Annotated in this window: 61 protein-coding genes and 1 tRNA gene (2 of these 62 cut by a window edge); 30 read left to right on the forward strand and 32 right to left on the reverse strand. The window is 68.4% G+C overall.

All coding sequences use genetic code 11. The annotated features are described in order from the left end of the window. The 3 genes in view from murJ to AB0J16_RS03865 are tightly spaced (at most 47 nt apart) and all read right to left on the reverse strand, a layout consistent with a single transcriptional unit that may run on beyond the window. Positions 1-1,202, reverse strand: the 5' portion of a protein-coding gene (murJ, locus tag AB0J16_RS03855) for a murein biosynthesis integral membrane protein MurJ (protein WP_358534366.1). It extends 412 nt beyond the left edge of the window; 1,202 of the gene's 1,614 nt are visible here — the first part of the coding sequence; the start codon lies at positions 1,200-1,202; the stop codon falls past the left edge of the window. Further along, the gene (locus AB0J16_RS03860) at positions 1,199-3,316 is read right to left on the reverse strand and encodes a DUF6049 family protein (protein ID WP_358534368.1); all 2,118 of its coding nucleotides are present in this window, start codon (positions 3,314-3,316) and stop codon (positions 1,199-1,201) included. The genes murJ and AB0J16_RS03860 overlap by 4 nt, the downstream gene beginning before the upstream one ends. A 47-nt stretch (positions 3,317-3,363) precedes the next feature. After that, entirely contained in the window at positions 3,364-3,888 is a 525-nt protein-coding gene (locus tag AB0J16_RS03865; RefSeq protein WP_358534370.1) for a YbaK/EbsC family protein, read from the reverse strand. Between the two features lie 149 nt (positions 3,889-4,037). Here AB0J16_RS03865 and AB0J16_RS03870 point away from each other — a divergent pair, with 149 nt between their 5' ends. Further along, complete coding sequence (locus tag AB0J16_RS03870; protein ID WP_358534830.1) at positions 4,038-5,459, forward strand: CCA tRNA nucleotidyltransferase; 1,422 nt, start codon at positions 4,038-4,040, stop codon at positions 5,457-5,459. Positions 5,460-5,528: 69 nt separating this feature from the next. Here AB0J16_RS03870 and AB0J16_RS03875 read toward each other — a convergent pair whose 3' ends face one another. Next, positions 5,529-6,818 (reverse strand): MFS transporter, encoded by a 1,290-nt coding sequence (locus AB0J16_RS03875; RefSeq protein WP_358534372.1) that lies wholly within the window; start codon positions 6,816-6,818, stop codon positions 5,529-5,531. A gap of 91 nt (positions 6,819-6,909) precedes the next feature. Between AB0J16_RS03875 and idi the strand changes: the two genes are divergently transcribed. After that, the gene (gene idi, locus AB0J16_RS03880; protein WP_358534374.1) at positions 6,910-7,512 is read left to right on the forward strand and encodes an isopentenyl-diphosphate Delta-isomerase; all 603 of its coding nucleotides are present in this window, start codon (positions 6,910-6,912) and stop codon (positions 7,510-7,512) included. Between the two features lie 55 nt (positions 7,513-7,567). Here the strand turns inward: idi and AB0J16_RS03885 are convergent, their stop codons facing one another. Together AB0J16_RS03885 and AB0J16_RS03890 are read right to left on the reverse strand one after the other, a co-directional pair. Beyond that, entirely contained in the window at positions 7,568-8,647 is a 1,080-nt protein-coding gene (locus AB0J16_RS03885) for an inositol-3-phosphate synthase (protein WP_358534376.1), read from the reverse strand. Between the two features lie 13 nt (positions 8,648-8,660). Continuing rightward, positions 8,661-9,242 (reverse strand): PadR family transcriptional regulator, encoded by a 582-nt coding sequence (locus AB0J16_RS03890; RefSeq protein WP_358534378.1) that lies wholly within the window; start codon positions 9,240-9,242, stop codon positions 8,661-8,663. Positions 9,243-9,375: 133 nt separating this feature from the next. On the opposite strand from AB0J16_RS03890, the gene AB0J16_RS03895 reads away from it, so the two are divergent. The 4 genes from AB0J16_RS03895 to AB0J16_RS03910 all read left to right on the forward strand — a co-directional run bounded on the left by AB0J16_RS03895 (position 9,376) and on the right by AB0J16_RS03910 (position 14,927). Further along, positions 9,376-9,762 (forward strand): DUF5318 family protein, encoded by a 387-nt coding sequence (locus AB0J16_RS03895; RefSeq protein ID WP_358534380.1) that lies wholly within the window; start codon positions 9,376-9,378, stop codon positions 9,760-9,762. 232 nt (positions 9,763-9,994) lie between these two features. Beyond that, positions 9,995-12,544, forward strand: coding sequence for a transglycosylase domain-containing protein (locus AB0J16_RS03900; RefSeq protein ID WP_358534382.1), 2,550 nt, complete (start codon positions 9,995-9,997; stop codon positions 12,542-12,544). Continuing rightward, the gene (locus AB0J16_RS03905) at positions 12,541-13,860 is read left to right on the forward strand and encodes a glycosyltransferase 87 family protein (RefSeq protein ID WP_358534384.1); all 1,320 of its coding nucleotides are present in this window, start codon (positions 12,541-12,543) and stop codon (positions 13,858-13,860) included. The genes AB0J16_RS03900 and AB0J16_RS03905 overlap by 4 nt, the downstream gene beginning before the upstream one ends. Positions 13,861-13,862: 2 nt before the next feature. Then, entirely contained in the window at positions 13,863-14,927 is a 1,065-nt protein-coding gene (locus AB0J16_RS03910) for a mannosyltransferase family protein (protein WP_358534386.1), read from the forward strand. 63 nt (positions 14,928-14,990) lie between these two features. On the opposite strand, the gene AB0J16_RS03915 is transcribed toward AB0J16_RS03910, so the two are convergent. Then, entirely contained in the window at positions 14,991-15,734 is a 744-nt protein-coding gene (locus AB0J16_RS03915) for a deoxyribonuclease IV (RefSeq protein WP_357938123.1), read from the reverse strand. Between the two features lie 72 nt (positions 15,735-15,806). Between AB0J16_RS03915 and AB0J16_RS03920 the strand changes: the two genes are divergently transcribed. After that, complete coding sequence (locus AB0J16_RS03920) at positions 15,807-15,986, forward strand: hypothetical protein (RefSeq protein ID WP_225300943.1); 180 nt, start codon at positions 15,807-15,809, stop codon at positions 15,984-15,986. Positions 15,987-16,030: 44 nt separating this feature from the next. Here AB0J16_RS03920 and AB0J16_RS03925 read toward each other — a convergent pair whose 3' ends face one another. Further along, on the reverse strand, positions 16,031-16,357 hold the full coding sequence (locus AB0J16_RS03925) for a hypothetical protein (RefSeq protein WP_357938121.1): 327 nt from the start codon (positions 16,355-16,357) through the stop codon (positions 16,031-16,033). Between the two features lie 177 nt (positions 16,358-16,534). On the opposite strand from AB0J16_RS03925, the gene rpsF reads away from it, so the two are divergent. The 7 genes from rpsF to AB0J16_RS03960 all read left to right on the forward strand — a co-directional run bounded on the left by rpsF (position 16,535) and on the right by AB0J16_RS03960 (position 20,890). Further along, complete coding sequence (gene rpsF, locus AB0J16_RS03930) at positions 16,535-16,825, forward strand: 30S ribosomal protein S6 (RefSeq protein WP_026214314.1); 291 nt, start codon at positions 16,535-16,537, stop codon at positions 16,823-16,825. An 87-nt stretch (positions 16,826-16,912) separates the two neighbouring features. After that, a complete protein-coding gene (locus tag AB0J16_RS03935; RefSeq protein ID WP_358534388.1) occupies positions 16,913-17,479 on the forward strand; it encodes a single-stranded DNA-binding protein in 567 nt (188 codons plus the stop codon). A 62-nt stretch (positions 17,480-17,541) separates the two neighbouring features. Continuing rightward, positions 17,542-17,778 carry a 30S ribosomal protein S18 gene (gene rpsR / locus AB0J16_RS03940; protein WP_020543048.1) on the forward strand — a complete coding sequence of 79 codons (237 nt, stop codon included), beginning with the start codon at positions 17,542-17,544 and terminating at the stop codon, positions 17,776-17,778. Between the two features lie 14 nt (positions 17,779-17,792). Further along, on the forward strand, positions 17,793-18,239 hold the full coding sequence (rplI, locus tag AB0J16_RS03945) for a 50S ribosomal protein L9 (protein ID WP_225300946.1): 447 nt from the start codon (positions 17,793-17,795) through the stop codon (positions 18,237-18,239). 154 nt (positions 18,240-18,393) lie between these two features. Next, positions 18,394-19,260, forward strand: coding sequence for an ABC transporter substrate-binding protein (locus AB0J16_RS03950; protein WP_358534390.1), 867 nt, complete (start codon positions 18,394-18,396; stop codon positions 19,258-19,260). A gap of 41 nt (positions 19,261-19,301) precedes the next feature. After that, a complete protein-coding gene (locus tag AB0J16_RS03955; RefSeq protein WP_358534392.1) occupies positions 19,302-20,150 on the forward strand; it encodes an amino acid ABC transporter permease in 849 nt (282 codons plus the stop codon). Then, positions 20,147-20,890 carry an amino acid ABC transporter ATP-binding protein gene (locus AB0J16_RS03960; protein WP_358534394.1) on the forward strand — a complete coding sequence of 248 codons (744 nt, stop codon included), beginning with the start codon at positions 20,147-20,149 and terminating at the stop codon, positions 20,888-20,890. The genes AB0J16_RS03955 and AB0J16_RS03960 overlap by 4 nt, the downstream gene beginning before the upstream one ends. 587 nt (positions 20,891-21,477) lie before the next feature. On the opposite strand, the gene AB0J16_RS03965 is transcribed toward AB0J16_RS03960, so the two are convergent. Both AB0J16_RS03965 and AB0J16_RS03970 read right to left on the reverse strand, forming a co-directional pair. Next, positions 21,478-22,959 carry an amino acid permease gene (locus AB0J16_RS03965; RefSeq protein WP_358534832.1) on the reverse strand — a complete coding sequence of 494 codons (1,482 nt, stop codon included), beginning with the start codon at positions 22,957-22,959 and terminating at the stop codon, positions 21,478-21,480. A 62-nt stretch (positions 22,960-23,021) separates the two neighbouring features. After that, positions 23,022-24,323: an MATE family efflux transporter gene (locus tag AB0J16_RS03970; RefSeq protein WP_358534396.1), complete on the reverse strand. Its 1,302-nt coding sequence runs from the start codon at positions 24,321-24,323 to the stop codon at positions 23,022-23,024. Between the two features lie 342 nt (positions 24,324-24,665). On the opposite strand from AB0J16_RS03970, the gene dnaB reads away from it, so the two are divergent. Then, positions 24,666-27,665, forward strand: coding sequence for a replicative DNA helicase (dnaB, locus tag AB0J16_RS03975; RefSeq protein ID WP_358534834.1), 3,000 nt, complete (start codon positions 24,666-24,668; stop codon positions 27,663-27,665). Positions 27,666-27,684: 19 nt separating this feature from the next. Here the strand turns inward: dnaB and AB0J16_RS03980 are convergent, their stop codons facing one another. Together AB0J16_RS03980 and AB0J16_RS03985 are read right to left on the reverse strand one after the other, a co-directional pair. Then, complete coding sequence (locus tag AB0J16_RS03980) at positions 27,685-28,209, reverse strand: GtrA family protein (protein WP_358534398.1); 525 nt, start codon at positions 28,207-28,209, stop codon at positions 27,685-27,687. 284 nt (positions 28,210-28,493) lie between these two features. Then, on the reverse strand, positions 28,494-29,195 hold the full coding sequence (locus AB0J16_RS03985; protein WP_358534400.1) for an NAD(P)H-binding protein: 702 nt from the start codon (positions 29,193-29,195) through the stop codon (positions 28,494-28,496). A 115-nt stretch (positions 29,196-29,310) separates the two neighbouring features. Between AB0J16_RS03985 and AB0J16_RS03990 the strand changes: the two genes are divergently transcribed. Further along, positions 29,311-30,021, forward strand: coding sequence for a TetR/AcrR family transcriptional regulator (locus tag AB0J16_RS03990; RefSeq protein WP_358534402.1), 711 nt, complete (start codon positions 29,311-29,313; stop codon positions 30,019-30,021). Between the two features lie 169 nt (positions 30,022-30,190). Here the strand turns inward: AB0J16_RS03990 and AB0J16_RS03995 are convergent, their stop codons facing one another. From AB0J16_RS03995 to AB0J16_RS04005, 3 genes are all read right to left on the reverse strand, one after another. After that, positions 30,191-30,859, reverse strand: coding sequence for a hypothetical protein (locus AB0J16_RS03995; protein WP_358534404.1), 669 nt, complete (start codon positions 30,857-30,859; stop codon positions 30,191-30,193). Continuing rightward, positions 30,856-31,401, reverse strand: a complete 546-nt coding sequence (locus AB0J16_RS04000; RefSeq protein WP_358534406.1) for an RNA polymerase sigma factor — start codon at positions 31,399-31,401, stop codon at positions 30,856-30,858. Before AB0J16_RS04000 ends, AB0J16_RS03995 begins: the two co-directional genes overlap by 4 nt. A gap of 132 nt (positions 31,402-31,533) precedes the next feature. Further along, positions 31,534-32,337: a phosphotransferase gene (locus AB0J16_RS04005; protein ID WP_358534408.1), complete on the reverse strand. Its 804-nt coding sequence runs from the start codon at positions 32,335-32,337 to the stop codon at positions 31,534-31,536. A 136-nt stretch (positions 32,338-32,473) separates the two neighbouring features. Between AB0J16_RS04005 and AB0J16_RS04010 the strand changes: the two genes are divergently transcribed. Beyond that, positions 32,474-32,920 (forward strand): universal stress protein, encoded by a 447-nt coding sequence (locus AB0J16_RS04010; protein WP_358534410.1) that lies wholly within the window; start codon positions 32,474-32,476, stop codon positions 32,918-32,920. A gap of 276 nt (positions 32,921-33,196) precedes the next feature. Here the strand turns inward: AB0J16_RS04010 and soxR are convergent, their stop codons facing one another. From soxR to AB0J16_RS04025, 3 genes are read right to left on the reverse strand one after another with little or no spacing between them, the layout of a single operon-like run. After that, positions 33,197-33,697, reverse strand: a complete 501-nt coding sequence (gene soxR / locus AB0J16_RS04015) for a redox-sensitive transcriptional activator SoxR (protein ID WP_358534411.1) — start codon at positions 33,695-33,697, stop codon at positions 33,197-33,199. Between the two features lie 4 nt (positions 33,698-33,701). Next, the gene (locus AB0J16_RS04020) at positions 33,702-34,427 is read right to left on the reverse strand and encodes a metallophosphoesterase (protein ID WP_358534413.1); all 726 of its coding nucleotides are present in this window, start codon (positions 34,425-34,427) and stop codon (positions 33,702-33,704) included. Between the two features lie 9 nt (positions 34,428-34,436). Further along, entirely contained in the window at positions 34,437-34,874 is a 438-nt protein-coding gene (locus AB0J16_RS04025; RefSeq protein WP_358176776.1) for an Lrp/AsnC family transcriptional regulator, read from the reverse strand. Between the two features lie 19 nt (positions 34,875-34,893). Between AB0J16_RS04025 and AB0J16_RS04030 the strand changes: the two genes are divergently transcribed. Next, positions 34,894-35,823, forward strand: a complete 930-nt coding sequence (locus tag AB0J16_RS04030; RefSeq protein WP_358534415.1) for an SMP-30/gluconolactonase/LRE family protein — start codon at positions 34,894-34,896, stop codon at positions 35,821-35,823. 92 nt (positions 35,824-35,915) lie between these two features. On the opposite strand, the gene AB0J16_RS04035 is transcribed toward AB0J16_RS04030, so the two are convergent. Continuing rightward, positions 35,916-36,650, reverse strand: a complete 735-nt coding sequence (locus tag AB0J16_RS04035) for an ABC transporter permease (protein WP_358534417.1) — start codon at positions 36,648-36,650, stop codon at positions 35,916-35,918. Then, positions 36,647-37,552 (reverse strand): ABC transporter ATP-binding protein, encoded by a 906-nt coding sequence (locus AB0J16_RS04040; protein WP_358534419.1) that lies wholly within the window; start codon positions 37,550-37,552, stop codon positions 36,647-36,649. The genes AB0J16_RS04035 and AB0J16_RS04040 overlap by 4 nt, the downstream gene beginning before the upstream one ends. A 109-nt stretch (positions 37,553-37,661) precedes the next feature. Here AB0J16_RS04040 and AB0J16_RS04045 point away from each other — a divergent pair, with 109 nt between their 5' ends. The 3 genes from AB0J16_RS04045 (at position 37,662) to dnaN (ending at position 40,902) form a co-directional block, all read left to right on the forward strand. Then, the gene (locus AB0J16_RS04045; protein ID WP_358534421.1) at positions 37,662-39,095 is read left to right on the forward strand and encodes a histidine kinase; all 1,434 of its coding nucleotides are present in this window, start codon (positions 37,662-37,664) and stop codon (positions 39,093-39,095) included. Then, positions 39,092-39,742, forward strand: a complete 651-nt coding sequence (locus tag AB0J16_RS04050) for a response regulator transcription factor (RefSeq protein WP_358534423.1) — start codon at positions 39,092-39,094, stop codon at positions 39,740-39,742. The genes AB0J16_RS04045 and AB0J16_RS04050 overlap by 4 nt, the downstream gene beginning before the upstream one ends. Before the next feature lie 62 nt (positions 39,743-39,804). Further along, positions 39,805-40,902: a DNA polymerase III subunit beta gene (gene dnaN, locus AB0J16_RS04055; RefSeq protein ID WP_358534425.1), complete on the forward strand. Its 1,098-nt coding sequence runs from the start codon at positions 39,805-39,807 to the stop codon at positions 40,900-40,902. Positions 40,903-40,937: 35 nt separating this feature from the next. Here dnaN and AB0J16_RS04060 read toward each other — a convergent pair whose 3' ends face one another. The 6 genes from AB0J16_RS04060 to upp all read right to left on the reverse strand — a co-directional run bounded on the left by AB0J16_RS04060 (position 40,938) and on the right by upp (position 44,930). Beyond that, positions 40,938-41,615, reverse strand: coding sequence for a FadR/GntR family transcriptional regulator (locus tag AB0J16_RS04060; RefSeq protein ID WP_357938079.1), 678 nt, complete (start codon positions 41,613-41,615; stop codon positions 40,938-40,940). A 99-nt stretch (positions 41,616-41,714) separates the two neighbouring features. Then, positions 41,715-43,058, reverse strand: coding sequence for a helix-turn-helix transcriptional regulator (locus AB0J16_RS04065; protein ID WP_358534427.1), 1,344 nt, complete (start codon positions 43,056-43,058; stop codon positions 41,715-41,717). 96 nt (positions 43,059-43,154) lie between these two features. Continuing rightward, positions 43,155-43,685, reverse strand: a complete 531-nt coding sequence (locus AB0J16_RS04070; RefSeq protein WP_225300974.1) for a PH domain-containing protein — start codon at positions 43,683-43,685, stop codon at positions 43,155-43,157. Continuing rightward, positions 43,682-43,840: a hypothetical protein gene (locus tag AB0J16_RS04075; RefSeq protein ID WP_225300975.1), complete on the reverse strand. Its 159-nt coding sequence runs from the start codon at positions 43,838-43,840 to the stop codon at positions 43,682-43,684. The genes AB0J16_RS04070 and AB0J16_RS04075 overlap by 4 nt, the downstream gene beginning before the upstream one ends. A gap of 97 nt (positions 43,841-43,937) precedes the next feature. Beyond that, positions 43,938-44,162: a hypothetical protein gene (locus tag AB0J16_RS04080; RefSeq protein WP_357655252.1), complete on the reverse strand. Its 225-nt coding sequence runs from the start codon at positions 44,160-44,162 to the stop codon at positions 43,938-43,940. Between the two features lie 129 nt (positions 44,163-44,291). Beyond that, positions 44,292-44,930, reverse strand: a complete 639-nt coding sequence (gene upp / locus AB0J16_RS04085; RefSeq protein ID WP_358534429.1) for a uracil phosphoribosyltransferase — start codon at positions 44,928-44,930, stop codon at positions 44,292-44,294. 140 nt (positions 44,931-45,070) lie between these two features. On the opposite strand from upp, the gene AB0J16_RS04090 reads away from it, so the two are divergent. The 5 genes from AB0J16_RS04090 (at position 45,071) to AB0J16_RS04110 (ending at position 47,259) form a co-directional block, all read left to right on the forward strand. After that, the gene (locus tag AB0J16_RS04090; protein ID WP_357655246.1) at positions 45,071-45,580 is read left to right on the forward strand and encodes a tRNA adenosine deaminase-associated protein; all 510 of its coding nucleotides are present in this window, start codon (positions 45,071-45,073) and stop codon (positions 45,578-45,580) included. 16 nt (positions 45,581-45,596) lie between these two features. After that, the gene (locus tag AB0J16_RS04095) at positions 45,597-46,073 is read left to right on the forward strand and encodes a tRNA adenosine deaminase-associated protein (RefSeq protein ID WP_358534431.1); all 477 of its coding nucleotides are present in this window, start codon (positions 45,597-45,599) and stop codon (positions 46,071-46,073) included. Beyond that, the gene (gene tadA, locus AB0J16_RS04100; RefSeq protein ID WP_357938069.1) at positions 46,070-46,525 is read left to right on the forward strand and encodes a tRNA adenosine(34) deaminase TadA; all 456 of its coding nucleotides are present in this window, start codon (positions 46,070-46,072) and stop codon (positions 46,523-46,525) included. Before AB0J16_RS04095 ends, tadA begins: the two co-directional genes overlap by 4 nt. A gap of 10 nt (positions 46,526-46,535) precedes the next feature. After that, positions 46,536-46,625: transfer RNA gene (locus AB0J16_RS04105), tRNA-Ser, on the forward strand. A gap of 67 nt (positions 46,626-46,692) precedes the next feature. Beyond that, on the forward strand, positions 46,693-47,259 hold the full coding sequence (locus tag AB0J16_RS04110) for a hypothetical protein (RefSeq protein WP_358534433.1): 567 nt from the start codon (positions 46,693-46,695) through the stop codon (positions 47,257-47,259). 9 nt (positions 47,260-47,268) lie between these two features. Here the strand turns inward: AB0J16_RS04110 and AB0J16_RS04115 are convergent, their stop codons facing one another. Next, positions 47,269-48,153, reverse strand: a complete 885-nt coding sequence (locus AB0J16_RS04115) for a GNAT family N-acetyltransferase (RefSeq protein WP_358534435.1) — start codon at positions 48,151-48,153, stop codon at positions 47,269-47,271. A 164-nt stretch (positions 48,154-48,317) separates the two neighbouring features. On the opposite strand from AB0J16_RS04115, the gene AB0J16_RS04120 reads away from it, so the two are divergent. Both AB0J16_RS04120 and AB0J16_RS04125 read left to right on the forward strand, forming a co-directional pair. Next, complete coding sequence (locus tag AB0J16_RS04120; RefSeq protein ID WP_358534437.1) at positions 48,318-48,815, forward strand: SigE family RNA polymerase sigma factor; 498 nt, start codon at positions 48,318-48,320, stop codon at positions 48,813-48,815. After that, a complete protein-coding gene (locus AB0J16_RS04125; RefSeq protein ID WP_358534439.1) occupies positions 48,812-49,909 on the forward strand; it encodes a CU044_5270 family protein in 1,098 nt (365 codons plus the stop codon). The genes AB0J16_RS04120 and AB0J16_RS04125 overlap by 4 nt, the downstream gene beginning before the upstream one ends. 90 nt (positions 49,910-49,999) lie before the next feature. On the opposite strand, the gene AB0J16_RS04130 is transcribed toward AB0J16_RS04125, so the two are convergent. The 5 genes from AB0J16_RS04130 to AB0J16_RS04150 all read right to left on the reverse strand — a co-directional run bounded on the left by AB0J16_RS04130 (position 50,000) and on the right by AB0J16_RS04150 (position 53,245). Beyond that, positions 50,000-51,085 (reverse strand): ABC transporter substrate-binding protein, encoded by a 1,086-nt coding sequence (locus AB0J16_RS04130; protein ID WP_358534441.1) that lies wholly within the window; start codon positions 51,083-51,085, stop codon positions 50,000-50,002. 8 nt (positions 51,086-51,093) lie between these two features. Then, complete coding sequence (locus AB0J16_RS04135; RefSeq protein ID WP_358534443.1) at positions 51,094-51,507, reverse strand: TIGR03668 family PPOX class F420-dependent oxidoreductase; 414 nt, start codon at positions 51,505-51,507, stop codon at positions 51,094-51,096. A 64-nt stretch (positions 51,508-51,571) separates the two neighbouring features. After that, the gene (locus AB0J16_RS04140) at positions 51,572-52,021 is read right to left on the reverse strand and encodes a VOC family protein (RefSeq protein WP_358534445.1); all 450 of its coding nucleotides are present in this window, start codon (positions 52,019-52,021) and stop codon (positions 51,572-51,574) included. A gap of 36 nt (positions 52,022-52,057) precedes the next feature. Beyond that, positions 52,058-52,354, reverse strand: coding sequence for a type II toxin-antitoxin system VapB family antitoxin (locus AB0J16_RS04145; protein WP_357937951.1), 297 nt, complete (start codon positions 52,352-52,354; stop codon positions 52,058-52,060). Positions 52,355-52,402: 48 nt separating this feature from the next. Next, positions 52,403-53,245, reverse strand: a complete 843-nt coding sequence (locus tag AB0J16_RS04150; protein WP_358534447.1) for a neutral zinc metallopeptidase — start codon at positions 53,243-53,245, stop codon at positions 52,403-52,405. Positions 53,246-53,387: 142 nt separating this feature from the next. Between AB0J16_RS04150 and AB0J16_RS04155 the strand changes: the two genes are divergently transcribed. Next, the gene (locus tag AB0J16_RS04155) at positions 53,388-54,029 is read left to right on the forward strand and encodes a LysE family translocator (RefSeq protein ID WP_358534449.1); all 642 of its coding nucleotides are present in this window, start codon (positions 53,388-53,390) and stop codon (positions 54,027-54,029) included. A gap of 124 nt (positions 54,030-54,153) precedes the next feature. Continuing rightward, a protein-coding gene (locus AB0J16_RS04160) for an RNA polymerase sigma factor (RefSeq protein WP_358534451.1) crosses the window boundary here: on the forward strand, positions 54,154-54,297 show its beginning. It continues 480 nt past the right edge of the window; the window shows 144 of its 624 coding nt (coding positions 1-144); the start codon lies at positions 54,154-54,156; the stop codon falls past the right edge of the window.

Here is a 54,297-nt window from a genome sequence, read left to right on the forward strand (position 1 = left end):
ACGTAAACGGGCGTCCGGGTGTCGCCGAAGCTGTAGAAGACCCGCAGCAGCAATTGGAAGATCGAGAACGGCACCAGCGCCAGGCCGTAGACCTGCAGCACGTTGCCGATGTAGACGGCCGCGTCGGCCGAGGTGACGCCGTGGGCGTACAACGGCACGGTGATCGCCGGGCCGAGCACCATCAGCAGCAGCGACACCGGGACCATCACCGAGCTGATCAGCCGCACGCTCGACCCGAACTCAGTGCGGACCTCGCCGAGCTGCCCGGCCTCGACCGCCCGGCTCATCCTGGGCAGCATGGCCGTGATCACCGAGACGCCGATGACGCCGTAGGGCAGCTGGAAGAGCTGAAAGGCCAGCGTGTACGGGCTGATGCCGTGGCCGGGCACCGCGTCGCCCGCCGCGCTGGACAGGTTGGTCGTCAGCATGAAGCCGAGCTGCGTGACCACCACGTAACCGATGGTCCAGATCCCGGCCCGGCCCATCTCGCCGAGCCGCGCGTTGCGCACGTCGAAGCGCGGGACGAAGGAGAACCCGATCCGCTTGAGCGCGACGATCAGCACGGCGGCCTGCGCCACGATGCCCGCCGTGGTGCCCAGGCCGAGCAGCGCGATCTGGCCGTTGGTGACCAGCGCGATGTCGCCGCCTGTCTGGCCGGCCACCACCATGTAGAGCACGAGCACACAGATGACCACGAGGTTGTTGATCACCGGCGCCCACATGGGAGCCGCGTAGCGGTCACGCGTGTTGAGAATGGCCCCGGCCACCGCGCCGACGCCGAAGAAGGCCAGTTGCGGCAGGATGAACCGGGCGAGCAGCACCGCGACCTCGAACTTGCGGCTGCCGGGCAGCCAGTCGGTGGTGTAGAGGTCGATGAGCAGCGGGGCCGCCAGCACGGCGAGCACGGCGACGACCAGCAGCGCGGCCGTGGCCAGCGTCATGAGGCGCTGCTCATAGGCCCGGCCGCCGTCGTAGTCGCGCTGCTGCGCCTTGACGATCATCGGCACCACGACGCTGCTGAGCACGCCGAGCAGCAGCAGGTCGAGAATGCTGTACGGAATCGCGTACGCGGCGTTGTAGGCGTCACCCATGGCCAAGGTGCCGATCGCCGAGGCGAGCACCATCGTCCGCACGAATCCCGTGACCCTGGACACCATCGTGCCCGCCGCCATGATGGCGCTGGCCCGCAACATGCGGCTCATACGGTCTCACTCTCCCGGCTCTTGGCGGCCCGAGCGAGCCGTCGCTGCGATCTGCGCCGAAGCACCCGTGTCACGACCGCGGCGAGCATGACCGCCAGCGCCGCCCCGACGATGACCAGGGCGATCCCCGTGTATCCGGTGGTGCGGATCGTCAGCTTGACCGGCTTGCCGTACGGCAGACCGTTCCTGGTCATCAGCTGGACGCTCACCGTGGCGTCACCGCTGGTCGTCGCGCTCATCGGCACCTGGACGCCGCCGTTCTGATCGTTGAAGATCGTCAGCAGCTTCTTGGACGGCGTGGGGTCGATCTGGAGGACACCGGGGTTGTTGCTCTTTACGTCGATGTAGAGAGCGATCGTCTCACCGATCGAATTCTTCACGCTGATGGGCACCTGGCCGTTGCTCCCGGCCAGCTGGCGCAGCTGGTCGGGGGCGGCCCCGGTGATCGAGATCTTGTTCATCTGGGTTTGGACGGCCCCGTCGACCAGCTTGGTGGCCGCGCGGCCCGCGCGCGTGTTGTTGCGCCAGGACGAGGAGGCCAGCCTGAGTACCGCGGCGTCGAAGTCGGAGTGCGTCTTGGGCTCGGCCGCGATCAGGGCGGTGAGCTGTGCCTTCTCGGCGACTTTCTTGAGCGGGGCGAGGTATTTGGCACTGAGCTCGTCCTTGCGGTCCTGGTCGGTGTAGGTGAGCGCGGCCCTGGGCACGGACGCCTTGCTCGGCTTGAGCGAGTCGAGCTTGGTCAGCGTCAGCCACGGCAGCCGGTTCGCGGTCTTGAGCAGGCTGTTGACCAGCTTCGGGTTCGGGTCCCAGCGGCGCGAGGGCGCGATGACCAGCGACCGGGGATTGGTCTGGCCAGGCTCGGCGGCGATCATCGCGGTCTCGGCGATGAAGCGCTGCTTGCTCAGGAAGATCGAGCCCGGCGCGGTGGAGTCGGGCTCGAAGGTGCGCGTGAGCTCCGCGTCGGCGACCAGCGCGGTGACCGGCCCCTCGACGCTGTCGAGCGTGGTGACGGCGTCGGGTGTGAACGCGACCGGCGGCTGCGGCGGCAGGTTCGTCGAGTTGAGCAGGACCCGGTCGACCTTGGAGACGTTGAGCAGGTCGAGCGCGTCGGGATCGAGCACGCCCGCGACCGGCCAGTTCGTCGTCAGCGACACGTCGCGCTTGAGCAGCTCCGTGGCGACCTGGCCGCCCATCGCGATGGCCGTGGCGGTCTGGCCGTCCAGCCCCTGGTGGGCGAGCGCGGCGACGTCGGGATCGGCGTACGGCGTGGCCACGACCGGGGAGGAGGCCAGCGCGGTGCGCAGCGAGTTGAGCCACTGCGCGGCGTTGGGGTCGGCGGCCTGGTCCTTGCCCTTGAGCCGGTGCTTGCGGGACAGAGCCTGCACGTCGTCGAGGAGCGCGGGGTCCACGAACCAGGTGACGCTCTTGTGCGCCGTGGCGGCGATGCCGGCCAGCTCGGCGAGCCGGCCCTTGCCGGTCAGCTGCGCGCCCAGCTTGTCATCGACGAAGTTGTCGTTCTCGGCGCGATGCGTCTGGTCGATGATGGGCAGCGCGATGGCCAGCCGGTTGCGCGGCAGTTTCTGCGGGGTCGGCGGCGCGTACGTCAGGTAGGTGCGCTGCGAGACGAGCGGCACGTTGAAGCGGGCCACGTCGACCGCGATCGGATAGACGCCGAACGACGGCAGCCCGAGCTGCACGGGTGTCGCCAGGAGCTCGAAGGTCTTGGAGGCACCCGCCTCCAGCGCCGGGATGTCCATGAAGGAGACGCGCGTAGAGACCTGAGAAGGCAGGGTCGCCGTGTTCTGGTCGGTCTGGTAGGCGGACATGGTGGCCCGGTCGGGAAACTTCTGCGCCTGGTAACGCAGCTGGACCCGCAGGCTGGTCATCGCCTCGCCCGTGTCGTTGCGGACCACTCCGGCGATCTTGATCTGCGTGGTCTGGCTCGTCGGCACATCGGGCGTGATGGAGGTGATCGACACGTCCATCGACTGCCTGCTCGCCTTCCCGGCGGCCGTGCCCGGCGTCTTCGTGGCAGCAGTACTCGGCGTCGTCGCGGCCATGGGCGCGAGCAACGCGGCGGACAGTACGGCGAGCAGCGAGACCTTACGGATCACGCGTCCGCCCGAGCTGGAGTACGACGCACGCCCGCAATGGTACGGGCTCAGTGCCGTATCGCGACCGCCTGGCGGGATCCTCTGGGCCTCGGGATCCGCAGGTTCACGCTCTTGCCGGGCAGGAGTGTCAGCAGGTCAAGGGCGCGCATGGAGAGGGCCGTGTGGCGTTCCCCGGTGGCCGTGAAGATCGTGTCGGCATCGGCGCGGAGGCGGTCGTCCACCGCCACGGCCAGGCCCTCGGGCAGCAGCAACGGGCTGACGAGCCCGGCCGCGTAGTCGGTGGCGGAATTGACCAGAAAGTCGGGGGCGAGGCGTACCTGCCGCACGCCGAGCGCGCCGCAGACGGCCCCGGCCTGCGGTGGGTGCGAGACGGCGGAGACGACGGCGACGACGACCTCGCGGCCGATTCTCGTGGCGACCTCGAACACCGTGACCGCCACGCACCGCCCGGGCGCGGCGGAGACCGCCTCGGGCAACTCGTCCACGCAAGTCATGGGGCGCGGAAGGCGTACGATCTCATGATGGACCTGGTGTGCGAGGAGCCAGCGGTGGATCGCGAGGGCGTCCTTCATAGAAGACCTCCTGGCCTGGTTCCATGGCCCCCGACGGTCCCCTGACCGACGGTAACCCCGACTGGATATTGCTCGGGGGATATGTTCCGGAATTAAAGGACCTACCCAGCTTGTCCGACTCAAATCTGACCGAAAGCCAGCAGCGGGCCATGACCGACCTGTTCCGTAAGATCGCTCCGGTGGCCGACGAGCTCGGCCGGTTGTTCGCCGCGCATGGGCACGAGCTGGCCCTCGTCGGCGGCCCGGTGCGCGACATCCTGCTCGGCCGCGTGGGCAACGATCTCGACCTGACCACCGATGCCCGGCCCGAACGGGTTCTGGAAATGGTCCGTGATTGGGCTGATTCGGTCTGGACGATCGGCATCGACTTCGGCACGGTCGGCGTGCGGAAGGGCGGCTCGCTGCTGGAGATCACCACTTACCGCAGCGAGTCGTACGACCCCAAATCCCGCAAGCCGGAGGTCATGTACGGCGAGACGCTGGAGGCCGACCTGGAGCGGCGCGACTTCGCGGTCAACGCGATGGCCGTGCGACTGCCGGGGCACGAGTTCGTCGACCCCTACGGCGGCCTGACCGACCTGTCGGCCAAGCTGCTGCGCACGCCGGGCACGCCCGAGCAGTCCTTCGACGACGACCCGCTGCGCATGCTGCGCGCCGCCAGGTTCGCCTCGCAGCTCGGCTTCACGGTCGACGCCAAGGCCCTCGCGGCGATGACCGACATGGCCGAGCGCATCGAGATCGTCTCGGCCGAGCGCATCCGTGACGAGCTCGACAAGCTGACCTGCGGCACCTACCCCCGCGAGGGCCTGCGCCTGCTGGTCGAGACCGGGCTGGCCGCGCACGTGCTGCCCGAGCTGCCCAAGCTGCGCCTGGAGATCGACGAGCACCACCGGCACAAGGACGTCTATGAGCACACGCTGACCGTCCTCGACCAGGCCATCGCCCAGGAAGACGATGGCAAGCCCGACCGGATCCTGCGCTGGGCCGCGCTGCTGCACGACATCGGCAAGCCCAAGACGCGGCGGCACGAAGCGGGCGGCCGGGTCTCCTTCCATCACCACGAGGTGGTGGGGGCGCAGATGGCCAAGAAGCGCATGACCGAGCTCAAGTTCCCCAAGGACGTGGTGGCCGACGTGTCGCAGCTGGTGGAGCTGCACCTGCGCTTCCACGGCTATGGCACGGGCGAGTGGACCGACAGCGCGGTGCGCCGCTACGTGCGCGACGCCGGTCACCTGCTCGACCGGCTCCACAAGCTGACCAGGGCCGACTGCACGACGCGCAACAAGCGCAAGGCGGCCACGCTGTCTCGTACGTACGACCAGCTAGAGGAGCGCATCGCCCGGCTGGCCGACGAGGAGGAGCTGGCCAAGATCCGCCCGGAGCTCGACGGCAACGAGATTCAGCGGATCCTCGGCGTCGGTCCCGGCCCGATCGTCGGGCGGGCGTACAAATTCCTGCTGGAGCTCCGCCTGGACAAGGGGATGGTCGGCAAGGAAACGGCCACCGAGGCGCTGCTGGAATGGGCGCGGGAGAGCGGTGCGTCACCGGCCGGCGACACGGCGCCGGCTTGATCTCAGCTGGGGGCCGTGGGTGGCGCCTCGGATGATCAGTGGGCGGCCGTGGCGCGGCGCCCCAGGTGATCAGCGGGAAGCCGTGGCGCGCGGCGTCGGGATGATCATCCGGTAGATCAGGGCGCCCGCCAGGTAACCGGCCGTCACGATCACCACGGCCGTGTACGACTTGCCGTTGGCGGGCAGGATCGCCGCTGACAGGGCGGCCGCCAGCACGTACATGCCGTTGAACAGCATGTCGTAGATCGAGAAGGCCCGGCCCAGGTAGACGTCCTCCACGTCGCGCTGGACCGTGACGTCGGCGCAGATCTTGACGCTCTGCCCGGCGATGCCGAGCACGAACCCGGCGATCGGCAGGCTCCACGTCTGGAACGGCACGACCAGCACCGCCGTGAGCACGCCGGCCACGACCAGCGCGATCGGCACCCATCGCTCGATCGTGAACCGCGCGGTGGCCCACGGAGTGACGATCACCGCGAGGAAGAAGCCGACCCCCGAGGTGGCCACGACCAGGCTGAGCCCACGCAGCGCCACCTCGGAGTCGCCGCCGGAGAAGTAGTAGCGGTAGAGGATGATGCCGAGCGCGGTCGCCATGCCGTACATGAACCGGTGTGTCGCCATCGCGCCCATCGTGGCGGCTGCTGTGCGGTGGCCCACCAGGTGCCTGGCGCCGTCGACGAGACCGACGAGCACGTTGCGCACGGCCTGGCGGGCCTGCGGCCGCTCAGGGTCGAAGGAGGGGCCGAGCAGCGAGCGCTCCATCGTGCGGGCGATCAGCGCGCTCATCCCGGCGACCACGCCCGAGACGACGAGCAGCAGCGCCACGCCGAAGTCGCCGCTGCCGAACAGCTCACGCAGCAGGAACCCCACCCCGGCGCCGAGGAAGGTGAAAACCGTGCCCGAGGTGGGCGTGACCGCGTTGGCGGCCATCAGCCGATCTTCCGGCACCACGTGCGGCAGCGACGCGCCGAGGGCGGCCAGGAAGAACCGGTTGGCCGCGAGCACACCGAGCGCGGCCGCGTAGAAGACCGTGTCGGGTACGTCGGCGGCGACCAGCGCCGCCGCCACGACCAACAGCGCGCCGCGCACGATCGGCGCGACGACGAGGATCTGCCGCCGCGACCAGCGGTCGATGAAGACGCCGACGAACGGGCCGAGGATGCTGTACGGCAGCAGCAGCACGGCCAGCCCGGCCGCCACCTGCAGAGCCGTGGTCTGCGTCTCCGGACTGAAGAAGGCGAACCCGACCACGGCGAACTGGAAGACCCCGTCGGAGAACTGGGAGACCAGCCGGGTGGCGAACAGCCGTCGGAAGTCCCTGCCCTTCAGGACCACGCGAAGATCGGCGACGAATGACACGCAGTCAGCCTACTTCCGCCTGATTCACAGGTTGGTACAGCAGGCAGTCATTCGTCGCCAGTGACCAACATGATCACGTACGCTTCGTAGCGTGACGAAGGAAGAACACGTGGTGTTGGTCGACGGCGACGGCAACGCGATCGGCACCGCTCCCAAGAGCTCGGTGCACGGCCAGGAAACCCCGCTCCACCTGGCGTTCTCCAGTTACGTCTTCGACGAGGACAGCCGCGTCCTGCTCACTAGGCGCGCCGCGGGCAAACTGACCTGGCCGGGCGTGTGGACCAACAGCTGCTGCGGCCATCCGCTACCCGGCGAGCCCCTGGACCACGCGGTCAGCCGCCGGTTGTCCTACGAGCTCGGTCTGACGGTGGACCGGGCGGATCTCATGCTGCCGACGTTCACCTATCGCGCGGTCATGCCCAACGGCATCGTCGAACACGAACTCTGTCCCGTCTACCGCGTGACGGTCGACGCCTCCGCCATCCCGAACCCGGACGAGGTTGACGAAATCCGGTGGATGCCCTGGAAGGAGTTCGCGGATGGAGTTCTGAGCACCCTGCTGGCGATCAGCCCGTGGTGCCGCGAACAGGTCCCCATGCTGAACGAACTGGGCACCAACCCCCTGGACTGGCGCCCGGCCTCGGCGGAGGAGCTGCCTCCGGCCGCCCGAAGCGCTGCCCGTACCGCTTTGTGAGGCTTTGTGGGCTTGGTGGGGCGCCGCGCGGAGTGCACGGCGCCGGACCACGGACCTATCTGTCCACTTCGCCGCGGATGAACTTCTCGACGTAGTCGCGCGCGTCGTCGTCGGAGTACTGGACCGGCGGCGACTTCATGAAGTAGGAGGACGCGCTCAGGATCGGCCCCGCGATCCCTCGGTCGAGGGCGATCTTGGCGGCGCGCACGGCGTCGATGATGATCCCCGCCGAGTTGGGCGAGTCCCACACCTCCAGCTTGTACTCCAGGGTGAGCGGCGTGTCGCCGAACGAGCGCCCCTCCAGCCGGACGAAGGCCAGCTTCCGGTCGTCGAGCCACGGCACGTGGTCCGACGGGCCGATGTGCACGTCGGCCTTGGCCATCTCGTGCGGGATCTGCGAGGTGACCGACTGCGTCTTGGAGATCTTCTTCGACTGGAGGCGCTTGCGCTCCAGCATGTTCATGAAGTCCATGTTGCCGCCGACGTTGAGCTGGTACGTGCGCAGCAGCTCGACCCCGCGGTCCTCGAACAGCTTGGCCAGCACGCGGTGCGTGATGGTGGCGCCGACCTGCGACTTGATGTCGTCGCCGACGATCGGCACACCGGCCGCGGTGAACTTCTCCGCCCATTCCGGGTCGGAGGCGATGAACACCGGCAGCGCGTTGACGAACGCCACCTTGGCGTCCAGCGCGCACTGGGCGTAAAACCGGTCGGCCGCCTCGGAGCCCACCGGGAGGTAGGACACCAGGACGTCCACCTGGCTCTCGCGGAGCACCTGGACGACGTCGACCGGTGACTCGTCGGACTCTTCGATGATCTCGCGGTAGTACTCGCCAAGTCCGTCGAAGGTATGGCCGCGCTGGACGATCACCCCGGTGGGCGGCACGTCCGCGAACTTGATCGTGTTGTTCTCGCTGGCGCCGATCGCCTCGGACAGGTCGCGGCCGACCTTCTTGGCGTCGACGTCGAACGCGGCGACGAACTCGACGTCGCCCACGTGATAGTCGCCGAACCTCACGTGCATCAGGCCCGGCACCCGTGTGGCCGGGTCAGCGTCCTTGTAATAGTGAACGCCCTGAACCAGTGACGCCGCGCAGTTGCCAACACCGACAATGGCTACGCGAACCGAACCCATCGCACTCGCTCCCTTACTCATCAGTTGATCTCTCGGGGTTCTCCTCAGCGGAGCCCCGTCTCTCTGTCGCGATCAGCTCGTTCAGCCACCGCACCTCGCGTTCGACCGATTCGAGCCCGTGACGTTGCAGTTCGAGCGTGTAGCTGTCGAGGCGCTCCCTGGTGCGGGCCAGGGCGGTGCGCACGCTGTCAAGGCGTTCCTCCAGGCGGCTGCGGCGGCCTTCGAGGATCCGCAGTCTCACCTCCGCCTCCGTGTGCCTGAAGAACGCGAAGTGGACGCCGAAACTCTCGTCCTCCCACGCGGACGGCCCTGCCTGCGTCAGCAGGTCCTGGAGCCGTTCCTTGCCCTCCGCGGTCAGCTTGTAGACGATCTTCGACCGGCCCCCGACGATCGCGGCGGGCGCCGGCTGCTCCTCAACGATGAGGCCCTGTTCGAGCAGTGAGCGCAGACAGGGGTAGAGCGACCCGTAGGAGAAGGCGCGGAACATGCCCAGCAAGGCATTGAGCCGTTTGCGCAGCTCATAGCCGTGTAGCGGCGTCTCGTGCAGCGACCCGAGCACGGCCAGCTCCAGCACTCTGCCCTGTCCGCTGGCCACTGGAACCGCCCCCTCTCACGTCGATGTATCGAGCCGATACATCCCGATGATACGTCGCGCCGCTATATCGCCGCAATTAACGACTTTGCCAAGGCGTTGGGAGGATTCAGCAAAACGCCGTAGTCTGGCGCTCATGTGGTCACAGGGAAAGGTGGTGGACTACGGCCTTGCCAAGCGGGCGGTGGTCGACTTCCCGCACCCCAGGCGTACGTCGCCTGGGGATTTTCGTGACGCACAGCCAGACCTCCTTCCCGCGGCGCGCCACTTCGGCGAACCGACCGAACACCTCTGCCCGGTGTGCGAGGGGGAGAACGTCACCAGCGTGACCTACGTCTCCGGGGATTCCCCGTGGCGCCATGCCGGTGAGGCAAAGGTCGCGTCGGAACTCGCCGATATGGCCCATGATTACGATGAGTTCCGGGTGTACGTCGTCGAGGTCTGCCAAGGTTGTTCCTGGAACCACCTGACGGTGTCGTTCGTCCTCGGCAACGGACCGCCGGACCGCGTCGGGCGACCGTAGAAGACCGAGGACGGCGAAGGAGCCCCACGCCCATCCGCCGTGCTATCCGACGACGTTGTGAGGACGTGTGAGTAACAGCAGCAATGAGGGGACGGGTCGGCCTGGAAGGCGCCGTCGCTCCAACTCATCCCGTTCTGTGCCCCAAGAGACCTCGCCGCAAACCGGCGAAGCGGGCTGGGGGGCGGCACAGCCTCAGCGTCGGCCGGAAGCCGCGTACGAGCAGACCGGCGCGATGGCCGCCCAGCCATACGCGGGTCCCCAGCAGCCGGGCATGCCGCAACCAGGCCCCCAGCAGCAGCCGGGTCCGGGCGGTCCCGGCCCCCGCCAGCCGGGCCGGCGCGAGGCCGCGCCGCGCGAGCCGGGGCAGCGGCGCCAGGGCAGCCGTGAGGGTTCGCGTTCGCGCGGCGAAGGCGAATACGACACCCGCGCCCGCAGCAACCAGGAGACCATGATCAGCGACGCGCCCAGGCGGGCGCGCGGGCGAGGCTCCGGCGGACCTCAAGGGCCTGGCGGCCCCGGTGGTCCCGAGGGTCCCGAGCGGCCCAAGGACGAGCGGCCGAAATGGCGCCGCTTCATCCCCAGCTGGAAGATCGTCATGGCCTCGATGACGGTCCTCGCGGCCGGCATCTTCGGCATGATCGCGGTGGCCTACGCCAACACCCCGGTGCCCGACGAGAACGACACGCAGGCCGGAGCGACCGCACAGGGCAGCACTGTCTACTACTCAGACGGCAAGACGGTCATCGCCAAGCTCGGCACGCCCCGGAAAATCATCCCGTACGAGCAGATGTCCGAGAAGCTCAGGGATGCCACGGTGGCCATCGAGAACGACACGTTCTACGAGGACTCCGGCATCTCCATCTCCGGTATGGCCCGCTCGCTGTGGATGACCGCGACGGGTCAGCAGTTGCAGGGCGCCTCGACGATCACCCAGCAGATGGCCCGCGGTTACTACGGCGGCCTCAGCTCGGAAGTCTCCATCAAGCGCAAGGTCAGCGAGATCTTCATCGCGGTCAAGCTCAACCAGACGAAGCCCAAAGAAGACATCCTGAAGACCTACCTCAACACCGTCAACTTCGGCCGGGCCTATGGCGTCGAGGCGGCAGCCCAGGCGTATTTCGGCCCGAAGAAGCATGCCTCGAACCTCACCCTGTCGGAGGCGGCCTACCTCGCCGCGCACATCCAGACGCCGAGCTGGGGCTCCGAGGACCCCGCGCTCAAATTCCGCTGGAAGACCGTCCTGGACTACATGGCCAAGCAGTGGCCGGACAAATACGCCGCGGAAGCGAAGACGGCGGAGTGGCCCAAGATCAAGAAGTCCAACACGGACAGCGCCTACGCGGGTCTCAACGGCTACATGCTCGAGGCGGTCACCCGGGAACTCGAGGCGCGCGGCATCACCATGGACGCCATCAAGAGCAGCGGCTACGAGATCGTCACCACCTTCGACAAGAGACTCATGCAGGCCGCCAAGACCGCGGTGCTGGAGTCGACGAGGGGCAAGTCGAAGGAGTACCACACCAGTCTCGCCGCCGTCGACCCCAGGAACGGCCGCGTGGTGGCCTTCTACGGAGGCACTGACTACCTCAAGGATCCGTGGAACGAGCCCTTCGACTCGGCCAAGCAGGCCGCCTCCGCGTTCAAGCCCTACGTCCTGGCCGCGTGGCTGAAGGCCGGGAAATCGCTCAGCAGCTATGTGCCGGGCAGCGTGACGGTGCCGAAGGTGCTGCCTGGACAGCAGCCCGGCGGATTCAAGAACAGCCACAACGTGGGCGCCTCGATCGACGTGGTCAAGGCGACCGCGCAGTCCGTCAACACCGCCTATGTGTCGATGGCGTACGCGCTGCCCGACAAGCTCGACGACGTCAAGAGTCTCGTCGAGGCGGCCGGGTTCAGCGAGAAGCGCATGGAGCAGGACGTCAAGGACCACGGCTTCGGGTTCGCCATCGGCAGCGCACCGGTGACCGCCGTGGAGCAGGCGGCCGGATACTCGATCTTCGCCAACGCCGGTAAGTACACCAAATATCACGTGGTGAAGGAGATCAAGCTGAACAAGCAGGTCGCCTATCCCGAGCAGAAGTCCTCCAAGAACGTGATCAGCCCCGAGGCCGCCGCCGACGCGACGGTCGCCATGCAGGAGGTGCTGCGCAGCGGCACCGCGCAGGGCAAGGGCCTGGGCAACCGCCCGGCGGCGGGCAAGACCGGCACGAACAACGACGAGAAGGAAGCCTGGTTCGTCGGTTACACCCCGCAGCTTTCGACGGCGGTCGGGATGTATCGCGAGATATGCCTGACAAAGACTGGCAAGACCGTCCAACCCATCAACTCGAACTGCCCCAGCACCCCGCATGGCAGGCCACCGGACAAGAAGTACAACGCCAACAAGCCCTACACCACGGCGAAGGAGACCACGCTGGGCTTCGAGGGTGCGGACACGCCCACGACGATCTGGCGCGCGTTCATGACCGCCGCACTCCAGAACAAGCCGGTCGAGCAGTTCCCCACCAGGGCCGACATCGGACAGCCCGAGAACATCGTGCCGAGCCCGACGCCCACGCCGACGGCGACTGAGGACCCGTCGCTCGAGGACCCCAACGCCAACTGCGGCGTCGTGCCGCCGTGCACCGGCGACGACCCCGACCAGATCATCACGGTCGACCCCAACCAGAACGGCCAGCCGCAGGACGACGGCGGCGGTTTCGACGGGCGGGGCCGCCAGAGCCAGGGGTCCAACCCGGTCATCGTTCCCGGACCGATGCCGAGCAGACGCGAGGACTGGTGAACTCGAGCACCGAGGTCCGCCCACCGCTCATGAACCGGGCCGTGCCGTACCTTCCCCTGGGGCTGTTCGCGGCCCTGGGGGCCACGCTCGCCTACATCGTGCGGCTGCCCTGCCGCACGGGCGGGTGGAACGACCAGGTCTCGACGTACCAGAACTTCTGCTACACCGATATCTACCCGCTCTACTTCGACCGGCAGCTGGCGACGCAGAACCCCTACTTCGCCGACGTGCCCTTCGACAAGCACGTCGAATATCCGGTGGTCCTCGGCGAGGTCATGCAGGTGATCAGCTGGATCGCCCGCTGGCTGGAGCGCGACGTGGTCGCCCAGGCGGTCAGGTTCTACGACATCACCGTCATCCTGCTCGGCGTCTGCCTGGTGGCCGGCGTGCTGCTGATGGCGGCGGTGGCGGGACCGACCAGGCGGTGGGACGCGCTCTGGTACGCGCTCGCCCCTTCGATCGTCCTGGCCGCCTACATCAACTGGGACCTGGTCGCGGGCGCGCTGTCGATGGGCATGCTGCTGGCCTGGGCCCGGCAGCGGCAGGTGCTGGCCGGCGTGCTGCTCGGCCTGGCGATCGCGACGAAGTTCTACCCGATCATGTTCGTCGGCGCGCTCCTGCTGCTCACCATGCGCACCGCGCGATGGCGGCCGTTCCTCGTCACGATGGGCGCGACCGCCGGCTCCTGGCTGGTGGTCAACGTGCCGTTCATGGTGCTGGCCTGGGACGGCTGGCGCCGGTTCTACGTCTTCTCCGAGGAACGCGGCGTCGACTGGGGCTCGCCCTGGCTGTTCTTCCAGAACAAGGGCTGGCCGATCCTGGGTGACACCGACGTCAGCCGCCTGGGCATGGTCTCGCTGGGCCTGCTGTGCCTGGGCATCGCGGCCCTCACGCTGATGGCGCCGCGCCGGCCGCGGCTGGCGCAGATCTGCTTCCTCGCGCTGGCCGCGTTCATGATGACGAACAAGGTGTGGTCGCCGCAGTTCGTCCTGTGGCTGGTGCCCTTCGCGGTGCTGGCCAGGCCCAACTGGAAGCCGATCGCGCTCTGGCAGGTCGCCGAGATCTGGTATTTCTGCGCGATCTGGCTCTATCTGCTCTCCCAGTCTCCGGTCAGCCGTCCCGACCTGGGCATCGGCGACAACACCTACTTCACCGCCGTATGGGGACGGGTTCTCACGATCGCCATCATGATGGCCTTCGTGGTACGTGACATCCTGCGTCCCGACAAGGACGTCATCCGGCAGACCGGCATCGACGACCAGGCCGGGGGCGTCTTCGACGGGGCCCCGGACCGGTTCACCCTGCGCCCGGCCTAGCCATGATCACCCGCTCGGCCGACCGCGACGCGACGCTCCTCTGGTTCGCCTCGCGCGGCGGGCTGCTGGTGGCGACCCTGCTCGGCGTCGCGCTGCACGACTACGTGGGCACGTGGCGGAAGTGGGACGCCGGGCTGTTCATCACGATCGCCGAGCACGGCTACGACGGCGATCCCGGCAGGCCGCCGGACGCCGGGCTGCCCGCGTTCTTCCCCGGCCTGCCGCTGGCGATGCGGGTGGTCCACCTCGTGGTGCCGGACTGGACGGCCTGCGGGCTGATCGTCTCGCTGGTCGCCGGTCTGGTGGCGGTGGTGGCACTGGCCAGGCTGACGGAGTTCGAGGGCGGCTCGGGGTGGGCCGCGGTGGCCGGCCTGCTGTTGTTCCCGATGGCGGTCTTCCTGGTCGCCGGCTACAGCGAGGCGCTGTTCCTGGCGTTCGCGATCCCCGCCTGGCTGGCCGCCCGTCAGGGCCGCTGGCCGCTGGCCGCCGCCCTGGCCGCGGGCGCCTCCTGCGTACGCATCACCGGGCTGTTCCTGGCGGTCGCGCTGATCGTGGAGTTCCTCACCAGCAGGCAGCCCATCCGGCGGGCGCCGTGGCTGCTGGTCCCCTTCCTGCCGCTGGTGGCGTACTCCTTCTTCCACTACAGCCGTTCGGGGGACTGGCTCGCCTGGAAGCACGCCCAGGAGGCCGGGTGGGGACGGCAGATGGTGTGGCCGTGGCAGGCGTGGAGCACCACGTGGCAGTCGGCCATGGGCACGGGTGACTTCGCGATCGCCTTCCGCATGGAGCTGGCCGGTGCGGTGGTGGCCGTGGCCGCGCTCGTCTGGCTGCTGGTCATGCGCCGGTGGAGCGAGCTGGTCTACACGGGGTTACAGGCGGGGGCGCTCATGACCTCGGCGTACTACCTGTCGATCCCGCGCTCGCTGCTGCTGTGGTTCCCGCTGTGGGTGGCGTTCGGTCGGCTGGTGGCCCGCCATCCATGGGTGATGGTGGTGTACGCCCTGGTGGCGGGGCCGCTCATGCTGCTCGATGTGGTCCGCTTCCTGAGCGGCGCCTGGGCAGGATGATCTCCATACCCACTTTCAGGACTCGGTAATCCAGGGAAGTTATCCACAGGCTGTGTGTATTCGCTAGAGGTTCTTCCTCAGGAACGCGATGTCGTCGGCCTGACCATCGCCGGGCGTCTCCACCACGATGGGCGCGGCCGCCGCGCGGCAGACCGCCAGGATGAGCTCGGGGTCGATCTTCCCGTTGCCCAGGTTGGCGTGCCGGTCGGCACCGGAGTCGAACTCGTCGCGCGAGTCGTTGCAGTGCACCAGGTCGATGCGGCCGGTGATCGCCTTGACCCGGTCGACCAGGTCGAGGAGCTCCTCACCGCCCGCGTGCGCGTGGCAGGTGTCGAGGCAGAAGCCCACGTCGAAGCCGTCGAGGGCGTCCCAGAGCCGGGCGATGCGGTCGAGCCTGCGGGCTATCGCGTTGTCGCCGCCCGCGGTGTTCTCGATCAGCACCGGGATCGGGCACTCCATGCGCTCGAACACCTTGCGCCAGTTGTCGAACCCGATCTGCGGGTCCTCGTTCTTGTTCAGATGGCCGCCGTGCACGATCAGGCCCTTGGCGCCGAGCCCGGCCGCCGCCTCCAGGTGCTGGGCGAGCAGCTTGCGGCTGGGGATCCTGATGCGGTTGTTGGTGGTGGCCACGTTGATCAGGTAGGGCGCGTGGATGTAGATGTCGACGCCCTCGACCGGCTCGGCCGGCAGCACGGGCTTCTTGTAGCCCTGTGGATCGCCCAGGAAGAACTGCACCACCTCGGCCCCGATCGCGGCCGCGTGGGCGGCTGGGTCGTCCTGACCTACGTGAGCTCCGATGCGCACCATGTCACGAGCTTATCCGTTTGGAGCAGAGGGCTCAGGGAAGTCGCCAGGCGCCCCCTACGCGAGGAGAACGATATGACGCGCTGGCGCTGGCGCTCACTGATCTTCTTAATCTGGGTTCTTATCGGCATCTATGTGGCCTGGGTCTACCACTACATCACCCCGGGGATCCTCCGGAACATCGCCGAGGCGCTCCTCGCGGTCTTCCTGTGGTTCCTGGTGCTGCTCGGCGTGGATCTACATATCGGTAAATAGCCTGAGACGAACGGTCCCGGCCCGGCCGGGACCGTTTCGCGGCTTTACGGGAGGAAGCCGCCGTGCGCGATGCCGAGCGCCACGCCGACGAACGACGCCACCAGCCCGATGATGTTCAGCGAGCGCTGGGGCGTGGTCACCGAGACGTACTGCGAGTAGAGCCCCATCCCGAATCCGAGCGTGCCGAACCACGCGGAGATCGGGTGGGCGGCGACGAAGAACGTCGAGATGAAGGCCACCAGCCCGCACACGAGCGTGGCGACGGCCAGGACGTTCTCGATCGGGTGCGGCGCCCCGTCGCTGTTGAGCGTGAGTCTGAACCGCTGGGTCTCCGGAGGTTGCAGGATGTGCGGCACTAATGTCACCCCCATGGGTTTCCTACAGGTCCTTCCCATCCGCGAGCGGCTGGTAACCTGGTCAAGCTGCGTTGTGATGGGTGATCCATCAGCCTGAGACGCCGAAAGGGGCGTCCGGGTCCTGACGTCAGCGTCCTCCTGTCACGGCAGAGTGTCGTGACCGCAAGAGTCCAGAGGAGGTTGGAGTCCCGCATGCGTCGTTACGAAGTAATGGTCATTCTGGACCCTTCGCTCGATGAGCGCACTGTGGCGCCGTCCCTCGACCAGTTCCTCACCGTCGTCCGCAACGACGGCGGCACTGTGGAGAAGGTCGACGTCTGGGGCCGTCGCCGTCTCGCCTACGACATCGACAAGAAGTCGGAAGGCATCTACGCCGTCATCGACCTGTCCGCGGAGCCCGCGACGGTCAAGGAGCTCGACCGGCAGATGAACCTCAACGAGGGCATCCTGCGCACCAAGGTTCTCCGCCCCGACGTGCACTAAGCAGCCGTTGCCCGGCTTTTTGTCGGGCGGCAGCCGTACTCTGAGCCGTAACCAAAGCGAAGGCGTGCAGGAAGGCGAGCGCAAGCCATGGCAGCAGGCGACACCGTAATCACCATCGTCGGCAATCTTGTCGACGATCCGGAGCTGCGCTTCACCCCCACGGGTCAAGCCGTGGCTCGATTCCGCATCGCGTCCACTCCGCGGTTCATGGACCGCCAGACCAACGAGTGGAAAGACGGCGAAAGCCTCTTTCTGACCTGCAACGTGTGGCGGCAGGCGGCGGAGAACGCCGCCGAGAGCCTCCAGCGTGGCATGCGGGTCATCGTGCAGGGGCGGCTCAAGCAGCGGTCTTACGAGACCAAGGAAGGCGAGAAGCGCACGGTCTACGAGGTCGAGGTCGACGAGGTCGGCCCGTCTCTGCGTAACGCCACGGCCAAGGTCAACCGCACCACCCGTCAGGGTGGCGGCGGTGGCGGCGGCTTCGGCGGCGGCCCGGCCGACGACCCGTGGGCCTCCGCGTCGCCCGCTCCGCCCCAGGGCGGCGGCGGTTTCGGCGGCGGCGGCGGTGGCGGCTACCAGGGCGGCGGTCAGCAGGGCGGCTCCGGCGGTTTCGGCGGCGGCGGCAACGACTTCAGCGACGAACCGCCTTTCTAATTCCAGTTCACCAGCCCGAGTCCATTCCCGCTTGACGGCGGGGCTCTGAAAGGAGCACCACGATGGCAAAGCCGGCACTGCGCAAGCCCAAGAAGAAGGTTTGCCTGTTCTGCCACGACAAGATCTCCTACGTCGACTACAAGGACACGGCTCTGCTGCGGAAGTTCATCTCCGACCGCGGCAAGATCCGGGCCCGCCGGGTGACGGGCAACTGCACCCAGCACCAGCGTGACGTGGCGACCGCGATCAAGAACGCCCGTGAGGTGGCCCTGCTGCCTTACACGAGCACCGCGCGCTAGGGAGGACTGTCGATATGAAGCTCATCCTCACCAACGAGGTCTCCGGCCTCGGCACCCCTGGCGACATCGTCGAGGTAAAGGACGGCTACGGCCGTAACTTCCTCATCCCGCGCGGCTACGCCATGCGCTGGACGCGTGGCGCCGAGAAGCAGATCGAGTCCATCAAGAAGGCTCGTGACGCTCGCGAGATCCGTGACCTGGGCACGGCCAAGGAGGTCGCCGGCCAGCTCGGTGCCCTTCGCGTCCGCCTGGTCACCCGCGCGGGCGACTCCGGTCGCCTGTTCGGGTCGATCACCACGGGTGACGTCGCCGAGGCCGTCAAGGCCGCCGGCGGTCCCATCCTCGACCGCCGTCGCATCGAGATCGTCAACCCGATCAAGAGCGTCGGCTCGCACAAGGTCAGCGTCAAGCTGCACCCCGAGGTCTCGGCGTCGGTCGACGTCGAGGTCGTCGCCGGCTGACGACTCTCAGCCTCGCCGCTGCCCCCTCTCGCCTGCGAGAGGGGGCAGCGCTGTCTCTATGGCCGGTATGGGTGCAGGTGGGGGACATGGTGCACCAACCCGCAGCGTAAGATTTGCTCGTTCTTCCCGCGCCCCTTCCCTGGAGGCCCCAGCCATGGCCCGACCCTCGATGCTGCTGGCCCTTGGCGTGCTTGCGGCGGCGGCCGTCGCCTGCGCCCCCGCCGACACTCCGCCGAGCGCCGCCCCGCTCAGCCCCACGGCGTCCACCGCGTGCACCAAGGACCAGCTCAAGCTCGTCAACGCGGGCAAACTGACGATCGCCACCGACAAGCCCGCCTTCGAGCCGTGGTTCAAGGACGACGACCCGAGCAACGGCCAGGGCTTCGAGAGCGCGGTCGCGTTCGCCGTCGCGGGCGAGCTCGGCTTCGACCGCACCGAGGTGCAGTGGAGCACGGTCAAGTTCGACTCGGCCTTCGCACCGGGTGCCAAGCAGTTCGACTTCGACATCAACGAGGTCTCGATCACCCCGGACCGGGCCAAGGCGGTCGACTTCAGCCACGGCTACTACACGGTCAAGCAGGCCATCGTGGCCATGGGGGACGGCAAGTTCGCCGGCGCGAAGAGCCTGGCCGAGCTCAAGGACGCCAAGATAGGCGTACAGGTCGGCACTACCTCCCTCAACGCGGTCAAGGAGGTCATCAAGCCCGGTGCCGAGCCCAACGTCTACACCGATCAGATCGACGCCGTCAACGCGCTGAAGAACAAGCAGGTCGACGCGATCGTCGTGGACCTGCCCACGGCCTTCTATGTGACGGCCGCGCAGGTCGAGAAGTCGAAGATCGTCGGCCAGTTCAGCTCGACCGGCGGCACGCCCGAGGAGTTCGGCCTGGTCATGGAGAAGGGCAGCGCGCTCAAGCCGTGCGTCGACAAGGCCGTCGACGCGCTGAAGTCCAAGGGCGAGCTGACCAAGATCGAGCAGCAGTGGCTCAGCGCGGCCGCGGGCGCGCCCGAGCTGAAGTGAGCGAGCCTTCTGTGAGCGAGCCTTCAGCGGGTGAGCCTTCAGTGAGTGAGAGCGCTGTGGTCTGGGTCAAGAGCGAGCGGCAGCTCGAACGCGAGCGGGTCCGCAGGTCGCGGGCCCGGCGCTCGACGTCCATCGCCGGGGCCTCGACGATCGTCTTCCTCGTCCTGGCGGTGGTGGTGGTCACCCACTCGCCCGGCTGGCCGCGGGTGCGGGAGTCGTTCTTCAATCCGGAATGGTTCGTCAAGGCGCTGCCGGAGGTCCTGACCGGGTTCCTGCTCAACATCAAGATCTTCCTGATCGCGGAGCCGCTGATCCTGCTCGTCGGCGTGCTGGTGGCCCTGGCCAGCACGGTTACCGCGCCCGCCTTCTTCCCGATCCGGGCGCTGGCCACGCTCTACACCGACATCTTCCGCGGCGTGCCGACGATCCTGGTCATCTACCTGGTCGGCTTCGGGTTGCCCGCGCTCAGGCTGCAGGGCATTCCGACGGATCTGGCCACGCTCGGCATCATCGGCCTGACGCTCTCGTACGGCGCGTACGTGGCCGAGGTGTTCCGGGCGGGCATCGAGTCGGTCCATCCCAGCCAGGTGGCGGCGGCCCGCTCGCTCGGTCTGAGCCACGCCAAGGCGATGCGCTTCGTCGTGCTCCCGCAGGCCACTCGCCGGGTCGTCCCGCCGCTGCTCAACGACTTCATCTCCCTGCAGAAGGACACGGCGCTGGTGGCCACCATCGGGCCGCTGGAGGCGCTGAGGCAGGCGCAGATCATCGCGGCCAGCAAGTTCAACTACACGCCTTACCTGGTGGCGTCGCTGCTGTTCATCCTGCTCACGATCCCGATGGCCCGCTTCACCGACCACCTGGCCGCCCGTACGAGAAGGAGGCGCGGATGAGCCTGCTGACCATCGACGGGGTGTGGAAGAACTTCCGCGGCCACAGCGTCCTGCGCGGCATCGACCTGGAGGTACGCCCGCACGAGGTCGTCAGCCTGATCGGCGCGTCAGGGTCGGGCAAGTCCACGCTGCTGCGCTGCGTCAACCTGCTGGAAACCGTCGACGACGGCGTCATCCACCTCGACGGGCAGGAGATCACCGATCCTCGGGCGAACGTCGACGACGTACGCAGGCGGCTGGGCATCGTGTTCCAGGCGTTCAACCTGTTCCCGCACATGACGGTGCTCGACAACATCACGCTCGCGCCCCGGCGGGTGCACGGGGTGGCCAAGGCCGAGGCGGAGGAGCAGGCGGGCGAGCTGCTGGGCAGGTTCGGGCTGGCGGACAAGGCCCGCTCCTACCCCGACCAGCTCTCCGGCGGCCAGCAGCAGCGGGTGGCCATCGTCCGCGCGCTGGCCACCAAGCCACGGCTGATGCTGCTCGACGAGGTCACCTCGGCGCTCGACCCGGTGCTGGTCGTGGAGGTGCTCCAGGTCATCAGGGAGCTCAAGGACTCGGGCATGACGATGATCCTGGCGACGCACGAGATGGGCTTCTGCCGCGACATCTCCGACACGGTGTGCTTCCTGGAAGGCGGGGTCATGCTGGAGAAGGGCCCACCTGAGATGATCTTCACCGATCCGGAGCACGCCCGTACGAGAGACTTCCTGAGAGCCGTACTGGACTCCGGACGGCTCTAGCGGGCCCCCACGAACGTTCACCGGGTATCCGCTTCCCCGAAGTTCCCGGGACCCCGACCACGACGGACCGCTTCTCCCCCCAAGGGGCTCCCTCCCTAAGAACCTCAGCCACGACGGACCGTTTTCGTCCGTCCCCCGGAGCCCTTCCTGGGAGCCTCAACCACGATGACCCGTTTTCGTCCTCCGCCGGAAGGGACGTCCCCTCTTGGGGCCCTAGCCACGGAGGACCGTCTTCCTCCCGCTCCCCTGGAGGGGGTTCCTTCCTGGGGGCCTCGGCCACGTGGGACCGTCCTGGGGGCCTCGGCCACGTGGGACCGTTTCGTCCGCTCCCACGGAGGGGGTGTCCCCTTGGGGCCCTAGCCACGGAGGACCGTCTTCCTCCCGCTCCCCTGGAGGGGGTCCCTTCCTGGGGACCTCAGCCACTACGGACCGTTTTCATTCGCCCCCTGGAGGGGGTCCCTTCCTGGGGACCTCAGCCACTACGGACCGATTTCATTCGCCCCCCGAAGGGGGTATCCCTCCCGAAGGACACCAGCTACCACGGACCGTCACAGTGATTGAGACGGTCGTGACAAACCACCCCGGGCTTAACGCCGATGGCGCCCTCTGGCGTGGTTCAGGGGAGGCAGCTCGGGCTGGGCCAGCAGGCTGTGGCGCCGACCGTACACAAGATAGACGAGCAGCCCGAAAGCCATCCACAGGACGAACCACGCCCAGGTGAGCACCTGCAGATTCACCATCAGCCAGAGCGTCGCCACCAGGGACAGCGCGGGCAGCAGCGGCGAGAGCGGGACGCGGAAGCCGCGGTCGAGGTGCGGCATCCGGCGCCGCATGACGATCACGCCCGCCGCGACGAACATGAACGCGAACAGCGTCCCGATCACCACCAGCTGCTGCAGCGTGAACACCGGCACGAGCTCGGCCAGCAGGATCGCGATCACTCCGATGAGCAGCGTGACCCGCGTGGGGGTGTGATATTTGCGGCTGATCGTGGCCAGACGGCGCGGCATCAGGCCGTCGCGGGCGATCGAGAACAGTACGCGCGTCTGCCCCACGATCAGCACCAGGATGACCGTGGTCAGCCCGAGCACCGCGCCGATGTCGATGACGTGCGCCATCCAGTCGACACCCACGACGCGGAACGCGCTGGACAGCGGCGAGTCGGGGGAGATGCCGGTGTAGGGGATCATGCCGACCATGACCACGGCCACCGCGAGGTAGATGACCGTGGCGATCACCAGGCTGCGGATCATGCCCTTGGGGATGGCCCTGGAGGCGTTCACGGTCTCCTCGGCGGCGGTGGCGACGACGTCGAAGCCGATGTACGCGAACGCGATGGCCGACGCCGCCGCGAACACCCCGAACCAGCCGAACGCGTGACTCTGCCCCACGACCACGTCGAGCACGGTCGCCGCTGGGCTGGTGGTGGGCTTCGGCTCGGTGTAGAGGTCGCCGAAGTTGGCCACTTTGACGTACCGCGCCCCGACGACGATGACCGCACCGATGGCCAGCAGCTTGGCCGCCACCATCACCCACAGCGCCCGCAGCCCGACCCGCGCGTTGAGCGCCACGACGCTCGTCAGCACCACCAGGATGAACAGGACGAACACGTCCTCGACCACGTTCTGGTACGGCAGGCGCACCCCGAACCCGGTGATCGCCCGGACGGTGATCAGCGCCCACGCCCTGGCCACCACGGCGACGGCCAGTTCCAGCTCCAGGATCAGCGCCCAGCCGATGATCCACGCCCATACCTCGCCGAAGATGACGTAGGTGAAGGTGTAGGCGCTGCCCGAGGTCGGCATCGTGGAGGACAGCTCGGCGTAACACAGGCAGGCCAGCAGGCAGGCGATCCCGGCGATCATGAACGACAGGATCACCCCGGGGCCGGCCATGGTCGCGGCCTGCTGCCCGGCGATGCTGAAGATGCCCGCGCCGATCATCACGCCGAGCCCGAGCACGACCAGATCGGCGGGCCGGTAGAGCTCGGAGAGGCTGTGGCGCGCGCCTGTGCGTAACCCGGTCGCCGCTTCGGGCGGCAGCCGCCGGAGGATCGTGGACAAAGGCACACCCCGCTCAGGGAACCCGCCCACAGTGCCGCACCACACGCGTAACAGCAAGCACGGGACGATTACGCCCCGGTCACCAGCCATGCCGTACCGAGCGCCCTTTGTCTCAGTGTGATCAAACGTGCGATCATCCACACCCCGAGCGCGCACCAGAGTGCGACAATGCCGAATCCGGAGGCGAGAAAGGCACACGGCAGGTACGCGAGCGTCGTCCACAGGGCCGCCCACGCGAGGTAGCGCTGGTCACCCGCGCCGATCAGCACTCCGTCGAGCACGAACACCACGCCGCACACCGGCTGGAACAGCGCCACCGGCCAGAGCACGGCCAACAACTGCTCGGTCACCTGTGGATCGGCGTCGAACAGGCCGGGCAGCAGCGGCCGGGCCGCGACGACGAGCACGCCGAGCACGAACCCCGACCAGAGGCCCCACTGCACCATGCGCCGGGTCGCGGCCCTGGTGGCGGCCACGTCTCCGGCGCCGAGCGTACGGCCGGTGATGGCCTGGCCGGCGATGGCGATGGCGTCCAGGGCGAAGGCCAGCAGGGTCCAGACCTGGGTGGCGATGGCGTACGCGGCCAGCTGGGCCTGGCCCATCCTGGTGGCCACCACGGTCGCCGCGATCAGCACGACGCGCAGGCAGAGGGTCCTGATGAGCAGCGCGAAGCCGGCCGTACCCGCCTGCTTGACGCCCGCCAGGTGAGGCGTGAGCGATATGCCGAGCCGCAGCGCGCCCTTGGCCACCACGACGAGGTAGACGGCCGCACCCAGCGTCTGAGCCAGCACGGTGCCCCAGGCCGAGCCCGCGATGCCCCAGTGCAGCCCGAGGACGAACCACGCGTTCAGCCCCGCGTTGAGCGCGAACGAGCCCACCGCGACGGTCAGCGGCGTGACCGTGTCCTGCAGGCCGCGCAGCACGCCCGTCCCGGCCAGTACGACCAGCATGCCGGGCGCGCCGAGCAGCGAGATGCGCAGGTACGTCGTAGCCTGCCCGGCCTGCTCCGGGGCCGCCCCGAACAGCCCGACGATCGGCGGGGCGAGCGGCCAGCAGACCGCGATGAGGGCGGCGCCGATGGCCAGCGCGAGCCAGATGCCGTCCACGCCACTGCGCATCGCCCTGGCATGATGGCCCGCACCGCTCTGGCGGGCCACGGACGCCGTCGTGCCGTATGCGAGGAAGACACAGAGGTTCACCACCGTGGCCAGGATCGTGCCCGCGACGCCCAGGGCGCCCAGGGCGGTGGTGCCCAGCCCGTGCCCCACGATGGCATAGTCGGCGAGCAGGAAGAGCGGCTCGGCGACCAGCGCGCCGAACGCGGGCACGGCCAGGCGCAGAATCTCCCTGTCCTGCGGCGTAATGGGCATTTACCTATTATGGCCATTACACGGCGTGTCGGGCCAACTTTCTTTCCTCCACAGCCGGTGGACAAAGTTTCCGCAGGTCAAGAGGGATGCTGTGGATTGTGGACAGAGTTATCCACAGCTCCGTCCACAGTTGTTTCACACCCTGAGCCGAATAGTGCACAGCTTGACCACAGGGTTGTCCACAGGCCGCGTTGCCGTCTCACCGCGAACCCGCGAAACTGTCACACCGGTCGACTACAAGTGGGGGTGGTGCGACCGCCTGCAAGGTGTTGAGGGGGCGCGGTGAGCATTGACGAAGAGGGCGGCGCAGGCCCGGGGTTCGAACGTACGCCGCCCAGCAACATCGAGGCGGAGCAGTCGGTTCTGGGCGGAATGCTGCTGTCCAAGGACGCGATCGCGGACGTGGTGGAGCTCATCCGCTCCGACGACTTCTACCGGCCCGCCCATCAGATGATCTATGACGTCATCACCGATCTCTACGGCCGCGGCGAGCCCGCCGACGCCGTCACGGTCTTCGACGACCTGCAGAAGCGCGGCGAGATGGCCCGCGTCGGAGGTGCCGCCTACCTCCACACGCTGACGGCCGTCGTCCCCACCGCGGCCAACGCCGGCTACTACGCGAAGATCGTCCGCGAGCAGGCCATCCTCCGCCGCCTCATCGAGGCCGGCACGCGCATCGTCTCCTTCGGCTACGGCGGCCAGAACGAAGAGGTCGACGACCTGGTCGACCGCGCGCAGGCGGAGATCTACAAGGTCACCGAGCGACGCACGTCCGAGGACTACGCGCCACTGGCCGACATCATGCCGGGCGCCCTCGACGAGCTGGAGGCCATCGGCAGCCGCAGCGGCCAGATGGTCGGCGTGCCGACCGGCTTCCAGGACCTCGACCAGCTCACCAACGGCCTGCACCCGGGCCAGATGATCGTCGTCGCCGCCCGCCCGGCCATCGGCAAGGCGCTGGCGCTCGACACGCCGCTGCCCACCCCAGCGGGCTGGACGACCATGGGCGAGGTCGCGGTCGGTGAGTGGCTCCTCGGGGCCGACGGCAGGCCGACGCGGGTGATCGCGGCCACCGAGGTCATGCATGGCAGGCCGTGCTACGAGGTGGAGTTCAGCGACGGCACGGTGATCGTCGCGGACGCCGGGCACCAGTGGCGGACGGCGCACGGCGTGCTGACCACGGAGGAGATCTTCAAGGCTGAGGGCGGGGCGGCCCACGCGGTCGCGGTGTCGGCGCCGTTCGCGCTCGACGAGCGGGAGCTTCCCGTGTCGCCGTACGAGCTCGGTGTCCGCCTCGGTGACCTGAGCAGCGCCGATCCGGACAAGCACATCCCCTCGCCCTACCTGCGCGCCTCAGAGGGACAGCGACGCGACCTGCTGGCCGGCCTGCTCGCCTCGGACGGCTTCGTCGGGGAAAAGGGGCGGATCCTGTTCGGGGCCGCCGTGGCGAGTCGGCGGCTCGCTCATGACGTGCGCGAGCTCGTCCTGAGTCTCGGTTACAACGCCACCACCATGCACGCCGACCAGGGCTACTCGCTCGACTTCACCACTGAGGACCGCTCCATCGTGGACGTACGCCCGGTCCCCTCGCAGCCGGTCCGCTGCGTCGAGGTGGACAACGCCGACCACCTCTACCTGGCGGGCAGGACGTGCGTCCCCACCCACAACAGCACCTTGGGGCTCGACTTCGCCCGCTCCGCGGCGATCAAGCATGGGATGACCACCGTCATCTTCTCGCTGGAAATGTCGCGCAACGAGATCACGATGCGTCTGTTGTCGGCCGAGGCGCGGGTGGCGCTGCACAGCATGCGCTCGGGCAGCATGGGCGACGACGACTGGACCAGACTGGCCCGGCGGATGAGCGAGGTGGCCGAGGCGCCACTGTTCATCGACGACTCGCCCAACATGTCGATGATGGAGATCCGGGCCAAGTGCCGGCGCCTGAAGCAACGCAATGACCTGCGCTTCGTGGTCATCGACTACCTCCAGCTGATGAGCTCGCCGAAGAAGACCGAGAGCCGCCAGAACGAGGTCTCGGAGATCTCCCGTGCGATCAAGCTGCTGGCCAAGGAGCTGGAGGTGCCGGTCATCGCGATCTCCCAGCTCAACCGAGGCCCCGAGCAGCGCACGGACAAGCGGCCCGCGGTCAGCGACCTGCGCGAGTCCGGCTGCCTGACCGCTGGGACCCGCCTTTTGCGGGCGGATACGGGTGTGGAGATCACCCTGGGAGAGCTCCTCGAATCGGGAGCGCGTGACATCCCGGTGTGGTCGCTCGACGAGCGCCTGAAGCTGGTGCCGAGGACGATGACGCACGCGTTCCCCAGCGGGACAAAGGAAGTCTTCCGGGTACGGCTGGCCTCAGGTCGCGAAGTGGACGCGACGGCCAATCATCCCTTCCTCACCTACGACGGCTGGCGCGCCCTCGGGGACATAGGCGAAGGCGTCAGAGTGGCCGTCCCCAGGCATCTGCCTGCCCCCTTGAACGTGGTGCCCTGGGCTGAGGGCGACCTGGTCCGGCTCGCACATCAGCTCGGCGACGATTCCTCAGCGACGCAGGCGGAAAAATCCATGCCATCAGGGGTCTTCAGCCTGCCGAAAGCGCAGCTGGCCCTTCTCCTCGGGCATCTATGGGCAGCCGACGGATCCATCACTGACGCCAGGATCTCTTACGCGACGGCCAGCCAACGTTTGGCGCGCGACCTGCAACTCCTGCTCTTGCGTTTCGACATCAAATCGCGGCTGCGGTCGGCAGGAAACACCCCTGGCCGTCCGCAATGGACGCTCGATGTCGCCGACGTCGATGATCAGTCGCGATTCCTCAGGAAGATCGGTGTCCACGATGCGGTGGCGGCCAGCGCTCTCGCCCATCTGGAAAGGACGAAACCGGCCGACCGCTTGGACACGATTCCCTCGGAAGTCTGGACGCGAGTCCGCGAGGTGATGATCGACCAGCCGAGCCTGAAGGTCATCCGGCCTTCTGGGCAACGCCTAGGGAAGATCGCGGGCGTGCTGGAGCATGCGGACCTGGAGATGCTCGCGACCAACGATGTGTTCTGGGATGAGATCACCTCGGTTGAGAGCCTGGGCGAGCTGGAAGTCTACGACGCGACTGTGATGGGGACGCATAACTTCCTCGCCAACGGCATCCACCTGAAGAACTCCATCGAGCAGGACGCGGACATGGTCATCCTGCTGCACCGCGAGGACGCCTACGAACGGGAGTCGCCGCGGGCGGGCGAGGCCGACCTGATCGTAGCGAAGCACCGAAACGGCCCCACGGCGACCGTCACGGTGGCCTTCCAGGGCCACTACAGCCGCTTTGTCGACATGGCCCAGCACTAGCCTCGGGCTTGCCGGGCGGTCATGCCGCCTCGTCCGTGGGATCGGGAGTGGGCGCCAGTCGCATGCTGCCGGGCTGGGCCTTCTCGTCGGGGAAGACCCACTTCCGGAACGCCCAGAAGCGGAAGACCATGGCGATCAGCGTGCCGATGATCTGCGCGCTCATGAAGTCGGCGATCTCCTGGGTCACCAGGCTCACATCCGGGGTCTCCAGGTGAAACGCGTACCGGGAGATCCAGAGCGGCGCGGAGCTGAGCACCAGACCGACGCCACTGACCAGGAAGAACAGCGCCGCCTCGTGACGGCGCTCGCGGCCGCCCCTGGTCCGGAACGACCATTCGCGGTTCAACACGTAGGACACGATCGTCGCCACGAGCACCGCGATGATCTTCGCCGTCACCGGCTTCGGTTCCAGAATGGTGAGCTTCAGCCCGTAGAACACCGTGTTGTCCACCAAGAACGCTGTGCCACCCACTATCGCGAACTTCAGGAGCTCGCGGTGCTTCAGCGTAAGGGCGTGCAGCGGGTCCGGTAATCTTTCGAGCACTGCTTTTGGTATTCGGAGCACCCTCGATCTTCTCACCGATCCGACATCGCAGAGCGTATCCAAAGGGATTCCCGGACGCGACAGGTCTTACCCCCGGAGGGGGTCCCCTCGTAGGGACTCAGGCCACCACGGACCTGCTTCTACTTCACCCCCGGAGGGGGTATCCCTCCATGGGGACCTCAACCGCTACGGACCGTCACAGGGATTGAGACGGTTGTGTGACGAACCGCCTGAGGAGCCGAGGCTCCGCGATTCCGTGAGCATGAAAGGTGGGGCTGGCCGGTTCAATAGCCGATGGTGAAGCGCCGCTGGACGAAGCGCGGCAGTTCAACCTCGTCGACGATGGCGACGGCGGCGTCCTCCGAGGAGATTCGGCTGCGTCCGTCGGCGTCGAGGACCGGTTGGTCGCCACCGATCCGGAAGCGGCCGGTGCGCTGGCCGGGAGCGATGTCCTCGGCCGGGCTGAAGTAGGTCCAGAGCCGGTTGGACGTGCGCAGGACGTTCAGGGCGTCCCGATGCCCGCGTACGGCGGCGGCGTACTCCCTCGGCAGTCCGATCTGATCGAGGGTCTCGTGCAGGAGTTCGTCAGAGTCGGCTCGTACGAGGCCAGGCTCGATCTCCAGGCTGCCGGCGCCGCCGATCACGATCAGCCGGGTTCGGGGGTGACTCTCCAGCGCCTTGAGCAGCGCTCGGGCGGCGGTGGCGTAAACCGTGGGATCGGCGATCGAACGCGACACGGTGTCGGCGAAGTCGTCGGCGGCGTTGCCAGGCTGGAAGCCGCTGATCAGGACGTCCAGACCGGGCAGGATCGCGGCGATGCTTCCGGCATCGAGGACGTCGACGCTCTTCCAGACGATGTTCTCGCGCTCTTCGCTGATCCGGGTGGCGTCGCGGCTGAACGCTGTGACGTGATGCCCCCTGTGGAGGGCTTCGGTGACGACGCGGCTTCCGATGCCGCCCGTGGCTCCGATGATGCCGATGCGCATGGGTCTCCCTATGTGTTCGCTGTCAGACGCGTGTTTCGCTGTCAGACGCGACGAGACTATACGGCGTGAAGTTTTTATACGGCAAGCAGTCTAGTGACGCTGTAGAGTGGCCGCTGTGGGAAGCACGGGAGGACGCCGCGAACGGCTGCGGGTCGAGACGACGGCGGAGATTCAGCAGGTCGCGCTCAGGCTGATGGCCTCGGGCGGACCCGACGCGATCACATTGCGGGCCATCGCCCGTGAGATGGGCATGACCGCCAATGCGATCTACGGCTACTTCGCCACCCGCGACGATCTGGTCACGACGCTGATCAACGAGGTCTACACCGCGCTGGCCGACGCCGTGGACGCCGCATGGGCCAAGGCCCCGGCCGCGCGTCCGGCCACTCGCATCCAGACGTGGGCGCGCGCCTTCCGGGACTGGGCTCTGGCCAATCCCGAGGGATTTCGCCTCATCTATGGCGACCCCGTGCCCGGCTATCAAGCTCCCGAGGGCGGCGCCGCCCCGGACGCCGCGCATAGGGTCTGTACGGGCATCGCCGCCCTGGCGGATGCCGCCTGGCCGCACGCCCAACGCCTTTACGCGCACAGCGACTTCCAATGGTCCGACTTCGACGGCGGGCTTCTCGGTAAAGTCCGCCCGGCATTCCCCACCCTGCCGCCGGCCGGCGTGGCACTCGCGCTGCGCATCTGGGGCCACCTGCACGGCCTGGTGTCACTGGAGATCTACGGACACCTGCGCACCCAGACGATCAGTCCCGACAAGCTCTTCCAAGAAGAACTGGCCCAGCTCGTCCGGTCACTTGGCCTCGAATCCGAGGCATGACCCGCGACGGTCGTCGCCGCCGCAGCTCGACGGCGGTTCGCAGGCCCTCGGCGGCGTGGCCGGGCGGCATGCGCAAGTCCTGTCGTCGAGCGGGACTGACGACCGTGACGAGCGTCGGGCCGCCCGGATGACAAGCCGCCTTCCGCGAAGGCTGACGCCCCGGCGGGCCTCAGCCTCCGCCGACGGTGCTGTCCGTCTTCTCAGTGGTGCCGGGGGAGTCGTCCGTCTTCTCACTGGTGGACGGGCCGTCGCCGGTCGAGTCAGTGGTCGGCGGAAGGTTCAGCGCGGTCGCCTCGCAGGGGGCCACCGCTCCCTTGACCACCTCCAACGAGACCGCGGTGGGTGGCTTGTCCGCCTGGTCGACCGAGACCTCCAGGACCAGCGTCTGGCCGGCGCCTGCCTGCCCCTTGTCGATCCGGAACGCCATCCCCGTGCCGTCCGTCCCGACCATGAAGCTGTTCTCGGCCCGCCCGTCGCCGGTCCTGTGCCCGCCTCGGGGCTTCTTGCAGGTCTGGTCCGCCGGCAGGTAGTCGACCGCCGCCGTCACCCCCGCCGCGGCCAGCTTGGCCGTCAGCTCACCGGGGTCGCGGAACTCGCTGATCCGCACCTCGACCGATCCGTCCGCGTTCCTGGTCACGGCGAAGGCCGGGGTGGCGGCTCCGCCATACACGTTCATGGCCACCAAGGTGGCCGCTGTGACTCCCGCCACCGCGGTGGCCAGTCCCACGACACGACGGGTCCTGTCGTGTCGCGCCGGTGGCTGGACGACCGGGGCCGCCCTCCTGGCGGCGATGTCGTCCTTGAGTGCGGTGAGCAGACGCTCCTCGAAGTTGTTCATGCCTGTCCCTCCACGTACACAGCCGACGGCGAAGCGATGTCTTCCAGGGCGCGTCTGGCCCGATGCAGGCGGACTCGGGCGGTCACCCCGTTGATGCCCAAGGCCACGGCGGCCTCCTTGACGGTGAGCTGATCGATCGCCACGAGCTCCAGCACGGCCCGCTCGCCCTCGGGCAGATCGCCCATGGCCGCCAGCGCGCGCCGCATCTGGCGCTCGGCGTCGATCCGCTCCTCCATGCGGTCGAGGTCGTGGTCGTCCATCATTCGCCGGCCCGCGACGCGGCTGGTCGCCTTCGCCTCGCGGGCCGTGCGTCGATACTGGGCGGACACGACGTTGCGCGCCACGCCGTACAACCAACCGGTCTCGCTGCCTCGGCCGGGACGGTAGGTGTGCCCGGAGTCCAAGACCGCCAGGAAGATGTCGGCAGTCAGGTCGGCGGCCAGATGAGCATCGCTCACCCGGCGTACGACGAACCGCATGACGCCATCGACATGGCGGCGATAAAAGGCCTCAAAGGCCTCGGGGTCCTCGTTGAGGCGCACAGGCCTCGCTCCCTTCGTCGCTCGCCCTACACCTCTACTTGGACCGAGCGACCCGAAGCGTTTCCGGCCAGGACGGCACCGCTGACCGACGTGTCGTCCGGGCGGGCGCCGTTGACGTGCGTCGGGCGGAGATCAGAGCGGCCGGAGTCGTTCGGCGACGTCGAGCCAGACGGTGACCTCGGTGGCGGTGAAGTGCCGGATCGCCCAGTCGACCATGCGCAGGCTCATGTGCGCCCAGCAGGCCGGCGCCGCCTCCTCGGACACCATTCGGTCGAGCAGCCGAGCGAGCTCCGGGGCCCGGTGCGTGAGGTCGAAGCGCAGCGTGAAGAGATCGAAGTCCGCGTCACCCCGCGTGGCGCCATCCCAGTCGATCACTCCGGTGACCGTGCCCGAGGCGTCGACCAGCACGTTCTCGGGATGGAAGTCGGTGTGGACGAGGTCGGGGCCGTCCAGCCGCTCGGGGAGGGCGGCGCCGATCTCCTCGACCTGGTCGAGCAGCCGCCGCGTGCGGCTGTCGTACGTCCGCAGCGGCTCGTGCAGGCAGAAGCCCGGTCCGTCGGCGCGCAGGAAGAGCGCGAATCCGGGCAGGTCCGTGCGGCCGGCCAGCAGGCCACGGCAGCGCCGGTTGACGTCGAGCATCGACTCGATCGTGACCCGGGAGGGCTCGCGCGGGGGAGAGCCCGGCAGCAGCTCCTGCACCACGACCGGCGGGCGTACCAGCTCGTAGCGCGGCGCCGGGATGCCCGCCGCGCGGGCCACCTCCAGCAGCGCGCCGACGTCGGGTCCGCGGCTGAGCACCGACCTGCGGCCGTCGGGCCAGCGCACGTACGCGGCGCCGACCTGACCGCCGGGGCAGGGGCCTTCATAGACGAGCGGTACGTCGAGCTCGCGCAGGACGCCGTCGATGTCGAGGCGGGGCACGCGGGGGAGTGTCACGAAGACCGATCCTCGCCGGTCCTTCAGCTGTGACACAACTTCCGGTGTGACACAACAGACAGCGGCTCCCGGAATCCCGGCTGATCGTCCCAGTGCTGCAACGAGAGAGTGAGCTTCAACTGAAGGGAAGCACGCCATGACCATCCTCGTCGCCTACGACGGCTCGGCCGACTCGCGCGCCGCCATCGAGTTCGCGGGCAAGCACCTGGCCGCCGAGCCCACGCTCATCGTGACCGTGTGGGAGCCGCTGCTCGTACAGCTCAAGAGGTATCCGCTGGCCGGTGCCGCGGTCCTCGCCGACTCCAGTGAGGAGTGGCGGGTCCAGGCCGAGCAGTACGCCAAGGAGGGGGCCGAGCTGGCGATCGCCGCCGGGCTCGCGGATGTGACGTATCGGGCGGTGGCCGACAACGAGTCGATCTGGCGGACGATCGTGGACGTCGCTGACGAGGTCGACGCGTCGCTGGTCGTCACGGGGTCGCGAGGACTGGCCGGCGTACGCTCCGTGCTCCTGGGCAGCGTCTCCAACCACGTGCTGCACCACGCCCACCGGCCGACCCTGATCGTCCCACCGACCAAGCACTGATTCGCCGGGTATCCGTTCCGAAAGGGGCCCTCAATAGGGACAGCCGCGACGGACCTCCCGCCCCGAAGGGCTATCCCTTCAGAGGGACCCCAACCATGACGGGCCGTCTTCTCTCTCTCGCCCCGAAGGGGCTATCCCCTTCAAAGGGACCCCAACCACGACGGACCGTCTTCTCTCTCCCGCCCCGAAGGGGCTATCCCCTCAAAAGGACCTCAACCACGACGGACCGTCACCGGGACCGAGACGGTCGGGGGACGAACCGCCCGAAAGACCGCACTAGCACGCGGCCTGCGGGGCCGAGCAGCCCTCCTTGGACGGGGTGAGCCGGGTGTCAATGCGTCTCGCCCCCGGCCCCTCGTTGCCCAGCCGGTCGTGCGGGTTGGCCAGCGCGCACCGGTCGAGCGACAGGCACCCGCACCCGATGCACTCGGTGAGGTCGTCGCGGAGCCGCTGCAACTGCTCGATCCGGTCGTCGAGCTCGCTGCGCCAGGCCGCCGACAGCCGCGCCCAGTCGTCACGGGTGGGCGTGCGCTCCTCGGGCAGCTCGCCCAGGGCGTCCTTGATGGTCCGCAGCGGGATGCCCAGCCGCTGCGACAGCCGGACGAACGCGACCCGGCGCAGCGTGTCACGGGTGTAGCGCCGCTGGTTACCCGCGGTGCGGCGGCTCCCGATGAGCCCCTTGGCCTCGTAGAAGTGGAGCGCCGACACGGCCACGCCGCTGCGCTCGGCGAGCTGGCCGACCGTCAGCTCCTTGGAGTTCCACGCCACCTTGGTCATAACCTCAAGAATACTTGAGGAACACTGGCCGGAAGTGGGTGACCAGCTGCCGGCCGTCGAAGATGTGCAGCGCGTACGCGGGCGGCAGGTCGTAGGAGACGGGGATCTCGGCCTCGGTCTCCACGTTGGTCAGGCAGGTGGAGATGACGCCGGGTGCGACGACGAGCGGCAGTCCGGCGAACCGGGCCGACACGGCGGTGTGCGCGTGGCCGGTCAGCACCCCGGCCACGTGCGGGTGCCGTGAGAGCAGGTCCGCCAGCCGTTCCGGCTCGCGCAGCCGGATCTGGTCGACGTACGGGATGCCCAGCTCGATCGGCGGATGGTGCATCCCCACGAACGCCGGGACGTCGGGCCGCTCCGACAGCACCTCGTCGAGCCAGGACAGTGTCTCGTCGGCCAGGTAGCCGTGGTGGTGACCGGGCACGCTCGAATCGGCCAGGGCGATGGTCAGGTCGTCGAGCCTGAGCGCCTGGTTGGCCGGGCCGAGCAGCTTCTCGAACTCCGGCACCGCGTCATGGTTGCCCGGACAGATGGCCATCGGCCGCTCGTCGCGGAGCAGCTCCTCCGCGATCGTGTATTCCTCCGGCAACGCGTGGTCGGCGATGTCACCCGTGACCAGGACGGCGTCGAGGCGCAGCGTCCGCAGGTGCTCCATGACCTGCCGCGTACGCTCGACGCTCTCGTCGGAGCCACCGATGTGGGTATCACTGATCTGCGCAAAAATCGCCACCTGAGCACCCTATTCCACGTGGACGGGCCGCTCGAAGAACGTCTCCAGCACGACGACCGTCTGGGTCCCGGTCACGCCGTCCACCTCGAACACCTGCCGCAGGACCTGCTGTAACTCCCTCGTGTCGGCCGTACGGACCTTGAGCAGTACCGAGGCCGGACCAGCGATGACGTGGGCCTCCTCGACCGGCGCGATCGCCGCCAGCCGCGCCGCGGAGTCCCCCATCCAGGCGCCGCCATCGACCAGCACGTACGCCACGACCTCGCGCCCGAGCGCGGCCGGATCCACCTCGATCGTGGTGCGCTTGATCACCCCACGCTCGCGCAACTTGCGCACCCGCTCGTGCGCCGCCCCGCTCGACAGGCCGACCGCCTTGCCGAGAACCGCGTACGACCGCGTCGCGTCTTCCTGAAGCAGGCCGATCAGCATCTTGTCGATCTCATCCATGACAGTATGATATTCGACTATGCAGCCTCTTCACCAAACCCCATATGGCAACATCCCCACGGAGCTGGAGGTGCTGGACGAGCGCTTCGCCACGGTCGGCGGCGACGATCTGGTCGAGCGCATCTACTTCGGCACCCGCTGGGCCGAGGGGCCCGTCTATTTCCCGGCGGGCCGGTTCCTGGCCTGGAGCGACATCCCCAACGACCGGATGCTGCGCTGGGACGAGATGACCGGCGCCGTGGGCCCGTTCCGGCAGCCCGCCGGCTACGTCAACGGCAACACGCTCGACCGCCAGGGCCGCCTGATCTCGTGCGAGCAGGGTCAGCGCCGGGTCACCCGCACCGAGGCCGACGGCTCCATCACCGTGATCGCCGACCGGTGGCAGGGCAAGCGGCTCAACAGCCCGAACGACGCGGTGGTCCGCTCCGACGGCTCCATCTGGTTCACCGACCCCGCCTATGGCATAGACAGCGACTACGAGGGCTTTCGGGCCGAGCCGGAGATCGACGGCTGTCACGTCTATCGCGTCGATCCGGTGACGGGGGAGGTGAGCCGGGTGGCCGACGACTTCGACCGGCCCAACGGGCTGGCCTTCTCGCTGGACGAGTCCCGTCTGTACATCGCCGACACCCGCCGCAGGCACATACGCGTGCTCGACGTGCACGACAACGGCACGCTCTCGGGCGGCGAGGTCTTCGCGCAGGGAGGCGACGACGACCGCTTCGACGGGATGCGGCTGGACGACACGGGCCGGGTGTGGGCGGCGGCCGGCAAGGCGGTGCTCTGCCACGACCCCGACGGGACGCTGATCGGCCGGCTCCGCCTGCCCGACGATGTCGCCAACCTGGTGTTCGGCGGCCTGAAGCGCAACAGGCTCTTCATCGCGGCCTCGTCCTCGCTCTACTCGGTGATGCTGAACGTCACGGGTGCCCGCCCCGTCTGGTCGTAGCGCTACTCCCGGCGAAAGCAACCGGGTCAGCGCCACTCCCGGCGAAAGCAACCGGGTCAGCGCCGCTCCCGGCGAAAGCAACTGGGTCAGCACTACTCCCAGCGGAACAACCGGATCGCGATCCCGCCGAAGACCAGCAGGCCGGCCGCCATGACGACGAGGTGCAGCGGCTGCGGCGCGTGGCCCGCCCAGGTGTCGCGCAACGCCTGGGCGAACGGCCCCGCCACCGAGTAGTCGCTCACCACCCGCAGCGCGTCCGGCATGAACTCGCGCGGGATCCACATACCCGCCACGAACATCAGCGGGAACATCACCACCGACCCGATCGCCGACGCCGCCCTCCCCGACGGCGCGACCGAGGCGATCACCAGCCCCAGGGCCAGCAGCGCGGCCGAGCCGAGCAGGAAGACCAGCGCGAAACCGAGGAGTTGCCGGGGTATCGCTACGCCGCGCACCAGGTTCCCGACCACCGCCAGGAGGAGGACCGACACGGTGCCGATGGCCAGGTTGATGATGAGCTGGGCGGCCAGCAGCCGCCCCGGCGGAACGGGCGTCGTCGACATCCGCCTGAGCACTCCCTGCTCGCGATAGGTGACCAGGACGGCCGGCAGCACCGAGCAGGCGAGCGTCAGCACGGCGAGCAAGGCCATCTGGGCCGGCAGCTGGGTGTCGATGATCCGCTGGCCGCCCATCGCCGGATCGGGCTTGGACAGGTCGGGGATGCCGCCGAGCGCCAGCAGCAGGGCGAGCGGCAGACCGAGGGTGAAGACCACCGTGGGCCACTGCCGCAGATGCAGCTTGGTCTCGACGAAGAGGATCTTCCTCATGACAGCTTCCTTCCGGTCAGTGCGAGGAACGCGTCGTCGAGCGTGGCCTGCTCGATGCGCAGGTCGGCGGGTACGACCTCATGCCGGGCGAGCGCCAGCATGACGGAGGTGGCGAGGTCGCCGGTGCCCGTCACCACGATCTGCTCGCCGCTCCTGGCGACCTCGCTCACCTCGGGCAGGGCCAGCAGGAGGTCGTCGGAGAAGGGCGCGGTCGGCCGGAACCGCAGCCGCTGCGCCCCGCCCACCTGGGCGATCAACCCCGTGGGCGTGTCGGTGGCGACGACCCGGCCCGCGTCGATGAGCGCGACGCGGTCGCAGAGCCGCTCGGCCTCCTCCATGAAGTGGGTGACGAGCACGATGGTCACCCCGGAGTCGCGTACCTGCTCGACCAGCTGCCAGGTGTCCCTGCGGGCCTGCGGGTCGAGGCCGGTGGTGAGCTCGTCGAGCACCGCGACACGTGGCCGGCCCACCAATGCCAGCGCGATGGACAGGCGCTGCCGCTGCCCGCCGGAGAGCTTGGCGAAGCGCTCCTCCCGCTTGCCGCCGAGCCCGACGCGCTCGATCAGCTCGGACCAGTCGGCCGGATCCGGATAGAAGGAGGCGTAGAGATCCAGCGCCTCCCACACCTTGATCTTCTCCGGCAGTTCGGCACTCTGCAGCTGCGCGCCGAGTACCCGCCGTAACGCATCCCTGTCCTGGTGGGGGTCGATCCCGGTCACGCGTACGGTGCCACGATCGGGAGTGCGCAACCCCGCGACGCACTCGACGGTCGTGGTCTTGCCGGCGCCGTTCGGGCCGAGGATGCCGAAGATCTCGCCATCCGACACCTCGAACGACACGTCATCCACCGCGACATGATTCGGGTACCGCTTGTGGAGGTTCCTGACCTCGATGACTTTCATGCCTTAGACGCTAGGAATTCCGGTCCTCACGGAGAATCGGGCTGGGTACCCGGCGAAGGTGTATCTAGGTGCAATATGCGGGATGCTCCGGATCGCGGACACTGGGAGCATGCTGAGAAGGTACGCCCAGACCGCAGGGCTGCTGGCGCTGATCCTCGTCGAGGTGCCCGCCGCCGCCGTCTCCTTCGGCCTGCTCGTCCTGGCCTTCGGCCTCGGCGTGGTCCCCCTTTTCCCAGTGCAGGCGCGGCTGGCCAGGCAGGTGGCGGAGCACAGGAGACGGTTGGTCGGGGAGTGGTTAGGCGTCCGGATCGACTCGCCGTACCTGCCCAAGCCGCCGCCCCCGCAGCGGCAGGCCGACGGGATGTACCGCTCGCACCGCACGCTGTACAAGTCGCCGCGAGTGCCGGCCTGGAACGACCGGTGGAAGTGGCTGGTCACCGACCCGGCGACCTGGCGCGACTGCGTCTGGCTGGTCCTTGACCCGGTGGTCAAGCTGGGCCTGCTGCCGCTGCTCCTGCTGCTGCCCGACCGCGGGCTGCGCGTCTACGGCATGTGGTGCGAGCTGGTGCTGTCCGCGACCGCGGCGAGCCGCCTGGCGGGGCAGGTCAGCCACCTTCAGCGGGTACGCAACCTGGCGGCCGACACCCAGTCCGCGGAGATGCGCAGGATCGAGCGCGACCTGCATGACGGCACGCAGGCGAGGCTGGTGGCGATCGGCATGACGCTCGGCGCCGTCGAGCAGCTCGTCGACACCGACCCGGCCGCGGCCAAGGCGCTGCTGTCCAAGGCCAAGGAGGCGTCCTCGGAGACGCTGACCGAGCTGCGTACCGTCATCCGCGGCATCCACCCGCCGGTGCTGGCCGAGCGCGGGCTCGCCGACGCCGTGCGCGCCCTGGCCATCGACAGCCCGCTCCGGGTGAACGTGGACGTCGACCTGCCGCACCGCCCGGAGCCGCCGGTGGAGGCCGCCGCCTACTTCGCGGTCAGCGAGCTGCTGTCCAACGCGGCCAGGCACGGCGGGGCGGCCACGGCCACCGTCGACATCAGCGGCAATGGCCCCGACCTGCGGATCTCCGTGATCGACGACGGTATGGGCGGCGCCGACCCCGGCAAGGGCAGCGGCCTGCCGGGCATAGAGCGGCGGCTGGCCGCCTTCGACGGGGTGCTCGCGGTGAACAGCCCGCCCGGCGGGCCGACCACGGTGACCATGAGCATGCCCAAGGTCCTGCCGAACCACTGGGCGGGCAGCCTGCCCAAGTTGCCGCGCTGGAAGGGCGCCGTGGTGGTCACGCTCTGGCTGACCTCCTGGTGCCCGCTGTTCCCGCAGGGCATCGTGGCGGGCATCTTCAAGGCATTCGGCATCGAGGAGAAGGCCTGGTTCCTCGCGCTGTACATGCCCGAGCCGTGGCAGTGGCCGGTCATCCTGTTCATGATCGCGCTCGGCTGCGCCATGTACCTGACCGCCACCGTGCTCCCGGCCTGCCACAACAGAGATCGCTGGTGGGCGGAGGCGACTCCGCGCCGTCTATGGTTCAGCAAATGAACCGCGTTCTCGTCGCCGAAGACCTCTACCTGCTCAGGGACGGCCTGGTCCACCTGCTCCAGGCGCACGGCTTCACGGTCGTGGCCGCCGTGGAGAGCGGCCCCGAGCTGCTCAAGGGGCTGATCGAGCTGCGCCCCGACGTCTCGATCGTGGACGTACGGCTGCCGCCCACCTTCACCGACGAGGGTCTGCAGGCCGCCCTGGCAGCCCGCCGGCAGGTGCCCGGCCTGCCGATCCTGGTGCTGTCGCAGCACGTCGAGCAGCTGTACGCGCGCGAATTGCTCGCCGACGGGTCCGGCGCGATCGGCTACCTGCTCAAGGACCGGGTGTTCAACGCCGAGCAGTTCATCGACGCCGTACGCCGAGTCGCCCAAGGCGGCACCGCGATGGACCCCGACGTGATCGCCAAGCTGCTGGCCAGCAACGCCAGGAACGAGCCGCTGGCCGCCCTCACGCCACGCGAGCGGGAGGTGCTGGAGGCGATGGCCGAAGGGCGCTCCAACGCCGCCATCTCCCAGCGGCTCTACCTCAGCGAGAGCGCGGTGGCCAAGCACACGGCCGGCATCTTCGCCAAGCTGGGTCTGGCGCCTTCTGACGACGACAATCGGCGGGTCCTGGCGGTGCTGGCCTACCTCAACAGCAGATAGCCGCATTGTCGGTGACACCGGCTACCTTTCATAGGAGGCAGCAACACGAAAGGGTGGGTCAGGTGAAAATCCGGGTAAACCGCGATGTTCTGGCAGACGCGGTGGCATGGGCCGCCAGGGTGCTGCCCAGCCGCCCTGTGGTGCCCGTGCTCTCGGGCCTGCTGCTGGGCGCCGACGAGGAGCTGAGCCTGTCCGCGTTCGACTACGACGTCTCGGCTCAGGCCAGGATCGAGGCCGACGTGGCCGAGCAGGGCCAGGTGCTCATCCCCGGCCGCCTGCTCGCGGAGATCAGCCGCAGCCTGCCCGCCGAGGACGTCGAGATCGTGACCGAGGGGCAGGAGGCGGTCCTGACCTGTGGCAGCGCCGAGTTCGGCCTGATCACGATGCCCGTCGAAGACTTTCCGACCATGCCCACGATGCCGCCGAGCATCGGCGCCATCGGCGGCGGCGTCTTCGCCTCGGCCGTGGGCCAGGTCGCGCCCGCCTCCAGCCGCGACGACACGCTGCCGATGCTGACCGGCATCAGGGTCGACATCGAGGGCGAGTCGGTCACGATGGCGGCCACCGACCGCTACCGCATCGCGGCCCGCGACCTCACCTGGCGTCCGGCCACGCCCGATGTCGCCGTGTCCGCCATGGTGCCCGCCCGCGTGCTGGTCGACGTGGCCAAGACGCTGCGCGGCGGTGAGGTGGCGGTGGCGCTGGGCGATGGCGTGGCGGGCTTCGAGAGCGTCGGCCGCAGCACCACGGTCCGCCTGCTCGACGAGCAGTTCATCGACTACCGCGCCAGGCTGACCGCCGACTGGTCGATCAGGGCCGACCTGCCGGTGACGGCGTTCGTCAACGCCATCAAGCGGGTGGCGCTGGTGGCCGAGCGCAACACCGCGATCCGGCTGTCGTTCAGCCAGGGCCATGTGCGCATCCAGGCCGGCGGCGGCGACATCGGCCGCGGCTCCGAGGTGGTCGAGTGCGAGCTGCGCGGCGACGACATCCAGATCGCCTTCCAGTCGCAGTTCCTCCTCGACGGCCTGACCGGCATCGAGACCGACCTGGCCCGCCTCAACATGGGGTCACCGACGAGGCCCGCCCTGATCCAGGATGTTCCTGGCGACGGGCAGCCCAGCTTCCGCTACTTGGTGATGTCGCTGCGCCTCGGGTAACCCCTTTGGGTAAACCGAGGCGTCCTCGGTGAGGGTTATGCGCCCTCGGTGAGCGCGATGAGAATGTGCTCCATGCAAGCGTGCCCGGCGCGCTCGGCGGCGGTGGCGTCGCCCGAGGAGATGGCCCGCGCGATGGCGTCGTGGGGGATGTAGCTCTTGTTCAGCGACGTGCCCGCGGCCGTGATGCTGGCCCGCAGCGCCGCCGAGAAGTCCTCATAGAGGTCGATCAGCACGAGGTTGTGCGTGGCATGTGCCACGGACATGTGGAAGGCCAGGTCGGCCTCCACGAAGGCGTCCGGGTCGTCCAGCTCCCAGGCGCGGTCGCGCTCGGCCAGGGCGGCCTCGATGCGCAGGATGTCCTCGTCGGTGCGCCTGGTAGCGGCCAGGCGAGCAGATTCGACCTCCAGTGCGCGGCGCACCTCGAGGATCTCCAGCTGCTCGGCCTGGCGCAGGCGCCTCAGCATGGCGCCGGAGAGCTCGCTGGTGGCGCGGACGTAGGTCCCGTCACCCTGGCGGCACTCCAGCAGCCCGGCGTGTGTAAGCGCGCGTACGGCCTCGCGAACGGTGTTGCGTCCCACTCCGAGCTGCTCCGCGAGCACCGTCTCAGTTGGGATCTTGCCGTTCATCTGCCACAACCCTGAGGTGATCTGCTCCTTGAGCTGATCGATCACCTGGTCGACGAGCGAAGCTCGCTGAGCCGTACGCAGACTCACAGTCCGCCTCCTCCGGGGGTGCCAGTCATCCCATGAGTCAATGACTGGTAGACCCTAATTATTCCAGACTCAAAAACCAAATCTGGAGCTCCCGGAGGGCTAGCGGTTCACTGAAACGTCGATCTTCACCCCTGCCAGTGCGGAATGGACTCCGGCGGCCTCCAACGCCCTGCGATAGGCGCTGGTCTGCTGGGCCTTGTCCCCGGAGCTGCCGTAGAGGTCGCCCAGCTCCCGCCAGCAACGTGCGGCCTGCCTGTCGGAGCCGAACACCGGACGGTTGAGCGTCTCGAGCAGCTGCCGAGCCTCGCCGAGAGACCTCGACGCGTCGGCGTCCAGGGCGAGCGCGACGGTGGCGAGCACGAGGTGGGCCTCGGCCGGTGCCGTGCCCGGGGCGTCGTGCACCAGGTCGAGCGCCGAGGTGGCCAGCTCGCCCGCTCGCACGGCGTCTCGCGCCCGCAGCTTGACCCTGGCGTACGCGATGAGGCTCTCGCCGTGCTCCTGCGTGCTGCCCGCGGTGCTCGCGAACACGCGAGTCGCCGCTTCGGCCCACCTGTCTGCTTCGGCGACCGGCGCGGAGTCGAGCCTGGCCCAGTGCATGGCCACGCGGGCCAGCTGCAGCGTGAGCCTGGCGGGCCGGCCTGCCATGATCGCGTCGTCGGCCAGGCGTACGGCCAGCGCGGAGTCCTCGCCACCGGCCGCGGCCACACTGGCCTGCCAGAGGGCGTGAATCTCAGCGGAACGGTCCACAATCTCAGGCACGCCGCTGGCGTCGAGCACCCGCTGGACGAATCCGAGCTCGGGAGAGTCGCCCTCGCGTCCGCTGCGCACCTCTACCAGCGCGGCGGCCAGGTCGATGGCGATCTCGCCTTGCGTTACCGCCAGCCGCTCCGCCTGTTCAAGCGCGTGCGCGGCCAGGTCGCGGGCCCGCAGGCGGTCGCCCGCCCGCTGGTAGCAGCGGCTCAGCGCGACGGTGAGCGGCAGGTCGGCCAGCCGCTCAGGATGGGCCGCCGCCTCCCTGCGCAGCCGCTCGAACGCCTCGACCGCCTGGCCGAGCCGTCCTTGCGCTTCGAGGGCGCGGGCCCTGCCGAGGCGGGCGTGCGCGGTGAGCAGTGCGTTTTCCTCGTCGGCCGCCTTCACGATCTCCGTGAAGCGGTCGGCCGCGAGGCTGGGGTCGCCATGCTGTAGCTCCAGCTCAGCGTGGCGCAGACCGAGCTCGGTATCGATGCGCTGCCGAGGCTCGATCCCATGCAGGAGGAACTCGGTGGTGCACCCCAGGCGCTCGGCCAGGAGTCTTGCTACAACCGGAGTCGGAGTCCGCTTGCCCGACTCGATGAGCGAGACATAACTGTCAGACAGGTCGGGTCCGGCCAGTTGGGCCTGTGACATCCGCCTGTTTAGCCGCAGTCCTCGGACGCGGTCACCGATGGTTCCCTGACTCGGCATCTCATCTCTCAAGGCGGGGAAGGGTCAACACTCCGCAATGATTGCATGAAGTGGCGCAATCGGGTATCCCCACGTGAAGAATTCCCCACGGCAGGATTAATCGTCGCTGTCGTCCTTGCTGGGGAAAAGCATCTGGCACACTTCGAGGTACAGAGTCTCCGGATACGGAATGTACTCGACTGTTGACAGTGCCTGATCCTGACCAGCGGATTCAAGGATGAACTCACCGTAACCGAGCATGCGCCCAAGGAGAGATCTTTGGAAGCTCATGTCGGTGACCTTGCCCAACGGCATCATCGCGACTTTGCGCGTGATGAGGCCCGTGGTGAGCAACATCCGCTTTGAGGTAACCACAAAGTAGTCGACCGACCACTCCGCGACTTTCCAAACAAAGCGGATCAAGAGCAGAAGCCAGAGCCACCAGACGACGACGAGGGCCGTGCTGCTCCCCTCGCCGCCGAAAATCTTGCTGAGCAACCCGGCGATGATGAGGCCGCCGAAGACTTCGGCGACCGGGCGAAGCAGCACGGCTGGGTGACGCCGTACCATGATGACCTGTTGTTCGTGGGGGAGAAGGTAGCGGTTGACCGACGCCGGAGCAGAGTCCCCGTGGGTCACAAGTCTCATGCGAGGTTGTTCACAAATTGGGCCAGTGAGTCGGCCGCGTTGATCACGTTGTCGAACACTCCTCTGACCGCGTCAGCGGCATCGGTTGGTCGCGCGAACAGGTAGTACGCCACAAAAGCCATACCACCGTATGTGAGGACCTTTTTGACCTGCACTGTCGCCTCCGTACCACTTACCTACTCCACCCGCTCTCTACATTACCCACCCCAATGCCGGGGTAAAGGTAACTTGACGGGATAGTTTTGATCTTGCTTAGCCGCGTTCGCTGGCCACGAGAGCCAGGACGTGAAGGTGCTTGCGCGCGATCCGCTCGACGAGACTCGGATGGGCGTAGCCCGTGACCTCCAGCGCGCCGTAGTGCGCCGCTTCGACGCACCGCGTTACGGTGATCGCGGAGTGGATGCCGGCGAACTCCTCGCGGAGTGCCGTCTCCACGTCCGCGTACGGACTTGGCTCCGCCTCGGTGTGGTCGCTCACGACAACACCTCGGTAGCCGGAAAAACGCTCATCGCTGCTCCCCACCACGCGCGTGCGGAAGTTGCCTTCCCCTCACCTCATACCCACGAGACAACAGTATGTAACGAAGTGAGTGCGCAGCGTGACGAGTCAGACCACCCCGTACAAACGATCTCCGGCGTCACCCAGGCCTGGAACGATGTAACCGTTCTCGTTCAGCCGCTCGTCGAGGGCGGCGGTCACGACCCGGATCGGCTTGCCGGAGTTGGCGAACACCTTGTCCATGTACGCCAGCCCTTCGGGCGCCGCGAGCAGGCAGATCGCCGTGACGTCCACCGCCCCGCGGTCGAACAGGAACCGCACGGCCGCGGCCAGTGTGCCGCCGGTGGCCAGCATGGGGTCGACCACGTAGCACTGGCGCCCGGACAGGTCATCGGGCAGCCGGGTGGCGTAGGTCTCGGCCTGCAGCGTCGACTCGTTGCGGATCATGCCCAGGAAACCGACCTCGGCCGTGGGCAGCAGCCTGGTCATGCCGTCGAGCATGCCGAGACCCGCCCGCAGGATCGGTACGACCAGCGGATAGGGCTTGGCCAGCCGCACTCCATGGGCCTCGGCGACCGGCGTCCGCACGCTCACGTCCACGACCCGCACATCGCGCGTCGCCTCGTACGCCAGCAGCGTCACCAGCTCGTCCGCGAGCCGGCGGAACGTCGGCGAGTCCGTCCGGACATCGCGCAGCGTGGTGAGCTTGTGCGCTACGAGAGGATGGTCGACGACGAGGGTTTCCATAAGGGACAACGCTATCTTGTGTGCAACGAACCGGCACGTCGCGTCATGGGTTTTGATCACAATTTGGTCGGAGGAGCCCACGGGGGGTGGCCGGGTCTGGAACGATTGGATCCCGTAGTGACCACGTCGTGGGGTGGACGATGACAGAAGAAGATGCGCTCGACTTCGCCATCGTGGTCTATCGCGAGGACGAATGCTGGGACGCCGGCCTGCTGCCGGTCGCGCTGACGTCCGATCTGCATGGGCTGATCAAGGCGCTGCGCCAGCAGCCGAGCGAGAGTGGCACGATCGGCCTGGTCGCCGTGGGCGACGAGTTCTTCGTGGCGCTGCGCGTCCTGGGTGATCGCGTCGATGTGTTCCTGTCCGACATCGCCGCCTCCTGGGACTTCCCGCTGGCCGAGCAGGTCCTCGACTACCTCGACGTGCCGATCCCCGACGAGGAGGAGCTCGACGAGATCCTCCAGGACGAGGACACGGTGCTCCCGGCCGGCGATCTGTCCATCTTCGCGGACCTGGGACTCGACGAGATGGAGCTGGGCATACTCTCCGGCGACATCGAACTCCTCCCGGAAGACGTACTCTCCAGCATCGCCGCGCGACTCGGCTTCTCCGAGCCGTTCGAGCGGGCCATCGAATCGGTCTTCGGCTGACCCCTGGAGCACGGACATGGCGTCCAACACCTTCTCTGCGGCCTTCGTCAAGATCTCCGGCGGTTGGAGCGGCGCCGAGGTCGATCTCGGTGACGCCGAGATCGTCGACGACTTCGGCGACGCGGTGACCGAGGCCCTCGGCCTGTCCGGCGACGAGCTCGCCCTGCTCTGCGTCGAGGTGGAGGACGAGTGGTTCGCCATCGTCCGCTACCGCGGTGACGACGAGCCGCGGGTCTTCCTCTCCGACGCGCACGCCATCATGTCGGACACACTCGGCGAGCTGTTCGCGGAGTTCGCCGGCGTGGCGCCCGACAAGGACGGCAACGGGCTGGGCGTCAAGCCGTCCGGCGACTTCGACCTGCTCAGCGACCTGGGCGTGAGCTCGGAAGAGCTGCTGGAGCTGAGCATGGAAGAAGGCGTGCTGCCAGCCGACATCCTCTCGGTGATCGCCGAGCGGCTGTCCTTCGCCGACGAGCTCGACCGGTTGCGGTGAACCACGCCGACGCGATGCGCCTGGCCCTGTCCGAGGCCGCCGCGGCCGGTGCCCGGGGCGAGGTCCCCGTCGGCGCGGTCGTGCTCGGTCCGGGGGGCGAGGTGCTCGCGTCCGCCGGCAATTCCCGCGAGTCCTCCGCCGATCCGACCGCCCACGCGGAGGTGCTGGCGCTCCAGCAGGCCGCCCGGTCGCTCGGCGGGTGGCGGCTGAGCGGCTGCACGCTCGTGGTCACGCTGGAGCCGTGCACGATGTGCGCGGGGGCGGCGGTGCTGGCCCGGGTCGACCGCATCGTGTACGGGGCCGTCGACGAGAAGGCCGGGGCCGTGGGGTCACTGTGGGACGTGGTCCGCGACCGCAGGCTCAACCACCGCCCCGAGGTCGTCATGGGTGTGCTGGGCGAGGAGTGCGCCGCGGTACTAAAGGAGTTCTTCGGCACTCGGCGGATCCGGTAAGCTCGTCGACGGTGGTGTCGCCTAGTGGCCGAGGGCGCACGCCTCGAAAGCGTGTGATGGGGCAACTCATCCGTGGGTTCAAATCCCACCACCACCGCCACCTATCGGGCCTCTGACCTGTCTGACCGGGTCAGGGGCCTTTTGCTGTGCGAGGACGGCCAAGGGCCGTGTGCGTACCAGCCGGACGAGACGGCCACCCCAAGACCGGGTCGCGCCAGGCGACCCACATTCGCCAGGCTGACTGCCCGCCCGGCACCACGGTCCCTGCCTCCGACCCCGCCCCGTCGGGTCCCCGCCTGCCCGGCCGCTCCGCGCCGCCCGCCGACCGGCGCCCGTACGCCCACCGGGCCCGCGACCTGGGCCGGCCGATCATGTCGACGGTGACGGACGGCCGGCCCGTGTCCGTGCCCGCGCGTGCCTTCTCGCCCACTTCCATCGGGTACGAGCTGGACCTGCCGGCCGGCGTGGCGGCCGTGCCAGGGCCGGTCTGCCTGACCTTCCACCGGCACGATCCCGGCATGCGGTGGCAGGAGAACGTCGTGCTGCTCGGCACCGCCACCGCCCAAGGCGACGACCGGCTCAGCGTCGCGATCGAGCGCGCGCTGCCCGACTGGCGCCTGCCCGAGGACCGCCGCCTGCGGACCCGTTGCTTTCTCCGCCACGGCAAACAGCTGAGGCGCCGGCTCCAGACCGAGGCCGCCCGCCGCGCTCAGCGGGTGCCGAACGTCCGCTGACGCGCGGGGTCAGTCCACCGGTTCGTAACGGGCCCGGCGGGCGATCACCTCGAATCCGAGGCCGCGGAAGAGGGCGGCCGAGGCCGGGTTGTTGACGTTGACGTCCAGGAAGACCTCCGTCGTGTCCCGTGTACGCATGCGGCCGAGCGCGGCGACCGCCAGTGCCCGCGCGAGCCCGCGCCGCCGCCACCCGGGCACGGCGCCGACCTGGATCAGGAAGCCTTCCGCGCACGCCACGAAGCCGGCGGTCCCGCCCGTTCCGCGTGCCACCAGCGAACACTCGGGCAGGAACTCGTCGTCGACCAGCCAGTCCACCCACTCCTCCCGCGACCAGCCGGGGAAGCCGGGACGGTCGGCGAAGGACGCGGAGTAGGCCTCGTAGAAGGCCCCTTCGGTGTCCCGCGACCATTCCAGGACCTCCAGTTCCAGCTCCAGCTCTGGCTCCGGCCCCGGCGGCAGCGGTCGGCTCAGGTCGCGGCGGTAGACGTCCTCGGCGAACGTCTGCCGGAGCCCGCGCGAGAGAAACAGCGCGTGGGCCTCCGGGGTCACCGACTCGCTCTCCAGCCGGACCGGCCGCGCCTCCCCGATCAGCCGGACCGGCCGCGCCTCCCCGATCAGCCGGTCCAGCAGGCCCGACCCCAGCCCTTGCCCCCGATGCCCCGGGTCGACCAGACCGGTCGCCGCCGACGCGTCACCCACGGGGCGCACGGCCCCGCAGGCCACCAGGCGGCCGTCGGCGAACGCGCCCACCGCCGTCCCCGCCGCGTACCTGCGCTCCAGGAAGGACAGGGACGCGGTCGCCTGGAGCCCGCCGTCGTGCGCCACGCACCGCCGCGCGAGATCGGCGATCGCCGGCATGTCGGCGGGGGACAGCGCGGTCCACTTAAGGGCCACCGTCGGCTCCTCTCAGGTGCAGGTGACGGAGTATGTCTTCTTGTCGGGGGACATGACGTGGGCACCCTGCTCCCCATGTACGTCGGCGGCCCCGGCCGGTACTAGCGTGGAAACAATTCTGGCCTTCTGCCAACCTTTTTCCGGCACCTCCGCGTTGAGGCCATGTGAGTGATCCAACGGAAGACGCCGCGTACGCCGCCTTCGCCGAGGCGGCCTGGAACCGGCACATGGCCGTCGCCATTCTGCTCACCGGCGACCGCCACCGGGGCGAGGAACTGCTTCAGGACTGCCTGGTGCGGCTGTACGTGCGGTGGCGACGTGTAGGTCCCACCGATCCGCACGCCTATCTGCGCCGCATGCTGGTCAATGGAAACGTCAGCTGGTGGCGGCGACGTCAACGGGAACTGCCCACTGCCGACCCGCCTGATCACGCCGATCCTCGGTCCGGGCCGTACGAGCCGCACGAGGATTTACGCCGCGCGCTGCTCTCCCTGCCGCGCAGGCAGCGCGCCATCGTCGTGCTCCGGCACTACGAGGACTTGACGGAGAAAGCGGTCGCGGCGTCCCTCGGCTGCACGGTCGGCACAGTCAAGAGTCAGCACTCCAGAGCGATGGCGCGGCTGCGCACTGCTCTGCGGGACAACCAGGAGGCAGCGCGATGAACGATGATCATGAAGAGTTCGCACAGGCGTTGCGGACTCTCGCTCAGCGTGAACCGGTCACGCCCGCGCCGGTGTCGGCTCTGGTACGCCGGGGACGCCGGGCCAGGCGGACCCGTGCCGTGGTGGGCGCCATCGCCGGAACGGCCCTTGCCTCGGCAGCCGTTGTCGTGGTTCTGGGCAGCGGCGGAGTCGTCCCGGCCGGCCTGCCCTCGGTTGCCAGTGCGCCGCCCTCCGGGGAGGGTTCACGGTCCTCGCATTCCCCCCGTACACAATCCCTGGACGCTCGGTCCGTCCTGCTGGCCGCAGCCGAGACCGCCGCCCGCGAGCCGGCCACGTCGGGCCCCTACTGGTACACCCGTCAACGCACCTCCCAGCCGGCGTATTACTTCGGGAAGAAACTCAAAAAGCCGCAACGGCAGAAGATCCCCTTCTCGGCGACCGTGGCGAGTACCCAGGACAGCTGGTACGCGAGCGACAAAGGCGCGCCCAGCCGAACCGTGACGGGTCAGGACCCGAAGGTCGCCTTCGCTACCTCGGCGGACGAGGCGAGGTGGAAGCGGCTGGGCTCGCCCGCCCTGGCCGATGAGAAGCCGTCGACCAACGACTACGACATGGAACTCCATTTTCCGATCGGCAACCACAACTTCACAGTCCGGCAACTGCTCAAGCTGCCGACCAGCAAGGACAGGCTGGAGAGCCGGTTGCGGCGGCTGTTCGACGAGGAGTCCGCAAGCGACTGGTGGCCCGCCAAGCCGGAGTTCACCGAATACGTGTGGTCGGCGGCGCAGGACCTGCTGGCTGGTCCGATCAGCCCTGGGACTCGCTCCGCCCTCTACCGGCTGCTTGCCGAGCAGCCCGCGATCAAGTCGCTGGGAGAGGTCACCGATTCGCTGGGGCGCACCGGGGTCGCCCTGGCGCGGACCTCAGCAGGGAATGGGGACGCTGCGGGGGAGGCTCGATTGATCGTGGACGACGAGACGGCGGAGTTGCTCTGCTACGAGTTCCGCGAACAAGGGCAATCGACACCGAAACTGCAGGTCACCTATGAGGACATGGGCTGGGCTGAGGCCTTGGGTGAGCGGCCGCAGAGCTGACTTCCGGCTGAGGCCTTGCCGAGCGAGGACTTTGCTACGGCGGGATCTTGGGTGGCGGGAGCTTGACGTCACGATGGCAGGGCCTCGACGTCACAATGGCGGGGTGGCAGGGCCGCGCAGCCTTGATGTCACGATGGCGGGGCCTTCGGCGCCCCATCTGGTGAGTGCCGTCTGGTGCCCGATCTGGGCGCCTGTGCGGGGATCCACGTTGAAGGCGCCGAACATGGTGGTCGTCTCCAGTGCTACGGCGGTATCCCACAGCGCCTCACGTGTGGTGCCGGCCGCCTGCCGGGCACAGTGTGTCGCGATCGCGGCAGCGGCCGCGGCCTGGGCTGCTGGATAGTCGGGGAGTGACCCGGAGCGTTTCCGGTAGGCGCTCAGGAAGTCGTCCTCGCTCATGGACAACTCGACATGACCGCCGCTCCCCGGGAACCACTGCCCGACACCGTAGATGCCCAGGGGCTCCTCGACGGCCTGGCCGAACTCGCGAACGCCCGCGGCCACGGCGCAGACGGTCCGCGGAGGCGTCGGCAGTGATCTGGCCGACGTGACCGCTTCCACATCTTCCTCGAACGAGCCGGCGCAGAAGAGATCCCAACCCTCCTCGCAGGAGTCGGCGCAGAAGAGGTCCCAGTCCTCTCCGAGCGAGCCGGTGTAGCCCTCCGGTGTGCTCGGGCGGCGGCGGATGGTGGGTATCCCGAGGGCGCGCGCCAGGCGCTCGGCGCCGTCGGCGACCTGACGGCCGAAACGGCCCTTGCCGGGGACGATCAGGAGCGGGTGGGGATCCTCGCGGGCGGCGAGGTGCCGGACGAAGGGCTCCGCGTAGCGGCTCGTCGGCGTCGGCACGGACACGACGTGGCCCGGGTGGGCGGTTTCCACGTCATCGCCTGATCCGCCGTGGTTCCAGATCAGGCGATCCAGGGTCGCGGCGACGGTTCCCGCTCTTCGCATGAGGATGGTCGAGTAGGGGCCGAGCAGGAGGTCGCACTCCGCCGACAACCTGGGGAGGAGGGCGGCCAGCCGGTCGGGATCGCTGCCGTCGTCCTCGATGAGCAGGTCTGCCGCGCCGGTTGTGGACCGCCAGATGTCCAGGGCGAGTCCGGCCTGCCTGCCGAATCTCGCGTACTCGCCTGACAGGGACAGGCAGGCGCCGAGCCGAAGGCGGCCGTCGGACATCGTCCCTCCTACTCGTCGTAGGCCCAGCCGCTCCACCGTTCGACGGTGATCGCGATCACCGGGCCGGCGGGGCGTCGCTCCGCGTATTGGTCGTAGCGTGCGGCCAGCCGGTCGAGCCACTGGCCGCGCGTGGTGTCGTCGTCGACGAGCGCGGCCGTGCCGTCGGCTCGGGCCCACCACAGGCGCCGCCAGTCGTCGGCGTAGTGGTCGACCAGGACGCACACCCGGTTGTCGCTCGCGATGTTCCGAAGCCTGCGGAGGTCTGTCGTCCGCTTCGGTTTGTCGTCCACGGCGAAGGCGATCATGTCGCCCGCCACCGCGAAGACGATGGGCACCAGGTGCGGCGCCCCTTGCTTGTCCACGGTGGCCAACCTGGCGCTGCGTGCTGCCAGGAACTTCGCTCGCGCCACGGCCTCGTCCATCGCACCAACTCTCAGCCGACCTCTGAGCCGAACGGCCTCTCAGATGACCCTCTGAGACGGCCCCTCAGACGACGTCGAACTCATTGCCCTCCGGGTCCGTCATCGCCACCGCGTAGTGGTCCATCCCGGGCTCGGCGAGCACACGTACGACCGAGGCGCCCGCGCTGACCAGCCGCGCCACCTCGGCATCGACGCGCTCTCTGCGGATCGCCAGCGGGACCTCCTCCCGCTTGCCGCCCACCTTGATGTCGAGGTGGAAGCGGTTCTTAACCACCTTGCCCTCAGGCACCTGCTGGAACCAGATACGCGGGCCCCCGCCCTCCGGATCGACGATGCTGTCGCAGCAGTCTCCGTCGCCGAGCTCCTCTTCCGGCACGCCGATGCTCAGCCAGTAGTCTCGCCAGGTGTCGAAATTGCCCGGCGGCTCCTCCAGCTCATAACGCAAGCCGTCAGCCCAGAAGCGCGCCAGCCGTCCGGGGTCAGCGCAGTCGATCACCAGCTGAAAAAAGATCATGGAGGCATCCTGCCGGACAGGTCCGACATTTGTCCGTCAGCGGGGCATCTCCAGGACTCGGGCGTGCAGGATCGATCGCTGGTGCAGGGCCGCCCGGAGCGCCCGGTGCAACCCGTCCTCCAGGTAGAGCTCGCCCTCCCACTGAACCACATGCGGGAAGAGGTCGCCGTAGAACGTGGAGTCGGCGGCGAGCAGGGAATGCAGGTCCAGCATGGCCTTCGTGGTGATCAACGAGTCGAGCCGGACCTGCCGTGGGGGGATCTGCGCCCACTCTCTGGGCGTCAGACCATGGTCGGGATAAGGACGGCCGTCACCGACGAGCTTAAAGATCACCCCAACGATTTTAGGAGAGAATCCGATTACTCGTGTTCTACGCCGCCGTTATACAAGATCGGCCTGCGCGCATTTGGCCGGGTCGCCGATCTTGTAACCGCGATTCAGGGCGTTGACGCGTTGCTCGGAGCTACCGTGCGTGAACGACTCCGGGTCGATCCTGCCCTGCGTACGCTGCTGGATCCGGTCGTCGCCGACAGCCGCCGCCGCGTCGAGCGCCTCGGCCATCTCCGCGGTGGTGAACGGCTTTTCGTAGAAGCCGGTCTCGACGGCGTGCTTGGCCCACACACCCGCGTAGCAGTCGGCCTGCAACTCCGTCGCCACCGAGTTGCCTTGGGAGAGCTCGCCTAGGAGGTCCTGGGCGTGATGCCCGTACTCGTGGGCGATTACATATGCCTGTGCGAATGGGCCGCCTTTTGCGCCGAATTGGCTTTGCAACTGGTCGAAGAAGCTCAGGTCCAGGTAAACGCGCTGGTCGCCGGGGCAGTAGAAGGGGCCGACCGCCGAACTGGCCGCGCCGCAGGCGGTGCGCAGGCTGCCGGAGTACAGGACGGTCTTCGCCGGGCGATAGTCGGAAATCTTGGTCTTCCAGTAGTCCTGGATGCTGTTGACCACGCCGACGACCCGGCATTTCTCCGACTGGTCGGCGTCCTTGCCGGTACGGCACTGCTGCGACAGGTTCGAGGACGGCTGCCGCTGCTGCGCCGGCTGGTCGGTTCCGCCGCTCAGGTTGTTCAGGACGAAGACTATGACGAGCACGATCAGGCTGACGATTCCGCCGCCACCGATGACCATGCCGCCCGGGAACCCGCCACCGCCCCCGCCACCGCCACTACCGCCAACGTCCTCCACCTGTGAGGAATCGAGGTTGGCGTCGTCCCTGAAGTCCATCGCTGAGGTCCCTTCTCGGGTGCTGCTCGGATGACAGCTTCCCGAAAGGGGCGTATAGATGCCACCGGTGAACCTCTCATACCCGTGCGCTTACGCAGAGTATTCACGGGTAGCCGGGCGCAATGTCCGCTAATCTGCCCATATGACGGGTAGTCTGCTGGGAATCGCGTTGGTGTCGCTGGGCATGGTTCTCACCCCCGGGCCGAACATGATCTATCTGGTGTCGCGCTCCATCACCCAGGGCCGCCGGGCCGGCCTGATCTCCCTCATCGGGGTGGCGCTCGGGTTCACCGTCTATCTGACGGCCACCTGCCTGGGCCTGACGGCGATCTTCGCGTACGTACCCGCCGCCTACACCGTGCTCAAGCTCGCCGGCGCCGCCTACCTGCTCTGGCTGGCCTGGAACGCCGTCAAGCCCGGCGGCACCTCCGCCTTCGAGCCGCGCGAGCTGGCGATCGAGCCGCCGCGCAAGCTCTTCGCCATGGGCCTGCTCACCTGCCTGCTGAACCCGAAGATCGCGATCCTGTACCTCTCGCTGCTGCCGCAGTTCATTGACCCGGCCATGGGGCACGTGCTGCTGCAGAGCCTCGCGCTCGGCTCGGTCCAGATCCTCATCGGCACCCTGGTCAACGCCCTGATCGCGGTGTCGGCGGGCACGCTGGCCGCCTTCCTGGCGGGCCGCCCGCTCTGGCTGCGGATCCAGCGGTACCTCATGGGCACCGTGCTCGCCGGCATCGCCGTCCACCTCATCGCCGATCGCTCCAAGGCCCTGGCACCGGCATAGGCGCCCGTCGCCTCAAGCCGTCGGCCTCAGCCGCGCGGCTTGGCTCGGTGGGCGATATTTCGGGAACCGCGTGGCCTCCTGGTGGCAATTTCTCGTGTCATGACAGACACCCGAGAGGCACGAGATGCGACACGAGAGCCGGACGGGCACACCACCCTGGCCCGAGGCCGTGGAGACGGCCGACGATGCCGCGGTGATCGCCCGATCCCGGCATGAGCCCGAACACTTCACCACGCTGTTCACCCGTCACGCCCCGGCGCTGAAGCAC

This window comes from Nonomuraea sp. NPDC049750 (assembly GCF_040659625.1).
Classification (GTDB): Bacteria; Actinomycetota; Actinomycetes; order Streptosporangiales; family Streptosporangiaceae; genus Nonomuraea.

Bases quoted from the DNA above. Each gene is read 5' to 3' on its own strand.
- AB0J16_RS03865 (WP_358534370.1), bottom strand. From the start codon at position 3,888: ATGAAGGACGCCCTCGCGATCCACCGCTGGCTCCTCGCACACCAGGTC.
- AB0J16_RS03870 (WP_358534830.1), top strand. From the start codon at position 4,038: ATGACCGACCTGTTCCGTAAGATCGCTCCGGTGGCCGACGAGCTCGGC.
- AB0J16_RS03885 (WP_358534376.1), bottom strand. From the start codon at position 8,647: ATGGGTTCGGTTCGCGTAGCCATTGTCGGTGTTGGCAACTGCGCGGCG.
- AB0J16_RS03895 (WP_358534380.1), top strand. From the start codon at position 9,376: ATGTGGTCACAGGGAAAGGTGGTGGACTACGGCCTTGCCAAGCGGGCG.
- AB0J16_RS03900 (WP_358534382.1), top strand. From the start codon at position 9,995: ATGGCCGCCCAGCCATACGCGGGTCCCCAGCAGCCGGGCATGCCGCAA.
- AB0J16_RS03910 (WP_358534386.1), top strand. From the start codon at position 13,863: ATGATCACCCGCTCGGCCGACCGCGACGCGACGCTCCTCTGGTTCGCC.
- AB0J16_RS03915 (WP_357938123.1), bottom strand. From the start codon at position 15,734: ATGGTGCGCATCGGAGCTCACGTAGGTCAGGACGACCCAGCCGCCCAC.
- AB0J16_RS03920 (WP_225300943.1), top strand. From the start codon at position 15,807: ATGACGCGCTGGCGCTGGCGCTCACTGATCTTCTTAATCTGGGTTCTT.
- AB0J16_RS03925 (WP_357938121.1), bottom strand. From the start codon at position 16,357: ATGGGGGTGACATTAGTGCCGCACATCCTGCAACCTCCGGAGACCCAG.
- rpsF (WP_026214314.1), top strand. From the start codon at position 16,535: ATGCGTCGTTACGAAGTAATGGTCATTCTGGACCCTTCGCTCGATGAG.
- AB0J16_RS03935 (WP_358534388.1), top strand. From the start codon at position 16,913: ATGGCAGCAGGCGACACCGTAATCACCATCGTCGGCAATCTTGTCGAC.
- rpsR (WP_020543048.1), top strand. From the start codon at position 17,542: ATGGCAAAGCCGGCACTGCGCAAGCCCAAGAAGAAGGTTTGCCTGTTC.
- rplI (WP_225300946.1), top strand. From the start codon at position 17,793: ATGAAGCTCATCCTCACCAACGAGGTCTCCGGCCTCGGCACCCCTGGC.
- AB0J16_RS03950 (WP_358534390.1), top strand. From the start codon at position 18,394: ATGGCCCGACCCTCGATGCTGCTGGCCCTTGGCGTGCTTGCGGCGGCG.
- AB0J16_RS03960 (WP_358534394.1), top strand. From the start codon at position 20,147: ATGAGCCTGCTGACCATCGACGGGGTGTGGAAGAACTTCCGCGGCCAC.
- AB0J16_RS03970 (WP_358534396.1), bottom strand. From the start codon at position 24,323: ATGCCCATTACGCCGCAGGACAGGGAGATTCTGCGCCTGGCCGTGCCC.
- AB0J16_RS03985 (WP_358534400.1), bottom strand. From the start codon at position 29,195: ATGCGCATCGGCATCATCGGAGCCACGGGCGGCATCGGAAGCCGCGTC.
- AB0J16_RS03995 (WP_358534404.1), bottom strand. From the start codon at position 30,859: ATGAACAACTTCGAGGAGCGTCTGCTCACCGCACTCAAGGACGACATC.
- AB0J16_RS04010 (WP_358534410.1), top strand. From the start codon at position 32,474: ATGACCATCCTCGTCGCCTACGACGGCTCGGCCGACTCGCGCGCCGCC.
- soxR (WP_358534411.1), bottom strand. From the start codon at position 33,697: ATGACCAAGGTGGCGTGGAACTCCAAGGAGCTGACGGTCGGCCAGCTC.
- AB0J16_RS04025 (WP_358176776.1), bottom strand. From the start codon at position 34,874: ATGGATGAGATCGACAAGATGCTGATCGGCCTGCTTCAGGAAGACGCG.
- AB0J16_RS04030 (WP_358534415.1), top strand. From the start codon at position 34,894: ATGCAGCCTCTTCACCAAACCCCATATGGCAACATCCCCACGGAGCTG.
- AB0J16_RS04035 (WP_358534417.1), bottom strand. From the start codon at position 36,650: ATGAGGAAGATCCTCTTCGTCGAGACCAAGCTGCATCTGCGGCAGTGG.
- AB0J16_RS04040 (WP_358534419.1), bottom strand. From the start codon at position 37,552: ATGAAAGTCATCGAGGTCAGGAACCTCCACAAGCGGTACCCGAATCAT.
- AB0J16_RS04045 (WP_358534421.1), top strand. From the start codon at position 37,662: ATGCTGAGAAGGTACGCCCAGACCGCAGGGCTGCTGGCGCTGATCCTC.
- AB0J16_RS04050 (WP_358534423.1), top strand. From the start codon at position 39,092: ATGAACCGCGTTCTCGTCGCCGAAGACCTCTACCTGCTCAGGGACGGC.
- AB0J16_RS04065 (WP_358534427.1), bottom strand. From the start codon at position 43,058: ATGCCGAGTCAGGGAACCATCGGTGACCGCGTCCGAGGACTGCGGCTA.
- AB0J16_RS04070 (WP_225300974.1), bottom strand. From the start codon at position 43,685: ATGAGACTTGTGACCCACGGGGACTCTGCTCCGGCGTCGGTCAACCGC.
- upp (WP_358534429.1), bottom strand. From the start codon at position 44,930: ATGGAAACCCTCGTCGTCGACCATCCTCTCGTAGCGCACAAGCTCACC.
- AB0J16_RS04090 (WP_357655246.1), top strand. From the start codon at position 45,071: ATGACAGAAGAAGATGCGCTCGACTTCGCCATCGTGGTCTATCGCGAG.
- AB0J16_RS04095 (WP_358534431.1), top strand. From the start codon at position 45,597: ATGGCGTCCAACACCTTCTCTGCGGCCTTCGTCAAGATCTCCGGCGGT.
- AB0J16_RS04125 (WP_358534439.1), top strand. From the start codon at position 48,812: ATGAACGATGATCATGAAGAGTTCGCACAGGCGTTGCGGACTCTCGCT.
- AB0J16_RS04130 (WP_358534441.1), bottom strand. From the start codon at position 51,085: ATGTCCGACGGCCGCCTTCGGCTCGGCGCCTGCCTGTCCCTGTCAGGC.
- AB0J16_RS04135 (WP_358534443.1), bottom strand. From the start codon at position 51,507: ATGGACGAGGCCGTGGCGCGAGCGAAGTTCCTGGCAGCACGCAGCGCC.
- AB0J16_RS04140 (WP_358534445.1), bottom strand. From the start codon at position 52,021: ATGATCTTTTTTCAGCTGGTGATCGACTGCGCTGACCCCGGACGGCTG.
- AB0J16_RS04150 (WP_358534447.1), bottom strand. From the start codon at position 53,245: ATGGACTTCAGGGACGACGCCAACCTCGATTCCTCACAGGTGGAGGAC.
- AB0J16_RS04155 (WP_358534449.1), top strand. From the start codon at position 53,388: ATGACGGGTAGTCTGCTGGGAATCGCGTTGGTGTCGCTGGGCATGGTT.